The sequence below is a fragment of the Streptomyces sp. A0958 genome, assembly GCF_004795035.1.
Taxonomy (GTDB): domain Bacteria; phylum Actinomycetota; class Actinomycetes; order Streptomycetales; family Streptomycetaceae; genus Streptomyces.
On record NZ_SSBK01000010.1, the window covers coordinates 57,195 to 113,301 of the forward strand.

Annotated in this window: 52 protein-coding genes and 2 pseudogenes (1 of these 54 running past the window's edge); 27 read left to right on the forward strand and 27 right to left on the reverse strand. The window is 71.7% G+C overall.

The features are described 5' to 3' along the window. Together E6P78_RS13275 and E6P78_RS13280 are read right to left on the reverse strand one after the other, a co-directional pair. Positions 1-694, reverse strand: the start of a protein-coding gene (locus tag E6P78_RS13275) for an ABC transporter ATP-binding protein (RefSeq protein ID WP_136203776.1). 1,100 nt of this gene lie to the left of the window's left edge; the window shows 694 of its 1,794 coding nt (coding positions 1-694); it begins with the start codon at positions 692-694; the stop codon falls past the left edge of the window. An 80-nt stretch (positions 695-774) separates the two neighbouring features. Further along, a complete protein-coding gene (locus E6P78_RS13280; RefSeq protein WP_136203777.1) occupies positions 775-2,004 on the reverse strand; it encodes a benzoate/H(+) symporter BenE family transporter in 1,230 nt (409 codons plus the stop codon). 107 nt (positions 2,005-2,111) lie between these two features. Here E6P78_RS13280 and E6P78_RS13285 point away from each other — a divergent pair, with 107 nt between their 5' ends. Then, a complete protein-coding gene (locus E6P78_RS13285; protein ID WP_136203778.1) occupies positions 2,112-2,684 on the forward strand; it encodes a helix-turn-helix domain-containing protein in 573 nt (190 codons plus the stop codon). Positions 2,685-2,712: 28 nt separating this feature from the next. Here the strand turns inward: E6P78_RS13285 and E6P78_RS13290 are convergent, their stop codons facing one another. The 3 genes from E6P78_RS13290 to E6P78_RS13300 form a co-directional block, all read right to left on the reverse strand. Continuing rightward, the gene (locus tag E6P78_RS13290; protein ID WP_136203779.1) at positions 2,713-3,303 is read right to left on the reverse strand and encodes a peptidoglycan recognition family protein; all 591 of its coding nucleotides are present in this window, start codon (positions 3,301-3,303) and stop codon (positions 2,713-2,715) included. 220 nt (positions 3,304-3,523) lie between these two features. Then, a complete protein-coding gene (locus E6P78_RS13295; RefSeq protein ID WP_136203780.1) occupies positions 3,524-4,867 on the reverse strand; it encodes an SWF or SNF family helicase in 1,344 nt (447 codons plus the stop codon). Continuing rightward, the gene (locus tag E6P78_RS13300; RefSeq protein WP_136203781.1) at positions 4,864-7,743 is read right to left on the reverse strand and encodes a DEAD/DEAH box helicase; all 2,880 of its coding nucleotides are present in this window, start codon (positions 7,741-7,743) and stop codon (positions 4,864-4,866) included. The genes E6P78_RS13295 and E6P78_RS13300 overlap by 4 nt, the downstream gene beginning before the upstream one ends. A gap of 254 nt (positions 7,744-7,997) precedes the next feature. Between E6P78_RS13300 and E6P78_RS13305 the strand changes: the two genes are divergently transcribed. The 3 genes from E6P78_RS13305 to E6P78_RS13315 all read left to right on the forward strand — a co-directional run bounded on the left by E6P78_RS13305 (position 7,998) and on the right by E6P78_RS13315 (position 9,882). Next, positions 7,998-9,032: an acyl-CoA desaturase gene (locus tag E6P78_RS13305; RefSeq protein ID WP_136203782.1), complete on the forward strand. Its 1,035-nt coding sequence runs from the start codon at positions 7,998-8,000 to the stop codon at positions 9,030-9,032. Positions 9,033-9,127: 95 nt separating this feature from the next. After that, positions 9,128-9,310 (forward strand): hypothetical protein, encoded by a 183-nt coding sequence (locus tag E6P78_RS13310; protein ID WP_073862040.1) that lies wholly within the window; start codon positions 9,128-9,130, stop codon positions 9,308-9,310. Positions 9,311-9,339: 29 nt separating this feature from the next. Further along, on the forward strand, positions 9,340-9,882 hold the full coding sequence (locus E6P78_RS13315) for an MOSC domain-containing protein (protein WP_136203783.1): 543 nt from the start codon (positions 9,340-9,342) through the stop codon (positions 9,880-9,882). 10 nt (positions 9,883-9,892) lie between these two features. On the opposite strand, the gene E6P78_RS13320 is transcribed toward E6P78_RS13315, so the two are convergent. After that, positions 9,893-10,864 carry a hypothetical protein gene (locus E6P78_RS13320; protein ID WP_206307798.1) on the reverse strand — a complete coding sequence of 324 codons (972 nt, stop codon included), beginning with the start codon at positions 10,862-10,864 and terminating at the stop codon, positions 9,893-9,895. Positions 10,865-10,962: 98 nt separating this feature from the next. Beyond that, positions 10,963-11,271 (reverse strand): hypothetical protein, encoded by a 309-nt coding sequence (locus E6P78_RS13325; protein WP_136203784.1) that lies wholly within the window; start codon positions 11,269-11,271, stop codon positions 10,963-10,965. 100 nt (positions 11,272-11,371) lie between these two features. Here E6P78_RS13325 and E6P78_RS13330 point away from each other — a divergent pair, with 100 nt between their 5' ends. Beyond that, complete coding sequence (locus E6P78_RS13330; RefSeq protein ID WP_136203785.1) at positions 11,372-12,274, forward strand: oxygenase MpaB family protein; 903 nt, start codon at positions 11,372-11,374, stop codon at positions 12,272-12,274. A 42-nt stretch (positions 12,275-12,316) separates the two neighbouring features. Here the strand turns inward: E6P78_RS13330 and E6P78_RS13335 are convergent, their stop codons facing one another. Beyond that, positions 12,317-12,826: a MarR family winged helix-turn-helix transcriptional regulator gene (locus E6P78_RS13335; protein ID WP_136203786.1), complete on the reverse strand. Its 510-nt coding sequence runs from the start codon at positions 12,824-12,826 to the stop codon at positions 12,317-12,319. A gap of 90 nt (positions 12,827-12,916) precedes the next feature. Between E6P78_RS13335 and E6P78_RS13340 the strand changes: the two genes are divergently transcribed. Further along, positions 12,917-15,028, forward strand: coding sequence for an MMPL family transporter (locus tag E6P78_RS13340; RefSeq protein WP_206307799.1), 2,112 nt, complete (start codon positions 12,917-12,919; stop codon positions 15,026-15,028). Positions 15,029-15,095: 67 nt separating this feature from the next. On the opposite strand, the gene E6P78_RS13345 is transcribed toward E6P78_RS13340, so the two are convergent. Next, positions 15,096-15,671 carry a TerD family protein gene (locus E6P78_RS13345; protein ID WP_136203787.1) on the reverse strand — a complete coding sequence of 192 codons (576 nt, stop codon included), beginning with the start codon at positions 15,669-15,671 and terminating at the stop codon, positions 15,096-15,098. Between the two features lie 421 nt (positions 15,672-16,092). Here E6P78_RS13345 and E6P78_RS13350 point away from each other — a divergent pair, with 421 nt between their 5' ends. The 5 genes from E6P78_RS13350 (at position 16,093) to E6P78_RS13370 (ending at position 20,936) form a co-directional block, all read left to right on the forward strand. Beyond that, positions 16,093-17,511, forward strand: coding sequence for an LCP family protein (locus E6P78_RS13350; protein WP_136203866.1), 1,419 nt, complete (start codon positions 16,093-16,095; stop codon positions 17,509-17,511). A 118-nt stretch (positions 17,512-17,629) separates the two neighbouring features. Further along, the gene (locus tag E6P78_RS13355) at positions 17,630-18,043 is read left to right on the forward strand and encodes a roadblock/LC7 domain-containing protein (protein WP_136203788.1); all 414 of its coding nucleotides are present in this window, start codon (positions 17,630-17,632) and stop codon (positions 18,041-18,043) included. 209 nt (positions 18,044-18,252) lie between these two features. Beyond that, a complete protein-coding gene (locus E6P78_RS33405; protein ID WP_346765568.1) occupies positions 18,253-19,515 on the forward strand; it encodes a DUF6397 family protein in 1,263 nt (420 codons plus the stop codon). Between the two features lie 30 nt (positions 19,516-19,545). Then, on the forward strand, positions 19,546-20,034 hold the full coding sequence (locus E6P78_RS13365) for a GNAT family N-acetyltransferase (protein WP_136203790.1): 489 nt from the start codon (positions 19,546-19,548) through the stop codon (positions 20,032-20,034). Positions 20,035-20,291: 257 nt separating this feature from the next. Beyond that, positions 20,292-20,936 (forward strand): LAETG motif-containing sortase-dependent surface protein, encoded by a 645-nt coding sequence (locus tag E6P78_RS13370; protein ID WP_136203791.1) that lies wholly within the window; start codon positions 20,292-20,294, stop codon positions 20,934-20,936. Positions 20,937-21,133: 197 nt separating this feature from the next. Here E6P78_RS13370 and E6P78_RS13375 read toward each other — a convergent pair whose 3' ends face one another. Beyond that, a complete protein-coding gene (locus tag E6P78_RS13375) occupies positions 21,134-23,317 on the reverse strand; it encodes a SpoIIE family protein phosphatase (protein WP_136203792.1) in 2,184 nt (727 codons plus the stop codon). 217 nt (positions 23,318-23,534) lie between these two features. On the opposite strand from E6P78_RS13375, the gene E6P78_RS13380 reads away from it, so the two are divergent. Further along, positions 23,535-24,605 carry an enoyl-CoA hydratase/isomerase family protein gene (locus E6P78_RS13380; RefSeq protein WP_136203793.1) on the forward strand — a complete coding sequence of 357 codons (1,071 nt, stop codon included), beginning with the start codon at positions 23,535-23,537 and terminating at the stop codon, positions 24,603-24,605. A 45-nt stretch (positions 24,606-24,650) separates the two neighbouring features. On the opposite strand, the gene E6P78_RS13385 is transcribed toward E6P78_RS13380, so the two are convergent. After that, complete coding sequence (locus E6P78_RS13385) at positions 24,651-24,878, reverse strand: hypothetical protein (protein WP_136203794.1); 228 nt, start codon at positions 24,876-24,878, stop codon at positions 24,651-24,653. A gap of 89 nt (positions 24,879-24,967) precedes the next feature. After that, positions 24,968-25,459 carry a hypothetical protein gene (locus tag E6P78_RS13390; protein ID WP_136203795.1) on the reverse strand — a complete coding sequence of 164 codons (492 nt, stop codon included), beginning with the start codon at positions 25,457-25,459 and terminating at the stop codon, positions 24,968-24,970. A 159-nt stretch (positions 25,460-25,618) separates the two neighbouring features. Between E6P78_RS13390 and E6P78_RS13395 the strand changes: the two genes are divergently transcribed. Beyond that, entirely contained in the window at positions 25,619-26,455 is an 837-nt protein-coding gene (locus E6P78_RS13395; protein ID WP_136203796.1) for a pentapeptide repeat-containing protein, read from the forward strand. A 14-nt stretch (positions 26,456-26,469) separates the two neighbouring features. On the opposite strand, the gene E6P78_RS13400 is transcribed toward E6P78_RS13395, so the two are convergent. Then, positions 26,470-26,976, reverse strand: a complete 507-nt coding sequence (locus E6P78_RS13400; protein ID WP_136203797.1) for an SRPBCC family protein — start codon at positions 26,974-26,976, stop codon at positions 26,470-26,472. Between the two features lie 369 nt (positions 26,977-27,345). On the opposite strand from E6P78_RS13400, the gene E6P78_RS13405 reads away from it, so the two are divergent. Then, complete coding sequence (locus E6P78_RS13405; protein WP_136203798.1) at positions 27,346-27,897, forward strand: glycoside hydrolase family 25 protein; 552 nt, start codon at positions 27,346-27,348, stop codon at positions 27,895-27,897. Between the two features lie 16 nt (positions 27,898-27,913). Here the strand turns inward: E6P78_RS13405 and E6P78_RS13410 are convergent, their stop codons facing one another. Beyond that, entirely contained in the window at positions 27,914-28,321 is a 408-nt protein-coding gene (locus tag E6P78_RS13410; RefSeq protein ID WP_136203799.1) for a VOC family protein, read from the reverse strand. 56 nt (positions 28,322-28,377) lie between these two features. Here E6P78_RS13410 and E6P78_RS13415 point away from each other — a divergent pair, with 56 nt between their 5' ends. From E6P78_RS13415 to E6P78_RS13425, 3 genes are all read left to right on the forward strand, one after another. Then, positions 28,378-28,842 carry a MarR family winged helix-turn-helix transcriptional regulator gene (locus E6P78_RS13415; protein ID WP_136203800.1) on the forward strand — a complete coding sequence of 155 codons (465 nt, stop codon included), beginning with the start codon at positions 28,378-28,380 and terminating at the stop codon, positions 28,840-28,842. Positions 28,843-28,877: 35 nt separating this feature from the next. After that, the gene (locus E6P78_RS13420) at positions 28,878-29,147 is read left to right on the forward strand and encodes a hypothetical protein (protein WP_136203801.1); all 270 of its coding nucleotides are present in this window, start codon (positions 28,878-28,880) and stop codon (positions 29,145-29,147) included. Positions 29,148-29,319: 172 nt separating this feature from the next. Beyond that, the gene (locus E6P78_RS13425; RefSeq protein ID WP_136203867.1) at positions 29,320-30,816 is read left to right on the forward strand and encodes a carboxylesterase family protein; all 1,497 of its coding nucleotides are present in this window, start codon (positions 29,320-29,322) and stop codon (positions 30,814-30,816) included. Between the two features lie 31 nt (positions 30,817-30,847). Here the strand turns inward: E6P78_RS13425 and E6P78_RS13430 are convergent, their stop codons facing one another. Next, positions 30,848-31,843 (reverse strand): hypothetical protein, encoded by a 996-nt coding sequence (locus tag E6P78_RS13430; RefSeq protein WP_136203868.1) that lies wholly within the window; start codon positions 31,841-31,843, stop codon positions 30,848-30,850. 312 nt (positions 31,844-32,155) lie between these two features. Between E6P78_RS13430 and E6P78_RS13435 the strand changes: the two genes are divergently transcribed. After that, positions 32,156-33,322 (forward strand): S1 family peptidase, encoded by a 1,167-nt coding sequence (locus E6P78_RS13435; protein ID WP_206307800.1) that lies wholly within the window; start codon positions 32,156-32,158, stop codon positions 33,320-33,322. A gap of 65 nt (positions 33,323-33,387) precedes the next feature. Here E6P78_RS13435 and E6P78_RS13440 read toward each other — a convergent pair whose 3' ends face one another. Then, complete coding sequence (locus E6P78_RS13440; RefSeq protein WP_136203803.1) at positions 33,388-33,837, reverse strand: GNAT family N-acetyltransferase; 450 nt, start codon at positions 33,835-33,837, stop codon at positions 33,388-33,390. Between the two features lie 128 nt (positions 33,838-33,965). Between E6P78_RS13440 and E6P78_RS32755 the strand changes: the two genes are divergently transcribed. After that, positions 33,966-34,136: a hypothetical protein gene (locus tag E6P78_RS32755; protein ID WP_168712616.1), complete on the forward strand. Its 171-nt coding sequence runs from the start codon at positions 33,966-33,968 to the stop codon at positions 34,134-34,136. A gap of 50 nt (positions 34,137-34,186) precedes the next feature. Here the strand turns inward: E6P78_RS32755 and E6P78_RS13445 are convergent, their stop codons facing one another. From E6P78_RS13445 to E6P78_RS13455, 3 genes are all read right to left on the reverse strand, one after another. Continuing rightward, a complete protein-coding gene (locus E6P78_RS13445; RefSeq protein ID WP_136203804.1) occupies positions 34,187-35,236 on the reverse strand; it encodes a PhlD in 1,050 nt (349 codons plus the stop codon). Positions 35,237-35,347: 111 nt separating this feature from the next. Continuing rightward, on the reverse strand, positions 35,348-36,178 hold the full coding sequence (locus E6P78_RS13450) for a helix-turn-helix transcriptional regulator (protein WP_136203805.1): 831 nt from the start codon (positions 36,176-36,178) through the stop codon (positions 35,348-35,350). Between the two features lie 746 nt (positions 36,179-36,924). Continuing rightward, positions 36,925-38,679: a ricin-type beta-trefoil lectin domain protein gene (locus tag E6P78_RS13455; RefSeq protein WP_136203806.1), complete on the reverse strand. Its 1,755-nt coding sequence runs from the start codon at positions 38,677-38,679 to the stop codon at positions 36,925-36,927. Positions 38,680-39,082: 403 nt separating this feature from the next. Between E6P78_RS13455 and E6P78_RS13460 the strand changes: the two genes are divergently transcribed. Continuing rightward, positions 39,083-39,286: a cold-shock protein gene (locus E6P78_RS13460; protein ID WP_018552900.1), complete on the forward strand. Its 204-nt coding sequence runs from the start codon at positions 39,083-39,085 to the stop codon at positions 39,284-39,286. A gap of 75 nt (positions 39,287-39,361) precedes the next feature. Here the strand turns inward: E6P78_RS13460 and E6P78_RS13465 are convergent, their stop codons facing one another. Both E6P78_RS13465 and E6P78_RS13470 read right to left on the reverse strand, forming a co-directional pair. After that, a complete protein-coding gene (locus E6P78_RS13465) occupies positions 39,362-39,985 on the reverse strand; it encodes a hypothetical protein (RefSeq protein WP_136203807.1) in 624 nt (207 codons plus the stop codon). Between the two features lie 160 nt (positions 39,986-40,145). Then, positions 40,146-40,958: a methyltransferase domain-containing protein gene (locus E6P78_RS13470; RefSeq protein ID WP_136203808.1), complete on the reverse strand. Its 813-nt coding sequence runs from the start codon at positions 40,956-40,958 to the stop codon at positions 40,146-40,148. Between the two features lie 364 nt (positions 40,959-41,322). Between E6P78_RS13470 and E6P78_RS13475 the strand changes: the two genes are divergently transcribed. Then, positions 41,323-44,724 (forward strand): CARDB domain-containing protein, encoded by a 3,402-nt coding sequence (locus E6P78_RS13475; protein ID WP_136203809.1) that lies wholly within the window; start codon positions 41,323-41,325, stop codon positions 44,722-44,724. A 62-nt stretch (positions 44,725-44,786) separates the two neighbouring features. Further along, positions 44,787-45,114: pseudogene (locus E6P78_RS13480) on the forward strand (hypothetical protein); the annotation flags it as partial. Positions 45,115-45,169: 55 nt separating this feature from the next. Here E6P78_RS13480 and E6P78_RS13485 read toward each other — a convergent pair. Beyond that, positions 45,170-46,855 (reverse strand): discoidin domain-containing protein, encoded by a 1,686-nt coding sequence (locus tag E6P78_RS13485; protein ID WP_136203810.1) that lies wholly within the window; start codon positions 46,853-46,855, stop codon positions 45,170-45,172. A 692-nt stretch (positions 46,856-47,547) separates the two neighbouring features. Here E6P78_RS13485 and E6P78_RS13495 point away from each other — a divergent pair. Beyond that, positions 47,548-48,291, forward strand: coding sequence for an NAD(P)H-binding protein (locus E6P78_RS13495; protein WP_136203811.1), 744 nt, complete (start codon positions 47,548-47,550; stop codon positions 48,289-48,291). An 87-nt stretch (positions 48,292-48,378) separates the two neighbouring features. Here the strand turns inward: E6P78_RS13495 and E6P78_RS13500 are convergent. After that, a pseudogene (locus tag E6P78_RS13500) lies at positions 48,379-48,864 on the reverse strand (GH25 family lysozyme); the annotation flags it as partial. Between the two features lie 70 nt (positions 48,865-48,934). Between E6P78_RS13500 and E6P78_RS13505 the strand changes: the two are divergent. Beyond that, on the forward strand, positions 48,935-49,468 hold the full coding sequence (locus E6P78_RS13505) for an Lrp/AsnC family transcriptional regulator (protein WP_240799190.1): 534 nt from the start codon (positions 48,935-48,937) through the stop codon (positions 49,466-49,468). A 28-nt stretch (positions 49,469-49,496) separates the two neighbouring features. On the opposite strand, the gene E6P78_RS13510 is transcribed toward E6P78_RS13505, so the two are convergent. Genes E6P78_RS13510 through E6P78_RS13520 form a run of 3 tightly spaced genes read right to left on the reverse strand, consistent with a single transcriptional unit; the run spans position 49,497 to position 52,961 of the window. After that, positions 49,497-50,267 carry a phosphatase PAP2 family protein gene (locus E6P78_RS13510; protein WP_136203812.1) on the reverse strand — a complete coding sequence of 257 codons (771 nt, stop codon included), beginning with the start codon at positions 50,265-50,267 and terminating at the stop codon, positions 49,497-49,499. Continuing rightward, a complete protein-coding gene (locus E6P78_RS13515) occupies positions 50,268-51,221 on the reverse strand; it encodes a YihY/virulence factor BrkB family protein (RefSeq protein WP_136203813.1) in 954 nt (317 codons plus the stop codon). After that, positions 51,222-52,961, reverse strand: a complete 1,740-nt coding sequence (locus E6P78_RS13520) for a diacylglycerol kinase family protein (RefSeq protein ID WP_136203814.1) — start codon at positions 52,959-52,961, stop codon at positions 51,222-51,224. 230 nt (positions 52,962-53,191) lie between these two features. Between E6P78_RS13520 and E6P78_RS13525 the strand changes: the two genes are divergently transcribed. The 3 genes from E6P78_RS13525 to E6P78_RS13535 all read left to right on the forward strand — a co-directional run bounded on the left by E6P78_RS13525 (position 53,192) and on the right by E6P78_RS13535 (position 55,568). Next, positions 53,192-53,572, forward strand: a complete 381-nt coding sequence (locus tag E6P78_RS13525; protein ID WP_136203815.1) for a VOC family protein — start codon at positions 53,192-53,194, stop codon at positions 53,570-53,572. Positions 53,573-53,642: 70 nt separating this feature from the next. Then, entirely contained in the window at positions 53,643-54,074 is a 432-nt protein-coding gene (locus E6P78_RS13530; RefSeq protein WP_136203816.1) for an SRPBCC family protein, read from the forward strand. 240 nt (positions 54,075-54,314) lie between these two features. Further along, positions 54,315-55,568, forward strand: a complete 1,254-nt coding sequence (locus E6P78_RS13535; RefSeq protein WP_136203817.1) for an amidohydrolase — start codon at positions 54,315-54,317, stop codon at positions 55,566-55,568. Positions 55,569-55,582: 14 nt separating this feature from the next. Here the strand turns inward: E6P78_RS13535 and E6P78_RS13540 are convergent, their stop codons facing one another. Then, a complete protein-coding gene (locus E6P78_RS13540; protein WP_240799192.1) occupies positions 55,583-56,071 on the reverse strand; it encodes a flavin reductase family protein in 489 nt (162 codons plus the stop codon). Between the last annotated feature and the right edge of the window lie 36 nt (positions 56,072-56,107).

Genomic DNA, 56,107 nt, shown 5'->3' on the forward strand with positions numbered 1-56,107 from the left:
TGGGAATGAGGGTGGTCATCTCGCCGACGCGGGAGGAGAGCTGCTCGACCTCGCGGCGGAAGGACTCGTTGTGGCTGCGCAGCCGGGCGCGCAGCTTCATCACGAGGAACCCGGCGGCGGGGACGACGACCAGGAAGACGGGCAGGAACGAGGGGACCCGGAAGCCGATGACGACGAGCCCGCCGACCAGGGTCACGACGGCGCCGAGACCCATGTCGGCGCTCTGCTGCATCATCTGCTCCACCGCTTCGACGTCACGGACCACCTTGGCCTGCAACACGCTGGAGCTGACCCGGGCGTGGTAGCCGATGGACAGTTGCTGCATGCGGCGGCACAGCGCCGAGCGCAGGGTGATGCCCATGCGGCGGATGCTGCCGCCGAGGCACCGCACGTACCACTGGTGGAGCGGATAGTTGAGGACCAGGATGAACAGGAGTAGGCCGGTGGCCTTCCACAGGCCGGACTCCGGGCCGTGCTGGACCACCACGTCCAGGACGGTCGCGGTGATCAGCGGCAGCAGCCATATGGGGCTGTGCTTCACGGTGAAGAGGACGACGGCGAGCGCCAGCTTCCCGCGGTCGGGGCGGAAGAGGAGTGCGAGGGTGCGCACGGGGTGCTCGCCGCGGTAGCGGTGGTCGAGGTGGTCGAAGGGCGCCAGGGATTCGGCGGAGGGTGGGGATACCGCTTTCTGCATGGTGACCATCCCACCCCGTGGCCGATGTCCGGGGCAACTGTGTTCCACGGAGGGAACGTGGGGCGGCTGCCCCGGATCGGTCAGCGTACGGGGAGTTCGCTGGGCCGCTGCTGTGGAGCCGGGTCCTTGCGCCCGGGGCGGCCCAGCGAGGTGATCGCGCTGGTGACGAGGCCGGCCAGCAGCCCCCAGAACGCGGAGCCGATCCCCAGAAGGGTCACGCCCGACGCGGTGGCGAGGAAGGTGACCACGGCCGCCTCGCGTGACGCCTTGTCGGCGAGGGCGGAGGCCAGCGAGGACTCGATCGTGGCGAGCAGCCCGATCCCCGCGATCGCCAGCACGAGTTCCTGCGGCATCGCGGTGAGGAGCGAGGCGACGGTCGCGCCGAGCAGTCCCACGCAGAGATAGAAGAACCCCGCCCACACGGCTGCCAGATAGCGCTTGTCTCGGTCGGGGTGCGCCTCCTCGCCGGTGCAGATGGCGGCGGTGATGGCGGCGAGGTTCAGCCCGAACGCCCCGAAGGGCGCCAGCACGGCGTTGGCCGCGCCCGTCCACGTCATGAGCGGGGACACCGGCACGTCGTAACCGGAGCCGCGCAGCACGGCGACACCGGGCAGGTTCTGCGAGGCCATCGTGACGACGAACAGCGGCGCGCCTACGCTGACGAGCACCTTCCAGTCGAACTCGGGCGCGGTGAAGACCGGTGTGGCCAGGGACAGCTGGACCTCGTCCGGCTGCCAGCCCCCGGTGAACACGGTCGCCACGACCCCCGCGGCGAGCGCCAGCAGCACCGCGTAACGCGGCAGCAGACGCCGGCCCAGGAGATAGACGACGAACATCGGGAACGCGACCGCGAAGCTGTGGTGCATGGTGCTGAAGAGACCCGTGCCGAACCGCAGCAGCACTCCGGCGAGCAGCGCGGAGGCCAGGGGCACGGGGATGCGGCTCATGATCCGGGCGAACCACCCCGTCACCCCGCTCACCAGGATGAGCAGTGCCGAGAAGATGAACGCGCCGACCGCCTGCGGCATGGACACCCCGCTCAGGCTGGTCGCCAGGAGCGCTGCTCCCGGCGTCGACCACGCGGTCACGACCGGCGCCCGGTAGCGCAGCGAGAGGCCCGCGCAGGTACAGGCGAGACCGATGCCGAGCGCGAGCATCCAGGAGGAGATCTCGCGCGAGTCGGCCCCGGCGGCCTTGGCGGCGGTGAACACCAGCGCCGCCGAGCTGGTGACCCCGACCATGACGGCGATGAGCCCCGCGGCCACGGCGGAGGGCGGTGCGGCCGAACGTATACGGGTGATCGCGAACATGAGTGAGCCACTTCCCGGTGCGTTCGTTCCATATACGGAACGTTCTGTTTGTGGAACACTAGAGAGGCGGGCCGGGCCCGTCAACCACGAAAGCGGAGCGGGCGGCGATGGGGCTGAACGAAGACGTCGGGCGCAGGCTGCGGGCCCTGCGGCACGACATGGACGTGTCGCTGTCGGAGCTGGCCAGGCGTTCCGGGGTCGGCAAGGGGACGCTCTCCGAGCTGGAGAGCGGCCGGCGCAACCCCACTCTGGAGACCCTGTACGCCCTCACCACCGCCCTCGGCCGCCCGCTCAGCGCGGTCCTGAGCGACCCCGCGCCCCCGGCCGTCCCCGCCGGGAACCTGTCGGGTGTCTCGGGCAGCGCCGTCACCGCGGTGCTGCTGGAGCGTTACGAGGACGGGGAGGCGGTCACCGATGTGTTCCGCGTGACCATTCACGCCGGCGCGGTCCAGGAGTCTCAGGCCCATGTGCCGGGTACGTCCGAGAGCCTGATGGTGCTGGCCGGCACCGCCGTCGTCGGGCGGCCGGACGACCTCAGCACGGTCGGGCCCGGCGGCTCCGCCCGGTGGCGGGCCGACGAACCCCATGTCTACAGCGCACCCGACGGCGATGCGCAGGGCATCCTCTTCGTGCGCTGTCCGGTCACGGGGGAGGGGCGCGGCGGGTGGGGCGACGGCTGACCACGCGCCCCCGCCCGCCGGGCGGCGCTCAGCCGGCGCCGAGGAGATTGACCATCCGGATGTAGCGGACCCAGTCCCAGTGGGGGCCCGGGTCGGTGTGGTCGGCGCCCGGGACCTCGACATGGCCGAGTACGTGCGCGCGGTCCTTGGGGATGCCGTAGCGGTCGCAGACGGAGGCCGTCAGCAGCGCCGACTTCTCGTACATCGCGTCGGTGAAGTAGGAGGGCTGGTCCACCCACCCCTCGTGCTCGATGCCGATGCTGCGGGTGTTGTAGTCCCAGTTGCCCGCGTGCCAGGCGATGTCCTTCTCCCGCACGCACTGGTCTATGTAGCCGTCCCCCGAGCGCACCACGTAGTGCGCGGAGACCTGCTTCGCCGGGTTCTGGAAGATCGCCACGGCCTCGGAGAACGTCTCCTGCGTGACGTGGATGACGACGTACTGGACGGGGTACGCCGAAGGGCGCGTGGATACCGTGTAGTTGGACGTCGAAGCGGGCACCCAGTGCGCCGACGGGTAGTCCGTGGCTCCCGTCGTCGCCGCGGTGGCCCGGACGGAGGCGGGAAGCAGCGCTCCCGCCGCCGCCACCGCGGCGCCCTGGAGGATTCTTCTGCGTTCCATGCGGACTCCTGTGTGGGGGGTATGGGCGGTCCGGGTCCGGCCGCCGGGCGCGGGACCGGCGGCCGGACCGATGGCCGGAACCGTCTGTCCGATGTACGGCCGAGCCATGTGCGGGCCCTACCGTACGGGCGTCGCGCGGGTCGCGGAAGACGCCAGGAGCCCCAAATCCTTTGCAGCAAGCGGTCGTTGAAGGATGCCCGTTCCCCGGGCGCCTACCCCCTCAGAGGCCGCCGGCCTCCGCCCACGCCGCCGCCGGATCGTCGTCGGCCGGACCCGCCGGGAACCACTGCCCGTTCTCCTTGCGGTACGGGTACCAGCGCCCGTCGGGGCCGTAGCGGAGCTGAAGCCCGCCGTCCACCGAGGTCCAGCGGTTGCGCTCGGCCCGCAGCCGGGGAGCCTCGTCCTCCTCCCACGCCTCGGCGAGCCGCGTCCTGGCCCGGGCCAGGAGAGCGGCGTCCGGCACCCGGTCCTCGTCGAGCACGGCCAGAGCCGCCGCGCCGCCGAACTGCCAGGCGGCGACCGCGGCCGGCAGCCCGGCGCGAGGGCGCCCCGAGCCGGTCGCCAGCCGCTGCACGATCCACGGCTCGGGGTGCGCCTCGGCGGCCAGCCGCACCGCGTCCTGCCGCGCAGTCAGGTCCGCTGCCGGCGGGCGGTGTTCGTGGCCCGGCGCCAGCGCGTCGGCCAGCATCCGGTGGGCCCGCGCCGCGCCGTCCCTCGCCAGCAGCTCCAGCGCCGTCGGGTCCACCCCCGGCTCCGGGCCGGTCTCCGTGTCCAGCGAGGGTGCCGGGCCCGGCGCGTCGGGAAGCTCCGGGGGCGGGGGCAGCGCGGGCAGGATGCCGGCCGCGGCGTACGCCTGCGCCGCCGGCACGCCGGGCACCTCCCGGCTCGCGGCCCGCGCCTCGGGCTCGGACGCCGCGCCCGGCTCCCCGGCCAGGGCCGCGATCCGCTCCTGGAGTTCGTCCAGCAGCCGCCGCTCGCCGCGCCCCCGCATCAGCATCAGCACGAAGGGGTCCTGGTCCAGCAGCCGCGCCACCTGATAGCAGAGGGCGGCGGTGTGCGGGCAGTGGTCCCACGCCTCGCACGTGCACTCCGGGTCGAGATCGCCGATGCCCGGAAGCAGGTCCATCCCGGCCGCCGCCGCGTCCTCGACGAGATGCGGCGGCATCTCCCGGTCGAGCAGCGCCGCGATGTGCCCGGCCCGCTCGACCGCCATGTCCAGGAACCGGTCCCAGTCCTGCTCGTCCAGCTCCTGGAGCAGCACATCACTGCGGTACGTGCTCCCGTCCCGCTCACGGACCACCGCCGTGATCCGGCCCGGCCGCACCGACACGGCGCCGACCAGACCCTCCCGGGCGAACCGGCGCCCCTCCTTCAGCTGCCGGCCGTCCAGAGCGGTGTCCTCCAGCGCCTTCAGCCACGCCATCCCCCACCAGGAAGCGGCGAAACCGCGGCCGTGCGCCGGAGGCAGGGCGGCGAAGGTGCGCTCCTGCGCGGACAGCGCCTCCTCCCGCTCGTCGCCGTCGCTCCCGTCGGCGAAGACGTCGCCCTCGTGTCCGTCCCTCATCGAGTCCCCCCTCGAAGCTCCACCAGAGCGGCCAGTTCCGCGTCGCTGAGCTCGGTCAGGGCGCTCTCGCCGGAGCCCAGCACCGCGTCCGCCAGCCCCCGCTTGCGGGCGAGCATGTCCGCGATCCGGTCCTCGATGGTGCCCTCGGCGATCAGCCGGTGGACCTGCACCGGCTGCGTCTGCCCGATGCGGTACGCGCGGTCGGTGGCCTGCGCCTCGACCGCCGGATTCCACCAGCGGTCGAAGTGCACCACATGGCCCGCCCGGGTCAGGTTGAGTCCGGTGCCCGCGGCCTTCAGGGACAGCAGGAAGACCGGTTCCTCACCCGCCTGGAACCGGTTCACCATGGCCTCCCGCGCGGCGACCGGTGTGCCGCCGTGCAGGAACTGGGTGCCGATCCCCCGCGCCGCCAGATGCCGTTCGAGCAGCCGGGCCATCCCGACGTACTGGGTGAACACCAGGACGCCCGCCCGCTCCGCCAGGATGGTGTCCAGCAGCTCGTCGAGCAGTTCCAGCTTTCCGGAGCGGCCCGCGATGCGCGGCTCCTCCTCCTTGAGGTACTGCGCCGGGTGGTTGCAGATCTGCTTGAGCGAGGTAAGCAGCTTCACCACGAGACCCCGCCTGGCCATGCCGTCGGCCCCGGCGATCGCCGCCAGCGTCTCCCGCACCACCGCCTCGTACAGACCCGCCTGTTCGGCGGTCAGCGACACCGCCCGGTCCGTCTCCGTCTTCGGGGGCAGCTCCGGGGCGATGCCGGGGTCGGACTTGCGCCGGCGCAGCAGGAACGGGCGCACCAGCGCGCCGAGCCGTTCGGCGGCTGCGGGGTCACCGACCTCCACGGCGTGCGCGTACCGGGTACGGAAGGTGCCGAGCCGCCCCAGCAGGCCGGGGGTCGTCCAGTCGAGGATCGCCCACAGCTCGGACAGGTTGTTCTCCACCGGGGTGCCGGTCAGCGCGACGCGTGCCTTGGCGCCGATGGTGCGCAGGGCGCGGGCCGTCGCCGAGTGCGGGTTCTTCACGTGCTGCGCCTCGTCCGCGACGACCATGCCCCACTCCGCGGCGGCGAGCTTCGGGGCGTCGAGCCGCATCGTCCCGTACGTGGTGAGGACGAACCCGGAACCGGCCAGGTCGTCCAGACCGCGGGAGGCGCCGTGGAAGCGGCGCACCGGGGTGCCCGGGGCGAACTTCTCGATCTCCCGCTGCCAGTTGCCCATCAGCGAGGTCGGGCAGACCACGAGGGTGGGCCCGGCGGCGCCTTCGAGGGTCTGGCGGTGCAGATGCAGGGCGATCAGGGTGATGGTCTTGCCGAGCCCCATGTCGTCGGCGAGACACCCGCCGAGTCCGAGCGAGGTCATCGTGTGCAGCCAGTTCAGACCGCGGAGCTGGTAGTCCCGCAGGGTCGCGGTGAGCGCGGCCGGCTGACCGACCGCGGGTTCTCCGTCGCGGTTCCGCCGGGAGGCTGGATCGGCGACCCGCTCGCGCAGCCGCTCCAGCCAGCCGGTCGCCCGGACCTCGACCCGCCGGCCGTCGACCTCCGCGGAACCGGTCAGGACCGCGCCGAGCGCGTCGATCGGGGTGACCTTGCGGTCGTGGGTCTCCCGGGCGCGGCGCGCCTCGTCGGGGTCGATCAGCACCCACTGGTCGCGCAGCCGCACCAGCGGCCGGCCCGCCTCGGCCAGCCGGTCGAGTTCTTCGCGGCTGAGCGTCCGGTCCCCGAGCGCGAACCGCCAGTCGAAGGCCAGCAGGGCGTCGGGGGACAGCACGGGCGCGGCGTCGGACGCGGTACGCGACAGCCCCCGGGGCGCGTCCTCGCCGTCCGGTCCGATCACCGCGTGGGCCGTGAGCTTACGAGCGGTCAGCTCCCTGGGCCAGTGCACCTGGACGCCCGTCGCGGCCAGCGCCCGCGAGGCGGACCCCAGCAGCTCGGTGATCTCCTCGTCGGCCGGCTCCACCGCGTCGGGCACGGCCGCCGACAGCAGCGGGGTGAGGGGCGGCCAGGCGCGGGCGGCTCGACGCAGCGTCAGCAGGACGTCCATCCGGGCCCGTGGGCCGAAGGCCGCCGCGGCCGGGCCACCGCCCGCCCAGATCTCGGCGGCGTCGGCGACCACGGCGGGATCGCTGGCGCTGTGGATCTGCGGAACCACACGGAACGACGGCCCCGTCGCCGGCTCGTCGTCCCGGTCGAGGCCCGACACCTCCACGCGCAGCGACAGCCGGACGCCCGCGTCATGACCGGCCGCGACATCGGCGGCCCACGCACGATGGCCGGGCACGTGCTGCGGCGCCTGCGCGGTGAACGCCGGACCACCCGCGGCGAGGGACGCAGCGGGTGTTCGGGGCAGGAAGTCGGCGACCGCGTCGAGGAACGCCCGTACCAGCCATTGCGGTTCGGGCAGGAGCAGTGGCCGGGCGGTCGCGTCGAGGGGCACCGCGTGGGCCGTGGGCGGCATGGACGCGGCCAGGGTACGGACGCGGCTCTGGTCGTCGGCGGTCAGCGGACCGGCCCGCCAGGTGTCGTGGTCCGTCGCGCTCAGACCCGGCAGGAGCAGGCCCCGGGCGGCGAGCTGGAGGGCCAGCAGCCCTGCCGCGCCCCAGAACGCCACCGATACGGAGGCCTCGGCCGCCGCTCGCGCACGCGTGAGCACCGGGAGCGCGTCACGCACCGGCAGCAGGCGGGCCGGTACCTCGTACGGCAGGGCGTCGGCACCGGCCACGGTCAGCCCCCCGGCCTCGCCGGGGCCGTCGGGCGGGCTGCTGCCGTCGGGGTGCCAGAAGGCGAAGCGGCCGGTGCGGGAGGGTTCCGAGGGCAGGAAGACCACGCAACAGCCGGCGAGTGCGGAGAGCTCGGAGAGCGAAGCGGCGGGAAGGGTGTGCACAGCGATGTCAGAGTCCTCAAATTTGACTAGTCGGCTGAGTTCGCCGAGGGTACCCCACCGGCGCCGATGAACGGCTCCCCGGGCCTGTGGTACGCGCCACTTCCGAGCCTTGGCGGGGCTGTCCGGTGCAGTCGGCCCCCGCCCGGCGAGGGGGCTGGCCCCCGCATGCCCCGGGTGGTGGCTCCATGGCTTCCGCGACCCCCTGAACCGTACGTTTTGTGAGGTCAGAGAGCGGATTCGAGACCGGAGACAACATGCCCCAGGCCGCCATGGCCGTCGCGGAACGCACCCGCGACGGCGCCGGAAGTGACTTCGCGCCCCTGCTGCGAACCGTCAAGGGGCAAGGACTCCTCGAACGGCGCACCGGCTGGTACACGGCAGGCATCACCGTCAATCTGCTCGCCCTGGCCGCCGTGCTCACCGGCGTGGTCCTCCTGGGCGACACCTGGTGGGTCCTGCTGCTCACCCTGCCCCTGGCCGTCTTCTGGTCCCGCACCGCGTTCGTCGGACACGACGCGGGACACGCCCAGATAACCGGGAACCGCCGGGCGAGCCGCGCCATCGGCCTGGTCCATGCCAACCTGCTGCTCGGCATGAACGAGGCGTGGTGGAACGACAAGCACGTACGCCACCACGCCAACCCCAACCACATCGACAAGGACCCGGACGTCGGCGTGGGAGCCCTCGTCTGGACCCAGAAGCAGGCCGCCCAGCGCGAGGGCCTCGCCCGCTGGCTCACCCGCAACCAGGCCCGCCTGTTCTTCCCGATGCTGCTCCTCGAAGGCATCGCGCTGAAGATCTCCGGCTTCCAGTACCTGCGCCGGCAGCCCGTGCGGGAGCGTGCCCTGTCCGCCCTCCTGCTGACCGCGCACCTCGGCCTCTACGCGACCCTGCTGCTCACCGTCATGTCCCCCGGGAAGGCAGTCGTCTTCGCCCTCGTGCACCACGCGCTCTTCGGCCTCCACCTCGGCATGGCCTTCGCCCCGAACCACAAGGGCATGGAGATGCCCGACCCCGACGGCGACCGCTGGGACCACCTGCGGCGCCAGGTCCTCACCTCACGCAACGTGCGCGGCGCGGTCCTCACCGACTGGTTTCTCGGCGGCCTCAACTACCAGATCGAACACCACCTCTTCCCGAGCATGCCCCGCCCGCACCTGCGCCTGGCGCAGCCCCTGGTCAGGGCCCACTGCGAGGCCCTCGGACTGCCGTACGCGGAAACCGGACTCATCGAGTCCTACCGGCAGGCGCTCACCCACATGCACGAGGTCGGCGCGCCGCTGCGATGACCGGCCGCGACGAGTACGCGGCAGCTGGAACCGATGAGCACGCACAGGCGTTCTCACATCAGAGGCGGCCACGGGCCGCGAAGGAGGCACGGGCGATGTCGAACAGCGCAAAGGTAGCCATCGGGGGAGTCGTCGTCGCAGTCGTCCTGATGCCGTTCATCGGGTTCTGGCTGTCCCTGCTGGTGCTTGTCGGAGTCCCCACGCTCGCCTATCTGGCACTGGACCCGTCCCAGCGCCGCAGGCTCCGTAGGATCACGCGCAAGGAGATCGGCCGCTGAGAGCCGGCCGCTGAAAGGGGATTCCAGCCGTGAGTGGCACAGTCACCGTCGTCAGCAGGAACGAGACGTACACCTTCACCAAGCCGAACCGGGACAGCGTGACACTGCTGGCCGGCCTCGGAGTGGACGGGGACGTGCACGCGGGGGTGACGGTCAAACACCGCTCCAGGGTCGCCCAGGACCCCACGCAGCCCAATCTGCGCCAGGTCCACCTCATACACGAGGAACTGTTCGACGAACTGCGCACGGTCGGCTTCGCGGTGGCCCCGGGGGGCCTCGGCGAGAACATAACGACCCGCGGCATCGACCTGCTCGCCCTGCCCGTCGGCACCCTGCTGCACCTCGGCGACGAGGCGGTCGTCGAGGTCACCGGGCTGCGCAACCCCTGCCTGCAGATCGACAACTTCCGGAGCGGCCTCCTCAAGCAGGTCGTCGGAAGGGACGAGGCGGGCAACGTGGTCCGCAAGGCCGGGATCATGAGCGTGGTCGCGGTGGGCGGGGTGGTCAGGCCCGGCGACCCGGTCGAGGTCGAGCTTCCTGCCGAGCCCCACCGCCCGCTGGATCGTGTCTGACCGCTGGCGGTCAGGCCGGGCGTACGGCCAGGGCGTCCAGGGCCTTGAGGAGCCCCGGCAGTTCGGTGCCGCGCCCCACCGGCAGGATTTCGCCCGGCACCTCGTCCAGCAGTACGAACGCGATGTCGTCGGTCCTGGCCACCATCGACCATCCGGGCCCGTCGGCCCGTATCATCCGGGCGTCTCCGGGCGCGAAGGAGGAACGCACGCGGCCGGGCGGCGGGGGCTCGTCGACATAGGCCCGCGCCTCGGCCAGAGCCTTGCGTATCCCGGGATGCGGGCCCGAGGCGCGGCCGCCGCCGGGGTCCGCCGGGTCGGCAGCCGCCTCGGGACCGTCCGCAGCCCCGGTTGCGGTTGCGGTTTCGTTCTCAGCCTTGGTGTCGGTCTCCGTTCGCGTCGCGGCGCTCGCGTCGCTGGCCGTGCCCGTCGCGCTTTCGCCGCTCGCCGGTGCGAACGCCGTCGCGTCGTCGATCTGGGCGCGCCATTTTGCCCACTGCGAGGCGATCGCGTCCGCGCCCAGGCGGCGCTGCGCGGGCCCCCACACATCGGTGTCCGGCGGCGACAGCGGTGCCAGATCCTCGCCGTCCGCCTCCGGTTCGGGCGCCGGGTCGTGCGGGGCGGCCACCCCGGGGGCGGCGACGGAGACGGCGAGGGGCCAGCCGGGGAGCGCGCAGACCACCGAGCGGTCGTCCGGCGACAGGTCGTACTCCATGCCGCAGTCCCAGGACGCGATCGCCACCGCCACCAGGGACACGTCGTCGATGACGACGGTCCACCGGGCGCCGTCGCCGTCCTGGCCCAGGACGAGCCCGTACCCCTCGGCGTACGGCTCCAGCCGCAGCGACGCGCACGCCGCCGGATAGTCGTCGCCGAGCACGCCGGGGAACTGCGCGGGGGTCAGCAGGACAGCGGTCAGCACGTACAGCGCGTCGTCGGCGACTGGGTCGTCCGTCCCGGCCACTGCACCCTCCTCGTCCGTCATGGATTTCCGTCGGCGCACCTTAACCAGTGGGTAACCCCCTAGTCGAGGCCCTGACGAGGCAGACGACCCGCTCGGGGGCGACCCGCGTAGCGCCCGCCTCAGCCGTCGGTCAGGCCGAGCAGCTCACGCGCCACCGTCTGCGGTGACTCGTCCCGCTCGCGGGCGAGCGCGATGAGCGCCCGGCAGGCCAGTTCGCTGACGCCGAAGGAGAGCTGCTCCGGCGACACCCAGCCGCTCGCCTCGTCCATGCGCTCCTCGTCGTCCTCGGCCGACGCGGCGACGAACGCGGCCGCCGCCTCGAAGAGGTTGTGCTGCCGGCGTACGGGCGCCGGCGGGGCCGCGGCCGTGCGGCCACCCTTGCGGCCCGGGGTCACGGCTCTGCGCAGGACACCGAATATCTCGGTCATGGGGAACCGCCTTCCGTTCAATGCGCGTGCGTCGCGCCTACTCACCGTCCTGCCCTCGGACGTACGCTGGGACACTCGACCTGGACAAGGGGGCAGCGCGGTGAAGCGTTACGACCGGCTGAAGGAGATCCAACGCCTCGACCCGGACCGGGACTTCCTCGAAATCTATCGGATCACCGCGACGTACGAGTTCCCCTGGGACATCACCCGCGCCCTCGAACTCGCCCTGTACCGCACCTATGCCGTCCCCAGCATCGGGCGACTGCTCGCCGAGACAGCGGAGCTGACGGCCCGTTCGCAGAAGCGGTACGACGACACCTCGCTGCTCCTGGACACCGTCGTCGAGCACGGCTTCGACAGCGATCCGGGCCGCACCGCCCTTCGCCGGATCAACCGGATGCACGCCGCCTACGACATCAGCAACGACGACATGCGCTACGTCCTGTGCACCTTCGTCGTCACGCCCAAGCGATGGCTCGACGCCTACGGCTGGCGCCGGCTCTGCGACCACGAGCTGCGGGCGTGCGCCGCGTACTACCGGACCCTCGGCGCGCGCATGGGCATCAAGGACCTGCCGCAGACGTACGAGGACTTCGAGCGCACCCTCGACACCTACGAGGACGCCCACTTCGGCTGGGACGAAGGGGCGCGTGCGGTGTCGGACGCCACGCTGGACCTGACGGCCTCCTGGTATCCGCGCCCTCTCGCACCGCTCGTACGGGGGGCGAGCCTCGCGCTCCTGGACGACTCGCTGCTGCGGGCCTTCCGCTACGAGCGGCCGGCTTACGCGGCACGGAGCCTCACCCGGGGCGCGCTGCGCCTCAGGGCACGTGCCGTCCGCCTTCTGCCGCCCCGCGGCACACCGCACTACGCGCGGCAGAACCCTGAGATCAAGGGCTACCCGCAGGGATACGAGGTGGCCGCGCTCGGCACGTTCCCCACTCCGGGCGTCGGCGGCTGCCCGGTCCGGGATCTCGCCGGCCCGGAGGCCCGGGCGGAGTGACGAGGGCGTACGGCGCTCCGTCCGCGGCGCCGCCGCCGGTCCCTACGGCCGGGGCCCGGGCCGGCGCAGCTGCCCCAGCTCGTCGTTCATGGCGTGCAGGAACCGGACCACGACGAGCAGTTCGTCCTCGTCGAACTGCTTGCGGGCCGCGTCCGTGCCCGCGGCCAGGGGCTGGAAGAAATCGCGGGCGACACGTTTCGCCGCGGCCGCGTAGTGAAGATGCACCACGCGCCGGTCGCCGCTGTCCCGTACCCGCCGGATGTGACCCGCACGCTCCAGCCGGTCCAGACACGCCGTCACCGCGCCCGAGGTGAGATCCAGCTGCTCGCGCAGCCGCCCCGGCGTCATGGCCGGCCCCCCCTCGCCGCGGTCCGCGTCCAGGATGGCGACCAGGGCCTGCACATCCGTCGGGTGCAGGCCCTGGGCCTGCGCGAACTCATGCGTGATGCGGTTGAACTCGCTGTTCATACGGCGCAGCAGCACCGCGAACGACTGGAGGCCCGTGGGCCCGCCGTCCGTGCCTCTGTCCGGGCTTTCGTCTGCGGTGCGCATGCCCCTACAGTAATATCTCTCGATCATTGAGATAATGAATGACCGAGATACATCCGGGATGTCTGTCCCGCGTCGACCCCTGGGGAAGCAATGAAGCCCGCACCGAGGCACCGTGTCGTCCGATGGCTGGTGCCCGTAGCGCTGCTCGTCGTCTGGCTCGGCATCGGAGGCGCCCTCGGCCCCTTCGCCGGGAAACTCGGCGAGGTGGCGACGAACGACCAGGCGGCGTTTCTGCCGCGCAGCGCCGAGTCGACCAGGGTCGCGGACGAGCAGAAGGCGTTCCAGCGGGCCGGGATCGTACCCGCGATCGTCGTGTGGACGGCCGGGGACGACAGGCTCCCGAGCGACGCCAGGGCGTCGGCCACCCGGGCGCTCGCCTCACTGTCCGGGAAGCCCGGCGTGGTCGGCGCGCCCTCGCCCGCGCAGCCGTCCGACGACGGAAAGGCCCTGTCGGGCGTCGTGCAACTGCGCTCCGACCTCGGCGACGAACTGCCGGACACCCTCGACCGGGTGCGTGACGCGGCCGGTTCGGTGACCGGCACGACGGTCGAGATCGCCGGGCCCGCCGCCACCCAGGCCGATCTGAAGCACGCCTTCGCGGGGATCGACGGGCTCCTGCTGGGCGTGGCGCTGGCCGCCGTGCTGGTGATCCTGCTCCTCGTCTACCGCAGTGTGCTGCTGCCCTTCCTCATCATCATCAGTGCCGTCTTCGCCCTCGCGCTCGCCTGCGCCGTCGTCTACGTCCTCGCGGATCACGACGTCGTCCTCGTGGACGGTCAGGTCCAGGGCATCCTGTCGATCCTGGTGATCGGGGCGGCAACCGACTACGCCCTCCTCCTGACGGCGCGTTTCCGGGAGGAACTGGCGGGGCACGGCGACCGGACCACCGCCGCACTCGCCGCGCTGCGCCGCTCCTTCGGGGCGATCACCGCGAGCGCCGCCACCGTCGCGCTCGGGCTCCTCGCGCTGCTGCTCAGCGACCTGACGAACAACCGGGCCCTGGGGCCCGTGGGCGCCATCGGGATCGTGTGCGCGGTGCTGAGCACGATGACGTTCCTGCCCGCAGTGCTGGTGCTGTGCGGGCGGGCCGCGTACTGGCCGGCGAAGCCGCGCCCCGCCGACGAGGCGACCGGCGGGCACGGTGTCTGGCGCCGGATCGCCGCACGCGTCGACGGGTCACCGCGCAAGGTGTGGCTCTCCTGCGCACTGGTCCTGGTCGCCTGCGCGGCGTTCGCGCCCACCCTGAAGTCCCAGGGCGTCCCGCTGGACGAGATCTTCGTGAACGACGCCCCGTCCGTCTCCGCCCAGGCCACGCTCAGCAAGCACTTCCCGGGCGGCTCGGGCAACCCGGCCGTGGTCCTCGCGGCGGCCGGCCGGGCCGATGAGGTGACCGCGGCGGCCGAGGCGACACCCGGGGTGTCCTCCGCCGCGCCCGTCACGGCGTCGGGCCGGCCTGGCGGGGGCAAGCCGCTCGTGGTGGACGGCCGGGTGCGCGTCGACGTGACGCTGGACGACGCGGCGGACAGCGACGCGGCCACGGAGACCGTCAAGCGCCTGCGTACCGCTGTGCACTCCGTGCCCGGGGCGGACGCGCTCGTCGGCGGCTACACGGCCCAGCAGTACGACACCCAGCGCACGGCCGAGCGCGACCGCGGCATCATCGTGCCGGTGGTGCTCGTGATCATTCTGCTGATCCTGATGGGCCTGCTGAGGTCAGTCCTATTCCCGGTCCTGCTGGTGGCCACCGTGGGCCTCAACTTCCTCGCGACCCTGGGCGTCTCGGCCCTGGTCTTCAAGCACGCCTTCGGCTTCAGCGGTACGGACGCATCGGTGCCCCTGTACGGGTTCGTGTTCCTGGTGGCCCTCGGCGTCGACTACAACATCTTCCTGATGTCCCGGGTCCGCGAGGAGGCGCTGGCACACGGGGCGCGGCAGGGCATGCTGCGGGGCCTGGTCAGCACCGGCGGGGTCATCACATCGGCGGGCGTGGTGCTGGCCGCCACCTTCGCCGCGCTGATCGTGATCCCGCTCGCGTTCCTCGCCCAGATCGCGTTCATCGTGGCCTTCGGCGTCCTGCTGGACACGCTCGTGGTGCGGTCGCTGCTGGCCCCGGCGCTCGTCGTGGACATCGGGCCCAGGGCGTGGTGGCCCAGCGTCATCAGCCGCACCGCGCGGGACGCGGAGGCGTCGGCCTCCGGGTGACGGCCGAGGGGACGGCACCGGCACGGCCGCCGCTGACGCGGAGCCGGGCCGGTGGGGCCGGCCGCGGTCAGACGTTGACGCCGTAATCGGACGCGATGCCCGCCAGGCCGGAGGCGTAACCCTGACCGACCGCGCGGAACTTCCACTCGCTGCCGTTCCGGTAGAGCTCGCCGAACACCATGGCGGTCTCCGTCGACGCGTCCTCGCTGAGGTCGTAGCGTGCGAGCTCCACGCCGTTGGCCTGGTTCACCACGCGGATGAACGCGTTGCGCACCTGGCCGAAACTCTGCCCCCGGCTCTGCGCGTCGTGGATGGAGACCGGGAAGACTATCTTCGCGACGTCGGCCGGTACCGCCGAGAGGTTCACATTGATGGACTCGTCGTCGCCCTCGCCCTCACCCGTCAGGTTGTCACCGGTGTGCTGAACGGAACCGTCCGGGCTGTTGAGGTTGTTGTAGAAGACGAAGTGCAGGTCGGAAAGGACCTTGCCGTGGTCCGCGCACAGCAGTGCACTGGCGTCGAGGTCGTGGTCGGCACCGGTCGTCGTCCTTACGTCCCAGCCCAGGCCGACCGTCACCGCGGTCAGGCCGGGCGCCTCCTTCGACAAGGAGACGTTGCCGCCCTTGGCCAGGGTCACACCCATGAACTTCCTCCAATGATCCAGTGGTTCACCGGCCGCCGTCGAAGAGGCGGCGGCCCCGCCCTCACTCTTCACGATTCGAGAGGATTTGCCCAGGGCGCGGGCGGGGTCCGGCCCGCTTCTCCGACCGGCCCGGTGAACGGGAGCGCTCTCCTTCCCCTCTCTCCCGGTGTCTTCCGGTCAATGTTTCCGGTGTCCGTGTGGGGACAGGGGATCGGATCGACGATGGAGACGCCTCACGGCGCTGTACGACAAACGCTTCACGACAGAGCTCCACGACCTTGACAACGCACAACTGCACGACCGTGCCGGTGCTGCCGACAGGCCGCTCCGCACGTCAGCCGGACGAACGGGGTGGCCCATGACAAGCAGGCACAAGGGGACAGGAGCGGGGGGCAGGGGCACCCGGCTGCGGCGGACGGCGGTGTCCGCGCTGTCGTTCCTCGTCCTGCTGGTGGCCGGCGTCGGCTGGGGCTACCTGAAACTGACCGGCAACATCGACACGTTCAGCGCCGACGGCATCTCCGGCGACCGGCCGCCGGGTACGGCCGGAGGGCAGAACGTCCTCGTCATCGGGTCGGACACGCGCTCCGGCGACAACAGCGGACTCGGCGGCGGCACGGGCGCGGTCGGCCGCTCCGACACCGTGTTCCTCCTTCACGTCTACGGCGACCGTAAACACGCCGTGGCCGTATCCGTCCCGCGCGACGCCATGGTCGACATCCCGGCCTGCCGGAAGCCCGACGGCAGCTGGACGGCCCCGCAGCACCACAGCCAGTTCAACGGGGCGTTCTCGGTGGGGGAGACCGCGGAGGGCAACCCGGCCTGCACCCAGAACACCGTCGAACACCTCACGGGGTTGCGTGTCGACCACACGGTCGTGGTCGACTTCGCCGGTTTCTCCGCACTCACCTCGGCCGTCGGCGGGGTGCGGGTCTGTCTGCCGCAGGATGTGTACCAGCGCGACCTGAATCCCAAGCGGGCCACCCAGGGATCACGGGTCTTCGCCAAGGGCGCGCAGACGGTGTCCGGACAGCGCGCCCTCGACTACGTCCGGCTGCGGCACGGGATCGGTGACGGCTCCGACATAGGGCGGATCAAGAGGCAGCAGGCCTTCGTCGCCTCCCTGGTGAAGAAGATCAAGTCCCGGGGCATGAACCCCACCACCCTGCTGCCGCTGGCCAACGCCGCGACCGACGCGATGACCGTCGACCCGGGGCTCGGATCGGCCGACAAGCTGCTCTCCTTCGTTCTGTCGATGAAGAACGTCGACCTGCACAACACCAAGTTCGTCACCGTGCCCTGGCGCTACGAGGGTGCCCGCGTCGCCGTCGTGGAACCGGACGCCGACGAATTGTGGGCCGCACTGAAGGCCGACCGCACTCTCGACGGCAAGGAAACCGGGGGAGGCAGGGCGAGGGCCGGCGCCTCACCCAAGGCGTCGAAATCCCCGGTCTCCGGTACGGGCGTCGATGTCGCCGTCTACAACGGCACCACGGTGACCGGGCTCGCGGGCCGGGCGGCCGACCTCCTGCGCACGCACGGTTTCACCGTCACCGGTACGGCCACCGCGCAGGACCAGGGCCGGTCCCGCACCCTCGTCGCGTACGGCCCCGGCCTGGGCGACGAGGCCCGTACGACGGCCAGGCTCTTCCCGGGTGCGCGGGTCACGCAGTCCACCGGCGCCGGAATCCAGCTGATCGTCGGACAGGACTACGCGGACAACCCGTCGCCCGCACCGGACACCGCGTCCGCCACCCCGACGTCCGGCGTACCGGCCGACGTCGCCGAGGGAGCCCGCTCGGCCGACGACGACCTGTGCGAGGACCTGTCCTACGGATGAACACCGGCGGCTGCTTCCGGACCGGTGGGACGGGTGGGGTGCTTGCCCGTACGTGACCTGTGCGCAAGGCTTGCGCACAAGCGAGACACGGGGAACGCGTGAACGGGGAGGAAACAGAATGGCGCTGGACAAGGAACTCGACTGGCTCCTTGACGATCTCACCAAGCGGGTCGAGCACATACGGCACGCCCTGGTGCTGTCGAACGACGGCCTGGTGACCGGTGCGAGCGCCGGACTGGCACGGGAGGACGCCGAACACCTGGCGGCCGTCTCGTCAGGGCTGCACAGTCTCGCCCGTGGCTCGGGACGGCACTTCCGCGCCGGCAAGGCCCGGCAGACCATGGTGGAGTTCGACGAGGCACTGCTCTTTGTGACGGCGGCCGGGGACGGCAGCTGTCTGTGCGTACTGAGCGAGGCGGAGGCGGACGTGGGTCAGGTGGCGTACGAGATGACACTCCTGGTCAACCGGGTGGGGGAACACCTCTCCGTGTCGTCGCGGCAGGACGGGACCGGGGGAATCAACCGGCTCTGACAGGGCATGCCCCAGGCTGCCGCCCGGCCCGTGGAGTTGTCCACAGGCTCGGCGGCAGTTGACTTTCCCGGACTACTCTGGTCACAGAGAGTATTCGAGTCTCACGGGGGAGTGTCGTCATGTCGGTAGTAGAAGTGCATGAAAACCGGTCACTTGCTGTGGAATCGCGCGGGACGGGGACGGAGGCGGGGACGTCGGAAGCGGACGCGGTGCGCTACGACAGTGCGCAGACGATGGCCGCTGGACGGGCCGCCACGGAACTCGGGCTCAAACGGGGCGAGTTCGACATGGCGGTGTACCTGGGAGCGGTGAGGCTGACGAGTGGCCCGGCCGGCGTGCGGCCCAGGGTGCACCGCGAGGAGATGGAACGCCTCCGGGCTCAGGGCGGTTTCCCCGGCGCGCTGCGCGAGCGGGTGCGCACGGTGGGGACGGCGGAGGGGGCGAGTCTGCTCGGGATCAGCCCGGCCCGCTTCACCCGGCTGGCCAGGGCCGGGTGCGTCACGCCCGTCGCCTTCTACCTCAACCGCTACCGGGCCGTGGTATGGGTCTATCTCGCCCAGGAGTTGCAAGCGCTGGCGGCCAGGTCGCCCGAACTCCTGGTGGGCAACAGCCCGACCTGGATGCGCGACCTGCTGGACGCCGGGGGTGACTGCCGGCCCCGCAACTGGCGCTCGCGCAGGATCGAACGCCTGCTGGCCCTCACCCAGGACCCCTGGGCGCGTGCGGCGATCGTGGCGCAGGGTCTGGACCCGGTCCAGCTGGCGGAGGTGGTCGACGATCCTTACGAGCGGGCCTACTTCGGCAGGATCAGGCGGGGAACGGCATCCGGCCGAAGGGTAACGGTCGCCGGGCGGGAAGCGATGGCGAGGCTGATGCCGGCGGACGAACCGGACGAGATCCTCTGGCGCCGGGTCAGCCTCATCACGGAACTGGACACCGCCCGCGACCTCCGCCCCGCCCCGCGTCCGGGCGACGAGCCGTGGCCGGGGCCGGAGGGGGCGTCGGACGAGCGGGACTCGTCCGAGCGGCCGGCCGTGCCCTGCCGGCCGGCGCCCCTGCCGGACGAACCGCAGGCGCGCACCGCACCGGCTGCGCGCACCGCACCGGCCGCGTCCGACGCACCAGCCGCCCCCGGCGTACCGGCTGCGCCCGGCGTACCGGCTGCGCCCGGCGTACCGGCTGCGCCCGGCGTACCGGCTGCGCCCGGCGTACCGGCTGCGCCCGGCGTACCGGCCGCGCCCGGCCGACCCGTCCACGCCGGCGGCCCGGGAGGGTTGCTCGCGCGGCTCCGGCTGCGCCGGGCCGGGGGACTGGGACTTCGGCGCCCCCGGCGAGGTGCGTCGCCCGGGTCGGACCGGCCCGCCGGTCGCCGTCACCGTGCGACCGGCAGCAGCCGTGCGTTCGCCGGGCGCGGAGGCGTATCCGGAGGCGAGGGCGCCGGAAGCCCTGGAAGGACGGATAAACCGTGGTGAACGCGGGGGCGGACAGGCATTCTTTGCGCCATGTTGATCAGGGAAGCCACCACCGAGGACTGGCCGGCCATCTGGCCCTTCTTCCACGACATCGTCTCCGCGGGCGAGACCTTTACCTACCCGCTCGACCTCAAGGAGGCTGACGCCGCCGACTGGTGGCTCCTGAGACCGCCGCACCGGACCGTGGTGGCGGTCGCCGACGACGGGACCGTCCTGGGCGCGGCGAAGATGAACAAGAACCACATGGGCAACGGATCGCACATCTCCAGCGCCAGCTACATGGTCGACCCTCGGCATTCCGGGCAGGGCGTGGGGCGGGCACTGTGCGAGTACACCCTCGACTGGGCCCGTGCGGCCGGCTACCGGGCCATGCAGTTCAACGCGGTGGTGGAGCCCAACACCGCCGCGGTCGGGCTCTACCGCTCGCTCGGCTTCGAGATCCTGGGCACGCTGCCGGAAGGTTTCAACCACCCGGTCAAGGGCTTCGTGGGACTGCACATCATGCACCGCAGGCTCTGAAGGCGCGGGGAAGCCGACGGTGTCGGGCGGCCCACCGCGGCGCGGTCGGCACGGTCCGGCGCCGGGCGCTCACTTCACGCCACCACACGGCGGGCACCCCGCGCCGGCCGGTGTCCGGCATGTCCCAACCGGCGAGGGTGTGGGGGTTGTTGTGACGCGGAATCGGCTGTGGGGTGGGTGCACACATCGGGGACGGGGGCAGTACTGTGCGCTCCACCGCCATTCGGGCGATGAAACATCTGCGGAGGAAAAAATCCATGACCATACCCAGGAGATCGTGGCGTGCTGCGGGAACACTCGCCGCCGCCGCGGTTGTCGGTCTGTCCGGCGCGGTCCTCACCGCCGGCCCGGCCGCAGCTCACACCCCCACCTGGGACGTGACCTGTGACGAAGTCAGCCTGCACCTGACCCAGTACAACGGCAGCGTCACCAACGAGGTGACCGTCACCGTCGACGGCAAGGACCTGCTGCCGACGGAGAAGTTCGGCGAGGGGTTCGACAAGAAGATCGCCCTCCCGGAGCACGACCAGCCCCTGACGGTGCACCTGGTCGTCAAGGCCGGTGACGGCGACCGGTACTCGAAGGGCGACACCAAGCAGGCGCCGGTGTGCGAGGAGAGCACCCCGCCGTCGACGGCCACGCCGACCCCGACCGAGACGAAGCCGTCCGAGACGCCGACCACCTCGTCTCCGACGCCGACCCCGACCCCGACCGACACGCCGAGCGAGTCCGCTTCGCCGTCTGCGCCCGCCGCAGCCATGCCGAGCCCCAGCTCGCCGGACCTGGCCGAGACCGGTTCCTCGTCCGCCACGCCGATCATCGGTGGCGCGGCCGTTGCCGTGCTGCTGGCCGGCGGCGGCATCATGTGGTCCGTGCGCAAGCGCCGTACCGCGCAGCACTGACGTAGTCCGGCACGCCGGACGCGCACAGCGCCCGGCCGGTCGGCCGAGGGGCGTACCGCATCACGCCAGGCGTGGGCGGTACGCCCTTCACCGCTGTCCGCCCTTCACCGCTGTCCGCCCGTCACCGCTGTCCGCCCGTCACCGCCGTCACGCCGTCACCGCCGTCACGCCGTCAGCCCTTCACCGCTGGCCGCCCGTCACTCCTTTGCGTCCCTGGTCCCCGGTCCGTTGCCCGGGTCGTCCGTCAGCGGCTCCGCGACGCGCCGGTGCACGGGAGGCGAGGCGGGTGGCGCAGCCGGTCCGATCTCGCACCAGACCGCCTTGCCCTCGCCCCGGGGTTCGATGCCCCACCGCGTGGCGACGGCGTCCAGCAGCAGCAGACCGCGGCCCGAGGTCGCGGTCTCGCCCGGCGACCGGCGCCGCGGCCACACGCTGGAGCGGTCCTGCACGGAAAGCCGCACCCGGCGCACCGGCTCGGGCAGCACCTCCAGGGTGAGGACGGCGCCGCCCTCGGTGTGCAGCAGCACGTTCACCAGCAGTTCGCCGGTCACCAGCTCGGCGTCGTCGGCGAGTTCGGCCATCTCCCAGTCGGTCAGGGCCTGGCGCACGATCGTCCGCGCCTCGGAGAGCCCCTCCGGATCTGCCTGGTGGATGTACTGATGCAGCCTCGGCGCCCGGGGCGAGCCCGGGTCGGGGCTGCGGCGCAGCACCAGCAACGCGACGTCGTCACCGGAGCCCCAGCGTTCCCACAGCCGGTCCGACAGATGGTCGGCCAGCGCCTCGGCACCCGCCGGCCCCGCGCTGACCTCGGTGATCAGGGTGCGCACCCCGGCGTCGATGTCGGCGCCCGGCTCCTCCACCAGCCCGTCGGTGTACAGGACCAGGGTCTCGCCCGGCACCAGGTCGAGCCGGGTCTCCGGATACTCCTCGTCACCGAAGTCCGTCGAGATGCCCAGCGGCATGCCTCCACGCACCCGCGGGCTGCCGACCCGGCCGTCCATGTGCCGGATCAGAGGCCCGAAATGACCGGCCCGCACCACCCTCAGGGTTCCGGTCTCCAGATCGACCTGGGCGTAGGTGCACGTGGCGAAGCGGTCCGTGTCCAGTTCGGCGAGGAACCGGGAGGCCCTGGCCAGCACCGTCGACGGCGGATGCCCCTCGGCGGCGTACGCACGCAGCGCGATCCGGAGCTGGCCCATGATCGCGGCCGCGTGCGTGTCATGGCCCTGGACGTCACCCACCACGATCCCGAAGCGGTCCTTGGGCAGCGCGATGACGTCGTACCAGTCGCCGCCGACCTGGCGGCCACTCCACGCCGCGTGGTAGCGGACGGCGATCTCGCCGCCCTCGATGTCATGGATGCGGCGCGGCAGCATCGCGGACTGGAGCCCGGTGGCGAACTCGCGCTCCTCGTCGAACAGCTTGGCCCGCTGGAGGGACTGGGCGACGATCGCCGCGAGCCCCAGGCAGAGAATGCGTTCGTCCGGGTTGAAGGCGGTGCGCTCGCGGTAGAAGAGGGCCAGCCCGCCGAGCGACCGTGCCTGCGCGACCAGCGGCAGGTAGGCCGCCGCCTGGAACTTCAGACGCCCCACGTACGGCTCCAGCACCGGGTAGCGCCGGGTCAGCGCCTCCAGGGAGCTCACGAACCGCGGCCGCCCGCTCAGCACGGTGTCGGACAACGGGAACTTCGGGTCGAGGCGGCCCGAACCCAGCTCGTCGACGGCCTCCATGGACTCGCCGCTCACCGCGATGACGTTCAGCGCCGCGTTGTCCAGCAGCCCGAGCGCCAGCCCGTCCGCGCCCAGCCGGGCGAGCCCGCTTGGCCCGGTCAGGGCCGCGGTCACGTCGTCCACCGTCACCGCCCGCGACAGAGCACTCGTTGTTCGTTCAACGATGTCGGTCTGCCGCTGGTGGCGTTTTTCCAGCTCCAGCACGAAGGCCGAATGGGTGACCTCGGCCGTCGCGTCCCGCACCAGACCGATCACCCGGCGCGCCTTCCCGTCCTCGCCGCGCAGGATGCGCCCCTGGACGTGGGTCCACTGATCACGACCGTCATCGAGCGGAATCCGGAAGTGGACGCTGTACGAACTCCCACCGCTCCTCAGCGCGTCGTCCGTCGCCACGCCGAGGCGGATGCGCTCCTCGGGTTCGAGCCGCTCCGCCAGGGCCTCCGGGCGCCCGTCGTACGAGGCCGGGTCCACGCCGAAGACCAGCAGGCCCGCCTCGTCGATGTCGATCGTCCCGGCATCGAGATCCCACTCGAAACTGCCGGTCCGGTTCAGGGCGAGCCGCTCCGCCGTGCCGGTCTCGCAGGCCGGCGTCTTGCCGGCCGGCCTGCCGGGCGGGCCGGGAACGATCGGCGGCCGGTTCTGATCGGTCATTCCAGCTCCGAGGGTCGTCCGGCGGGTCTGCCGTACGGCGTGCCTCAATTGTCCGGCCGGTTCGGTACGCCTGCCACAGCGGGAACCGCCCCGCGCCGCGCGCCGGCGCCCCGGACCACCCCCTCATACCTCGTCTCGCGGGCTCCCCGCACAATGGCAGCGGAAGAGCGTCCGTGACCCGCGGACGGTAGGCACCAGGGCTGAGCGGAGCGCACGCATGAACCACGAGGAACCCGTCTCGCTGCACACCGAGGGACGCGTCCGCCACCTCACGCTCAACCGGCCCCGCGCCCTGAACGCGCTGAACCACGCCATGGTGCTGCACATGGCCGAAGCGCTCGACGCGGCGGAGCACGATCCCGCCGTCACCGCGGTCCTGCTCACCGGCGCGGGGGAGCGGGGCCTGTGCGCGGGCGGCGACATCCGCGCCGTCCGCGACGACGCCCTGGCCGGCGGCCGTGCCTCACTGGACTTCTGGCGCGACGAATACCGGCTCAACGCGCGGATCGCCCGCTTCCCCAAGCCGTACATCGCGCTCATGGACGGCATCGTGATGGGCGGCGGCGTCGGGGTCTCCGCCCACGGCTCCGTCCGGATCGTCACCGAGCGCTCCCGCATCGCGATGCCGGAGACGGGCATCGGATTCGTCCCGGACGTCGGCGGAACGTATCTGCTGGGGGCCGCGCCCGGCGAACTCGGTACGCACCTGGCAGTCACCGGCGAGACGATCGGCGCCGCCGACGCACTGCTCTGCGGCCTCGCCGACCACTTCGTGCCCGCGCAGGGGCTCGCCGCCCTCGTCGCCGACCTCGGCGACTGCACCACGCCCGAGGCCGTCACCGCGACCGCCGAGCGCCACGCCCGCCCCGCCCCCGGCGGCGTGCTGGCCGCCCACCGCGCCTGGATCGACTCCTGCTACGCGGCGGACACGGTGGAGGAGATCGTTGACCGCCTCGCCGGCCACGGAGCCCCCGCGGCCAAGGAGGCGGCGGCCACCATCCTGGCCAAGGCGCCCACCTCGCTCAAGGTGACCCTCGAAGCCGTGCGCCGGGCGCGCCGCCTCGGCGGCCTCGAAGCGGTACTCGACCAGGAGTACCGCGTCTCGACCGCCGCCTTCGCCGGGCCCGACCTGGTGGAGGGCGTGCGGGCGCAGATCGTGGACAAGGACCGCGACCCCCGGTGGAACCCGGCCGAGCTCTCCCTGGTCACCGACGAGGACGTGGCCCGCCACTTCGCGCCCCTCGGCGACCGTGAACTCGGCCTCGGACCGGCACCGGAAGCCGGCTGAACCCGAAGCGGAGGCCCCACCACCGGGCCCGTCGGGAGGAACAGCTCAGTGTCCGCCGCCCGACAGGCTCGGCCGGAGCGCCCGGACGAGGTCGAAGAACCGTGTCTCGTTGCCCGAGAGCCCCGCGCGCCTGAGCGCCCCGTCGGCCTCCTCGATCGGTGAGGCGAGCAACGGCAGGTACAGCGGGGCGTCCTCCGGATCGGACAGGACCGCCCGGGTCGCCTCCAGCAAACGGACATACGCCTGCGCCGCGGCGAGTTCGTCCTTGCGCATCTCAGCATCTCCCGGTCAGAGGTGTCGGACCCACAAGCATCCCCCATGGGTCTGACAGTGACCCCGGGTCAGGGGCTGCGGCACGGCATCTATCGGCCGTCCGGCCGACGCCCGCCCGCCGGCGGCTCGACCTCCAGGAACCGGCGGCCGCGCGGCCCCCGGTACAGCAGCGCGGTCCAGCCCGACTCCCGCAGGGCCGCCGCGCACCGGTTCAGCTCGCCCTCCTCCTCGTACGCGGCCCCGCTGCCGGGCGGCCCCGGCCACTCCACCCGCACGGTGCCCGGCGAGGACCCGGCCGCCACCCGGTACCCCTTCGCCGTCCGCCGCCCTGACGGGTCGACGGCGGACGCGGGCAGCCCCGCCGCCTCCAGTGCCAGGGCAACGGCCCGTACCGGCCGGTGCAGTTCCCACGGCGCCGGTACGGACTCCGGGTCGGCACGGCCCGCGTTCGCCAGGCGCCTGATCTGGAGCAGCCCGGCGAACGCGGTCCGCACCGAAGCGGCGCGCGCCCGCGCCGCCCCCGGGTCCGACGGGCCGTCCCCCGTGGCCGGTTCGAAACCGCTGTCCGCCTCGGCGCCCATCCGCATCCCCTTTGCCGTACCGTCCTGCTGCCAGTGTGCGCCGCCCCACCGACAACGGGCGGAGCGGAGAGCGCCCGCCCCGTGGATCGGACGCCGTGCGCGGAGTCGATAGGCTCCAGTGCTGCTCACGAACCCCGTGCCCCGGAGGACTCACCTACCGTGCCCGACAACGACCGCCCGGACGGAAGCGGCCGTGCCGCCCTGCGCGCCGACTGCGGGAACTGCTTCGCCCTGTGCTGCGTCGCACTGACCCTGACCCGGTCCGCCGACTTCGCCGTCAACAAGGCCGCAGGCACGCCCTGCCACAACCTCCGGGACGACTTCCGCTGCGGCATCCACACCCGGCTGCGCACCGAGGGCTTCCCCGGCTGCACCGTGTACGACTGCTTCGGGGCCGGCCAGAAGGTGTCGCAGGAGACCTTCGGCGGACGGGACTGGCGCGGCGCCCCGGACACCGCGCAGCAGATGTTCCAGGTCTTCCCGGTCGTCCGGCAGCTCCACGAACTGCTCTGGTATCTCACCGAGGCGGCCACCCTGGCGCCGGCCCGCCCCCTGCGCGGAGAGATACGGCGCGCCCAGGAGGCGACCGAACGCCTCGCCCGCCTCGAAGCCGGCGCCCTCGCGGACCTCGACGTCGCGGCACACCGCGGCGAGGTCGCCGCCCTGCTGGCCCGTACCAGCGAACTCGTACGCGCCACCGCGCCCGGCCGGAAGAAGCGCAACCACCGCGGCGGCGACCTCATCGGCGCCCGGCTCAAGGGGGCCGATCTGCGGGGAGCCGATCTGCGCGGCGCCTACCTCATCGCGGCGGACCTCAGCGGCGCCGACCTCCGCCTGGCCGACCTCATCGGCGCGGACTTCCGGGACGCGGACCTGTCGGGCGCAGACCTGACCGGGGCGCTCTTCCTGACGCAGGCCCAGCTGAACGCCGCCCGGGGGAGTGGCGCCACGCGCCTCCCGCCGTCGCTCGGCCGCCCCGCGCACTGGGCGCGGTGACGGACGACAGCGCGTCAGGGCTGCGCGGCCTCCAGCGCCGCCTTGAGACGTTCGAGCGTGGTGCGGATGTTCCGGCGCTGGAACGCGGCGAAGGTGTGCCCCCTGGTGGCCACCCGGTCGAAGGCGTTGGCCACCACGTCCGGCCAGGCCCGGCGGTCGTCGGTCCAGGTCTCCGTGATCCGGGTACCGCCCTCCACGGCTTCGAAGCGGTACTCCCACGTGGCGATGGGCCCCCGCAGCAACGGCCGCCGGGCACCGATCGCGTGGACACGGAACGCGAACCGGTGCCCCGGATCGGCCGCCGTCACCGTGCAACGCGTCGTCCAGCTCACCGGGCCACGCTTGTTGCGGCCGTCGAAGACCATGCCGACGTAGGCCTCCCGGCGTTCCCCCAGGACCCGCGCACCCCGGTTCTCCGGGCTCCAGCGGCCCATCGCCGTGGGGTCGCTCAGCCGGGTGTACACGTCGGACGGATCGGCGGGCACGACGATGCTGTCCGACACGGACATGGTGCGGGGCATGGAGCACTTCCGTTCCGCGGCCGGCTGCGGTCACCATCGGGCGTCGGGCCGGCCGCACGGCCGACGGGCTCCCGCCCCCACACCTTACTGACCGGTCACATAAAATCCGGCGGCGGGGAGTGACGCGTCCGGCTGCCGGAGCGAAAACGCCCCGCGGCCGTGGTCCGTTGCACAGACGTCGCACCCGGAACACCGACCGACGGGGCCCCGGAAGGATCATGGGCGCGCGCTGTCCGGCGCGTGTGTGCCGGAGCGTGCGCCCCGGCACACACGCGCATTCGCACTTTTCGTGGAGGTCTGTGGGGGTGGGTGGCGGATGCGGGGGGCATGCAACCGGAACAGTGCTAGTCATTTGTAAAGGCGGTGCCCATGCTGCACGGTGTCGATGTCAGCGCCCATCAGTCCTCCTTCGACGCGGACGGACTGGATTTCGTCTTCATCAAAGCCACCGAGGGCCGTTCCTACGTCAATCCACGCCTGAACGACCAGACGAAACGGGCCCGCGACGCCGACTGCGTCGTCGGCTTCTACCACTTCCTGTGGCCCGGGAACATCGCGGCGCAGGCCGAGTACTTCGTGAGCAAAGCGCCCGAGAAGGCGGGCGATCTGCTCGCCGTGGACTGGGAGCAGAACGGCGAGGGCACCCGCGCCAGCAATGCCGAGAAGGACAGCTTCATCCGCGAGGTCAAACGCCTGCGGCCGAACCACCGCGTCCTGCTCTACTGCAATCGCTACTTCTGGCTGAATCACGACACCACGTCGTACGCCGGGGACGGGCTCTGGATCGCCGACTACGTGACCGCGGGAAAGCCCCGCATCAAGGCGTCCTGGCGCATCCACCAGCACACCGACCAGCCGCTCGACAAGGACGTCGCGAACTTCGCCTCGCGCTCGGCCATGCGTACCTGGGCACGTAAATAACCCCGGGGCGCACCGCTCAGTACGACTGCAGCTCGATGAGGTGCCCCTCCGGGTCACGCACATGGGCGGTGCGCAGCCCCGGCCCCCACTCCGGCCGGTCGCACGCGGGGGCGACCGGCTCGGCGCCATGGGCGATACAGACCGCCAGCCCCGCGTCGACATCGTCCACGCGGCAGACGAACATCGACCGGTCCTGAGCCGGCGGCGCGTCGGAGGGGAGGTGTGTGGTCCCGGTGGCCACCGCCATGGCGCTCCGGTCGAACAGCACCAGCACGCCCTGGCCCTCCACGTCCCAGTGGGCGTACGGCCCCGACGCGCCGCCACTGGCCCGCGCGGCCCCGATCAGCGCGGGCAGCACGGCGTCATAGAAGCGGAAGCAATCGGCGAACCGGCTGACCAGCAGGCGAGGATGGAGTGCGTCCATGGCGACTCCTTTGGTAGGTGAAGACCCATTATTGGTGTGGCCCTACGATATACCCGATGAACGAGACCCCGCCCAGCCTTCTGGGACTCACGACCTATCTCATGTCCAAGACCGGCAAGGCGGCGCGCGGCCGGCTCGCGGACCGGCTGGCCCAACGCGGGCTGCGGCTCTGGCACATGGCGGTGCTCGCGGCGCTGGCCGACTTCGGCCCCCATGTGCAACGGGAGCTGGCCGCGCGGCTCTCGATCGACCGCAGCGACGTCGTGAAGATCGTCGACGGGCTCGGTGCGGCCGGCCTGGTGGAGCGGGCCCGGGACACCGCCGACCGGCGGCGGGTCACGGTCACCGTCACCCCCGAGGGCCGCGCCCTGCTCGAAAGCCTCAAGGCCGATGCGGTGTCCGTGCAGGAGGAGGTCCTGGCGCCGCTGAACCCCCGTGAACGCGAGCAGCTGACCGCCCTGTTGCGCCGCGTACACGACGGGGCGCCGCCGGACACCGCGCGGGCGCGGCCAGGTCGTTGACCGATCCGGCGTGCGGTGTGCGGCAGACTTCTGTGGTGACCACACCCGCGGCCCAGCCGCCTCGTGACCGCGCGCTCGGGCGCGGCATCTCCACCCTCATCCCGCAGGCCGCGACCACCTCGCCGGCCGAACAGGCGGCAGCCGTGCTGACGGCCATGCGGAGCGTTCCCGTACGCGTCGGTGTGCTCCAGGCGGCGGCGGTGCTGCTGGAGGAGCGGGTGCGGGCCACGGGCGACGAGGCGGAGCGGGCCGCGGCGGCGACCACCGTGGCCATGCTCCGCAGCGCCATCGGCCAGGCCGGCTGACCCCGGCCCGTACACCGGCCGCCGTAGGCCACGGCGGCCGCGGCAAACGCGGGGCCGGCTCGTGAGCCCTCGCGTAATCCGTTCGCGTCGGGCCGGTTGCTGCGCCATCCTGAGCACCGCCTCCGCCCGGGGGCGGACAGCGAAGGGCAGCAGCAGAGCGTTGACGAGCAGTGTGTACGACACGGCATGCGGGCAGGTACGTGGACGGGCCCCGGTCCGGGACGTCGTCGCCGTCCTCGGAATCCCGTACGCCGAGCCCCCGTTCGGCGAGCACCGCTTCCGGGAGCCCCGCACCCGCACCCCCTGGTCCGGGGTCCGCGACTGTACGGACTTCGGCCCCGTCCCGCCGCAGTCGGCCGAACTGCCGGGCGCTCCCTCCTGGAGGCCCGGGGACGAGGACGTGCTGAGCGTCAACGTCTGGACCCCCGCGCACGCAGCCGGCCCGCTGCCGGTGCTGGTCTGGATACACGGCGGCGCCTACACCTTCGGCTCCGGCGCACAGCCCGACTTCGACGGTACGGCGCAGGCCCGCACCTGCATGGTCGTGGTCACCCTGAACTACCGCCTCGGCTTCGAGGGCTTCGGCCACGTACCGGACGACGGCACGCACACCTGTCCGCCCAACCGGGGACTGCTCGACCAGATCGCCGCACTGGAATGGGTCCGCGACAACATCGCCGCGTTCGGCGGGGCACCGGACAACGTCACCGTGGCGGGGCAGTCGGCCGGCGCCACATCCGTGGTCTGCCTGATGGCGATGGACGGCGCCCGGGGCCTCTTCCGGCGCGCGATCGCGCACAGCGCGGTCGGACCCTGCTTCGCGCCGGAGCTCGCCGAGCGCGTCACGGCTCGGGTGGCCGCCGAGACGGGCATACCCGCGACCGGAGCCGCACTGGCCGACGCGTCCCCGCAGGCGCTGGTCCGGGCCTCCGACGCGGTTGCCGACGCGTACCGCGGGGAACCGGACTCCGGCCGGCTGCACTGGAACCCGGTGATCTACGGGCCGGTCGCCGACGGGCACCTCCTGCGCGACGACCCCCTGGCCCTGATCGCCGCCGGCGCCGCCCCGGACATCGACCTGCTCGTCTGCCACACGACCGAGGAACGATGGTTGATGGACGCCGTCGGCAGCAGCGCCGACGTCCCCACGGCCGAGCGGCTCCAGCACTTCGCATCCGACTTCGGCCTGCCCGACTCGCTGCTTGACGGGTACCGGGCGCTCATGCCCGGCGCCTCCGCATACGACCTCCACCTCGCGGTGTGCGGGGACCTGCTGTTCGGCGAGTACAGCAGCCGGCTCGCCGACGCACACGCCCGGGCCGGCGGCCGCGCCTTCCTGTCCCGGTTCGACCGGCGGCGCGGGGGAGACCGGGCGTTGGTGCGCGCCTGGCACTGCGCGGACGTGCCCTTCGCCTTCGGGAATTTGGACGAGGAGAGCGTTCAGTTCCTCATCGGCGGCGGCCCGCCGACGCCCGAGGACCGCAGCCTCGCGGACCGGATGACCGCGGCCTGGGCCGGTTTCGCAGCCACGGGCGAACCCGGGTGGGAGCCGGGCAACGACCACGTGCGGGTGTGGGGTGCGCCGGACGCCTCGGCGGCGCCGGGTCACTGGCGGGACAGCGCGGCGGTCCGCGCGCTGTGGAGCACGTACACCTACCGTCCCGCCTGAACTGAGGCAGCGGGCGCCGGGCGTACAGGGCTCACATCGGGGGCAGTCGCAGCGGTCCCCGGCCCTCGCGCACCTTCCCGACGTGCCGCAGCCCGCCCAGCGGCTTGCCGTGCAGGTCCGTGGTCACCAGCACGGCCTGATCGCCCAGGCACGACTTGTCCCCGTCCGGCTCCTCGCAGTACAGCACGTAACCGGTGACCCGGTCGACGGTCCCGGGCTCCAGGCGCCACACCCAGTCGTAGTCGCTGATCTGCACGCGGGGGTAGGTCGCCCGGAGCCGGGACCTGACGGCGCTGTGCACGGCCCCGGCGAATTCCTCCCGCGCCTCGAACGGCCGGACGATCCGGGCTCTGCCCGAACCGGCGTCGATGCGCCCGTCCGTCGCCGCGTAGCCCACCTCGTAGTAGTCGTGCGAGCTCAGGGCCGCAAGCAAGGGTGCCGCGCTCAGCCGCATCGCCGTCGGCTGCGACTTCCTTCCCGCGGGCCGGCCCTCGGCGACGGACGGCGAGGCCAGGCTCACCGAAGCGCCCTTCACCTCGGTCCCCTCCTTTCCGCTGCCCGCCTCCTCCTTCCACTGCCGCACGCAGGAGCCGATGTCCTTCAGCAGGGCGGTCACTGTGGCATTGGTGGGGGAGGCGACGATCCAGGGAGCTCCGGTCGACGGTTCGACCCCGATCACCTCGTGGCCGCAGCGCCGGAACGTATCCACGAGGACCCGCAGCGCGGCCGCTTCCCGCCGGCCGCGCCGCACCGCGTCGTCCATGACACCCCGGCACTCGTGGGTGTTGCACGTGCCCGCGTCGGCGTCCACCCGCATCCGGACCACGGCGTCGGGGTCGTCGGTCATCGCGAAGGTGATCTCCGAACCGCCCGCGTTCGGGATCAGTTTGTGCGCCTCGATCACCTTGAGAACGTCCGGGTGATAGGTGTCGGCCAGCTTCTCGGCGAACCGGCGGTCCTCCTTCGTGCTCACCACCCCGCACCCCGTGAGCGCCAGCGCGAGCGCGCACGCCAGCGCGCCGGCCATCCCTGCCCAGGCCCTGCGCGTTCTCGACGATCCGACCATGTCCGCCCCGCCCCCGCTCCGTACCCCGGCACGCCGCTGCGCCCGGACCTGCTCGTTCATTTGATGTGACGGTAGGAGGGGGGTGGGTGCGGGGGATGAGTACGCCTACTCATCGGGCGGACCGTACAGCCACTCATGAAATTGGCATGGACCTGCTAACAACTCTTCGGCTACAGTCCGGTACGGCACACTCTGAGAGCGCTCTCAGGTGAGACGCCTCGGACGCCTGCTGTTCCTCCCCCACCCAGCCGGAACAACAGAAGGGCCAAGACCTTGAGACGCTCCACAACCTTGAGAACCGCACTGTCCGCCGTGCTCCTCGCCGGAGCCTGGGCCGGTGCCGGCGTCCCCTCGGCCTCCGCCGCGGACGCCCCCGCCGCGCAGTCACGCGCCGCCGCCGACACCGCACCGGCCTCCGACGGCCTGCTCACCGCCATGCAGAAGGACCTCGGCCTGACGGAGAGCCAGGCCAGGGCGCGGCTCTCCGCCGAGAAGACCGCCACCGCGCTCCAGCCGAAGGCGCGACAGGCCGCCGGGGCCTCGTACGGCGGCTCCTGGTTCGACCCGGCGACGGGCGACCTCACCGTCGCCGTCACCAACGACCAGCAGGCGGCCGCGGTACGGGCCACGGGTGCCGCCGTGCGGCTGGTGACCCACACCGAGCAACGCCTCGACTCGGTCAAGGCGAAACTCGACAAGCTCGACGCGCCGGCGGGTGTCAGCAGCTGGCACGTCGACCCGCGCGCCAACAAGGTCGTCATCGACGTCGTCGCGTCCAAGCGGACTGACAACGATGTCCAGAAGTTCATCGAGCGGGCCGAGAAGACGGGGCCCGTCACCGTCGAGCAGACCGCCGAGGCCCCCCGGACCTTCTCGGCGGGCACCGTGGGCGGCGACCCGTACTACACCGGCAACGTGCGGTGCTCCATCGGCTTCTCCGTCTACGGCGGCTTCGTCACGGCCGGCCACTGCGGCCAGGCCGGCGCCGGCGTCAGCGGCTGGGACGGCTCCGCGATAGGCAACTTCCAGGGCTCCTCCTTCCCCGGCGACGACTACGCGTGGGTCAGCGTCGGCAACGGCTGGTGGACCGTCCCCGTGGTCCTCGGCTGGGGCACGGTCTCCGACCAGCTCGTCCGGGGCTCCAACGTGGCCCCCATCGGTGCGTCGATCTGCCGCTCCGGCTCCACCTCGCACTGGCACTGCGGGAACGTGCTCGCCACCAACGAGACGGTCAACTACAGCCAGGGCGCGGTCTACGAGATGACGAAGACCAGCGTCTGCGCCGAACCCGGTGACTCGGGCGGCTCGTTCATCAGCGGGGACCAGGCCCAGGGCGTCACCTCCGGCGGATGGGGGGACTGCGCCTCGGGCGGTGAGACCTGGCACCAGCCGATCAACGAGATCCTGAACCGGTACGGGTTGACGCTCCACACGGCCTGACCACAGCGGCACCGGGCCCGGGGCCTGCCGAGCGGGACGGCAGGCCCCGGGCCCGTGCGTGCCGTTCATCGGCCTCGGGCGAGCCTGAGATCGATGAACGGCACGGTGCCACCCGGCAGTACGTACCGCTCGGTTTCGACGAACCCCTGACTCAGTGCGAACCGCAGGCCCTCGGGGTTCGACTCCAGGACGCACGTCTCGACCACCTCGGCGCCGAGCCCCCGGGCCAGTGCCAGGCCGTGCGTGTACAGCCGCGTGCCGAACCCCCGGCCGCGATGGGCGGGCAGGACGCGCGCGATCACGGTCGCCACCGAGGCGTCCGCGGCGGGCGGCCGCACGGTGAAGCAGCCCACCAGGACATCGTCCAGGTACGCGACGGACAGCCGGTTGCGCCGGGCGCGCTCACTCACCTCCGCGAGCGTCAGAACGGCCGTGGGGATGATGGCGTCGTGGACGGACTGCCAGTCCACGAGCGCGGCGTCGCCGTCCACCCGTTCGATACGAAGATCGGTCATCGCGCCAGCAAACCGGTCCCGCGACCACCCGTCAACCCGAGCCCGCCGCCGCCGACTGCCGCGCCCGGTGGCCTGATTCCTCGGGACCGGGGCACATGTAGGTCCCACCACACAGAGGGAGTCACGTCATGCTGGGCATAGCTGCGGCGGTACTTTTCGTCATCGCCTTCCTGATCAACGCGGCCGACATCGCCACCAACGAGGTCTTCACATCCGTCAACGTCATGCTCATCGGCCTGGCCCTGCTGGCCCTGCACGTAGCCGGCATCGGCAACGGCCGGGGGTCCTTGCGCCGCTGAGCCCCCACACCCGTCGCGCACCGCTGCGGTCCTTTCGGGTCGCCGGGCGCTCAGACGGTCCAGGTGCCACGCAGGGCGGCGGTCGCGAACCCCGGCCCGTAAGCGATGACGACCCCGGTGGCGCCGGCCTGCGGGGGTTCGGCATGGGTGCGTTCGAGGATGCGGAGCACGGAGACGGCTCCGAGGTTGCCCTCGTCGCAGAGGGTGGCGGTGGAGTGACGGGTGTCGTTGGTGTCGAGGCCGAGTGCCCTCGCGGTGTCGCTGATGATGCGGGCGCTGCCGGGATGGACGACGCCGAAGCCGACGGCGGTCCGGCCGAGCCAGGCCAGTAGATCGGGCAGCACGTCGTCGGCGGCGCTCAGCGCTTCCTTGGTGCTGTCGAAGTGGAATCCGGTGTGATCGACGCGGCCGGCGTAGCGGGTGAGACTGTGCGGCAGGACGTGCTCGTAGGTGTCGGCCGGGGAATCGACGCGGAAGCCGGGGCCCAGGGGTGCGCTGGTGACGAGGGTGGCGGCCGCGCTGTCCCCGAACAGCGCTTTGTAGATCATGTGCTCGACGGCGTCGTCCTCGTGGCTGTAGACGGCGGAGATGACCTCCGCGGCGACGACGAGGACGGTCGAGCCGGGTCTCGCGGTCACCATGTCGACCGCCCGGATCAGCGCCTGGGCGCCACCCGCGCACGCCAACGATGTCAGAGCGATCCGCCGGACACCGGGCCGCAGTCCGAGACGGTCCAGGAGGTGGATGTCCATGTTCGGGACGGCCCACCCCGTCGAGTGCGTCGTGATGATCGCGTCCACGTCGCCGGGGCCGAGGCCGTACGCGCCGAGGAGGCCGTGCGCCGCCTGCTCCGCCATGTCCACCGCGTCGCCGAAGGCCGCGGTGGACCGGGCCGCGACGCCCGCGTTCCCCGACACCGTCGGCGCGTCCAACGGCCGGGTGAAGTACCTGCTGCGGACCCCGGTATTGCTCACGATGCGGAGGATCGCGGCGAGCCGGGGGTGGTCGGGGTGATGCACGCCGATGTCGTCGGCTATTTCCCCGGTGGTGACCTTGTGAGCGGGGAACACAGTGGTGGGGCGGGCTATGTAGGCGGGCACGACATCCTCCGGCAGGCACGTTGCGGCGGCGTTGTGGAATGGGGCACAACCCAAGCCACCAGAGGCCGCATCGCCCTGATCAGAGCACTGCGGGAGCCCGGAGGGAAGACCTCAGGGGGCACGCAGGACCGGAGTGCGGGAGTGGGCGCGCCGTGCCCCGGCATGGAAGATGAGAACGATCAGACGCGCGCCGGGGGCGGCCAGGGGCTGTGCCGCGCACATCGTCACCCAGCCCGGACCGTCGACGGCATGGCGAATGGGCCGTTCGTCGCCGTCCGGATGGATGTGCGCGCCGCCCGAGTCCCAGATCGGCGCGCACTGCGGATCGGCCAGGACGTCCTTCTCGATCCGGCGGAGCACCTCGTCGTCGGGTCGGCTGGAGAGCGCCGCCCGGAGCTGGGGCACGACGAGGGGGGCCCATGCCCTTTCCCAGTCGATGAGCATGGTGCGGCCCTGGGGTTCGAGCAGCATCCACCGCATCGTGTTCGTCGGAACCCGCCCGCCGGAGAACAGCCGGGCGAACGCGCTGTTGTACGCGATGAGCTCCCACGAGGCGTCGGTGATGTACGCCGGATGGGTCATGCCGTCGACGGCCTCCTGCCACACACCGGGCACCTCCTTGCCCGAGCGGGAGGTGAGCGGCCCGGGTGGGTCGCCTATCCCGGCGTACCGGCACAGCGACACCCACTCCTGCTCGTTGAGAGCGAAGAGCATCGCCACGTCACGGAGGAAGCCGGTGTCCGGCTTCGGCCAAGCTCCGGACTCGAGGCGGCGGTACGTACCGGGTGTCCGGTGCAGGAGCTGGTCGACCTGATGCTGCGACAGCCCGGGCGCACGGCGCCCCTGGCCGGACGAACGGTGAAAACCGTGCCCCGTCGGGTCGATCAGTGCACGACGGACTTTCAGGAGCGTCCGCAGTGCTGCCTTGTCGGTGTTGGTCATGCGATCAAATCCCCCGCGTCAGAGCCATGTTGCGCGGGCGTGAGCCTAATTGGCGCGACGTGGCTTAGCGCTAAAAACTGGACGTAGAAAACAGTCTGTTTACCTTCCATGCTGGACGGCGTGAGGCACGGGCCTGCGGCTCTTCGAAGCAGTCGGCCCGCGCCTGACGTGCGGACTTCCTGCTGTCCTCTCCTGGCAGTTCCTGCAGCGGGAATTCCGTGCCCGTCCAGAACGGTGGCGGGAAGGGCTTGACCAGCAGACCGTATTTCGCCCCTCCGGAGGGCGAACTTCGCGAGACGGTCCGCTGATCTGGCTCTTTCCGTCACTCACCTCGATCTCCCGGACCGAGGCGGGGCGGATCTCGGTGCGGCCGGCAGCCCCCCTGCCGGCCGCACCTTCTTCATGCCCGGACGGCGTCTCCCCGTCGACGGTGGCCCCGGCGCCACCGTGACGCTCAACGCCATCGGCTGCCAGAGCCCCCGCATCGGCGGCGGGCGACCGGTCCGGCGCCTCGGGCGCCGGCATCCTCCGCGGGGGCCCGCGCCCGACGCCCTCCGCCGCTCCCTCCCCGAACGCGACACGATCCCGTCGGTCGACGTCGACGCCCCGGTCGGCAAGGTGGGGCTCGGCGCGGACGACTGGTCGAGGCGCCACCACTCGCCGACGACATCCTCGCCGCCTGGTACGACGGATCGGTCACCCCGGGCGAGGCGGGCACCTCCGTGCTCGTCCGAGCCCCGTCCGCGCTACTCGGCCAGGGCCCAGATCTGGTTCTGCTGGTTGGGGCGGGAGTTGGCGCAGGTGTCGACGACCAGGGGGTTGCTGTCGGTGGTCAAGGACGCGTACGCGTCGAGACAACGCCCGGGCAGACCGGTGTTCTTCAGGAACCCGTTGCGCTCGTACGACCACTTCTGGGTGGAGCTGCCGTCGCAGGGGTTGAGTACGGCCCGGTAGCCGGTGTACGTGCTGTCGCTCCGGTGGACGGCGTCCAGGCACCGGCCCAGCGTGCGGATGGTGCCGTCACTGGGCTGTGTCCAGCGCTGGTTGGCTCCGGCGTTGCAGTGATAGAGGATGACCGGGTTGCCCGCCGCCGTGCCTGCGCCGCTGTCGTCGGCGCACTTGCCCCCTATGCCGGTGATCTGTCCGGTCGGCTGCTGACCGGTGCAGCCCGCGCCCGGGGTGACCCGGAAGACGGCCGTGCCGTGCGGGGGCAGGGTGGCTCCGATCGCGGACGTGGTCTCGGTGGCCCCGGTCCACAGGTTCTTGACCGATGCGGAGCAGGACGCGCCGCCGAGGAAGCCGACCGAGGACAGGGTGGCGCTCGCCGGGACGGCCGTGGTGCCGCGGTTGAGGAGCGCCACCGCACGGTCGCCGTTTGCCAGGGGCCGGGCGAGTACGTCGACGGTGCCGTCCCGGGAGACGACACCGGCCTGCCTGCCGAGCGGGTCCTGGTCGACGGCGATGATGTCGGTGTTGCCGAGGGTGGCGAGCGAGTCGGAGCTGAGCGAGGCGACGTCCGTGCTGAGGATGAGGGGCGAGGCCATCATCGCCCAGAGCGCGAACTGGGACCGGGACTCCTCGGCGGTCAGTCCGTCACCGGTGATGAGGAAGTCGGGGTCGTTCCAGCTGCCGGGGGCCGCGTAGCGCGACAGGAGCGAGTTGTAGCCGTACTGCGTCATGACTCCGGCGCCGTTGCTGTTCTTGTCCCATGCGGAGCCGCCGCCGTTGCGCATCTTGACGTCGTAGCCCTCGCGCCACAGTTGCCCGGTCTTCGAGGCCCCGTCGATGACGTCGTACCAGTCGGAGAGGTCGGAGGCGCCGATGGAGAAGTAGGCGGGTGACGACTCGGAGAACACCATGTCGCGTCCCGAGGCGTTGGCCTTCATCGCGGCGGCGAAGTCGCCGTAGGCGCCGATGTATCCGTGGGCGTCGGAGGCGGACGACGGCATGTTGCAGCCGTCGAGCTTGATGTAGTCCACACCCCAGGAGGCGAAGAGGTCCACGTCCTGTTGGAAGTGGCCCCAACTGCCCGGATAGCCGCCGCAGGTCGCCGTACCGATGTCGCTGTAGATGCCGAACCGGAGGCCCATCTCGTGGAGCCGGGTTCCGATGGACGCCATGCCGGCCGGGAACTTGGCGGGATCGGCGACGAGATTCCCGTCGGCGCCGCGTGCGGTGGTGGTCCAGCAGTCGTCGATGGTGACGGTGTCGTAGCCCTTGGCCGCCAGCCCGGTGTCCACCAGTGCCTGGGCCTGCTGAAGGATGAGCTGCTGGGTCGGCCCCTGGTCCCCGGTGTTCGGGTTGTTGGTGCTGCAGCCGTACCGGGCCCAGTTGTTGAAGCCCATCGGCGGTGTGAGGGCCAGGGCGTGGCCCTTCGGGCTGGTGGCCGTGGGGGACGCCTGTGCGGTGGGCGCGAGCAGGGCTCCCGAGACCGCGACGGCGGCGGCCACGGCTGTGAGGGCCGTACGCCATCCGCGGGACCGGTGTGTTCTCTCCGACATGAACGGCAACTCCTGTCGCTGAAAGTGAGCATGACAAGCGTGCTTTCTCAGTGCAGTGCATGAGCCCGATGATGTCAATAGATGTTTAAATGGCTTGCTGTGCAAGCAACTTCACGCATGAAGGGTGTTCGGTGCGGTAGTGCGTGTCCGAGGCCGCCCGGCGGCTCACCGGTCGGCGGCCCTGGAGGGGCGCGCCCCCATCAGCGCCTTCTCCGCGCCCCGGCGCGACGCGAACTTGTTGCTCTCTGGTGGAGAGCGGTTTCGCCATGTAGCGTCACTGCCGGAAGTCGTGGTTCGCCGAACCCGCCCGTGCTCCGGCGCGGGCGCCTTGCTGTGCAGGGTGGATCACGACGCCACTGGGACCGCGTGGTGCGGCTCCCGATATCGACTGAGAGGCACCGGCATGGCCAGCGGAACCGTCAAGTGGTTCAACGCCGAAAAGGGTTTCGGCTTCATCCAGCAGGACGGCGGCGGGCCGGACGTCTTCGCGCACTACTCGAACATCAACGCCACCGGCTTCCGTGAGCTCCAGGAGGGCCAGGCGGTGACCTTCGACATCACCCAGGGTCAGAAGGGTCCGCAGGCCGAGAACATCACGGCCGCCTGACGCCACAGCACAACCGTCCGGCCCCCTCGGAGCATGCTCCGAGGGGGCCGGACACGTAAAACGGCCTGAGCCGCTTCAGCCGGCCGCCGGGGCCTTCTCACGTACCGGCTGACCGGCGGTCTCCGCCGTCGTGGCCGGCTCGGACGCCGTGTACATGGCCGCCCCCTTCTGGATGCCCTTGGTGACGACACCCCGCTTGACCATGGTCTCCAGCGTGTTGCGCACCACCTGCACCGAGGTCCTGCGATCCGGGTGCGCCTCCTCCAGCTCCACGTGCACCTCGCGCGCCAACCGGGGCTCGCCCACAGGCATCAGCGCGCGGATCAGCTGGTGCAGGGGGGCTCCCGCCGTGGCGGCCGCCTTCTTGCCGGTTCCTCCGGCCGGTACGGCCGGCACCTTCGCGCGCTTGGCACGGCGAGGTTTCGGGACCGCTTTGACGGCGGGGACCACCTCGCTCACCGGTGCCGCGCCGGCTTGCGGGGCGGGGCGCGGCCGAGAGGGCACGGTCGTACCGGACAGCGTGGTCTGAACGCCCGTCAGCCAGCTCTCGTCCTTCCTCCGCCGCTCCAGGCGTGCCCGCAGTTCCGCGATCTGCGCGGTGAGATCCTCCTGCTCCGACCGGTTGGCGGCGAGATCAGCGGCCAACCGCTCGGCATACACCTTCTGTACGCTCCGCGACGCGCTGTCTGCGTTCTTCACGATGGTTCACGCTCCTTGGGCTGGGGGGTTTGCCGCCGGTGTGCGGGCATCGGCCCGTACCCGCGGCATGTGTCCATTCACCACGAGGCGCGACGCGTCGGGCGGAGTTTGCGGTCAAGGTCCAGCCGAAGGGATGAACGCCCCGCCCTCCCCGCGGGCGTTACGGGCTCTGCGGGCGGCGCCCCCACGCGGAGATCATCGGAGCGGTGGCGAGGTCGAGGTGCCCCGTCGCGACGTTCGCCAGATGGCGTTCGATCTCCTCGTCGGTGGCCAGCCCCGCCTCCACCAGGCGGCCGCGGATCTGCCGGACCGTCGCCGCCTCCAGGACCGCACACGCCGGTGAGGTGATCGGGAAGTACGCGTCGGCCCGGATGTCCTCCAGGCCGGCCTCCCGCAACAGCCTCGGCAGGGTCCGTCCGTACGAGAGGTCCGCCCCGCGCCCCGCCATCAAGGACCGGAAACCGGACCGCAGACGGTTGGCGAGCCGCTGCTCCGGGCCGGACTCGTCCGGACACAGCAGCGGCTGCAGCCCCGGGTCGGCGTCCTCCAGCAGCAGTCGGCCACCGGGCCGCAGCGCCCCCACCATCCGGCGCAGCGCCTCGGCGCGGTCCGTGACGTGCACCAGGACCAGCCGGGCGTGGACGAGGTCGAAGCCACCGCCCGGCGGAGGGTCGGCCGCCACGTCGTGCGCCAGCACCTCGATGACGCCGCCGACGACGTCCTGGGTCCAGGACACGTCGATGTCGGTGGCGACCACCGCTCCGGTCGGGCCGACCCGCTCGGCCAGTCCCAGAGGAACGGACGGCCCACCGGCACCGACCTCCCAGCACCGCATGCCGACGCCGATCCCGAGCTCGTCGACATGCCGGAACGTCACTGGGTCGAAGAGCTTGCTCAGGGCGCCGAAGCGGATACCCGCCTCTGTCTGCCGGTTGTCGAGCAGGTAGCCGTGCTCCGGGTCGTTCTCAGTCATGGGGCGAGTCTGGCAGAAGCGGGCGCCCCGCCCCGCGTGTGCGCGGTGGGTTCCCGGTCCGGGCCGGCGGGTTCGAGCCGACAACAGCCCCCAGTGCGCGCACCGTTGACAAAAACATCACCTGCTAGAAACCTGTCACCGCAGCACCGCAAAATATTGACCGGATCACTCAAAATTCTAGGCAATGAGCGTGAGTTTCCGGCAGGCGCAGTGGTTCCGCTCCTGCCGGCGTCCCCGATCGTCCCCCTCGGTGTACCGGAGGCCCGCGCCCGGCCCACTTCCGCACGGCGCCCGACGCGTCGTACGGAAGGTGACGCCTGCCCGTGCCCGCCCGGTCCCGCGGCCCACGGAACAAGAGGACACCATGAGATGGAAGCAACACGGATGGCGGTTCGTCACAGGCGCGGTGACAGCCGCGCTGATGACCGTCGGGCTCGTGCCGGTGGCCGCCTCGGCGGCGACCGTACAGAATCCCGACCTGGCACTCGGTAAACAGGTCACGACCAGCGGGGCACACGACGCCTACCCGGCGTCCAACGTCACCGACGGCAGTCAGCAGACGTACTGGGAAAGCTCCGGCGCACTTCCGCAGTGGGTCCGGATCGACCTCGGCGGCCGGTTCGACGTCGACCAGGTGGTGCTGAAGCTGCCGGCCACGTGGGAGGCCAGGAGCCAGACCCTCGCCGTCCAGGGCAGTACGGACGGGAGCAGCTTCAGCACCCTGTCCGCTTCGGCCGCACGGACGTTCAGTCCGGCGGCGGGCAACACCGTCACCATCGACTTCGCCGCGAAGCAGGCACGGTACGTCCGCGTGCAGGTGACCGCCAACAGCGGCTGGAACGCCGCTCAGCTCTCCCAGGTCGAGGTCCACGGCGAGGACACCGGCGACGATTCCGGCCCGTCTCCGGCTGTCGGCTCCAACCTGGCGCTGAACAAGCCCATCGAGGCGTCGTCGTCCGTACAGAGTTTCGCGGCGGCCAACGCCAACGATGACAAGGTCGGCACGTACTGGGAGTCGAACGGATACCCCTCGACCCTGACGGTGAAGCTCGGCGCGGACGCCGACGTCGAGGCCGTCGTCGTCAAGCTCTCCCCGGACCAGGCCTGGGCTGCCCGCACACAGAGCATCCAGGTGCTCGGACGGTCCCAGTCCGCCACCGGATTCACCTCACTGAAGGACAGGGCCGACTACGCGTTCAGCCCCTCGGGCAACGCGAACACGGTGACGATCCCGGTCAGCGGGCGGTACGCGGACGTACGGCTCACGTTCTTCTCCAACACCGGCGCTCCCGGCGCCCAGGTCGCCGAGATACAGGTGGTCGGTACCGCCGCGCCCAACCCGGACCTGACCGTCACCGAACTGACGTGGTCTCCCGCCTCGCCGTCCGAGACGGACGACGTCACGGTGAACGCAACCGTGCGCAACGTGGGTACGGCGGCCTCCGCCGCGACGACGCTGGATGTCAGCCTGGAGGGCGTGGTCGCCGGCAGCGCACCGGTGAGCGGCCTCGCCGCCGGAGCCTCGGCCACCGTGCAGGTCGACGTGGGCAAGCGGCCGATGGGTGCGTACAGCCTCTCCGCGGTCGTCGACCCGGCCGACACGGTCATCGAGCAGGACAACAGCAACAACAGCCGCACCGCGGCGTCGAAGCTCGTGGTCGCTCAGAGCCCGGGCCCGGACCTGGAGGTGCTCGGCATCACCTCCAGCCCGTCGAACCCCGCGGTGGGGGCCGCCGTCACCTTCACGGTCTCCGTGCACAACCGCGGGACCACGGCCGTGAGCTCCCCGACGGTCACCCGCCTCGTCGTGGAAGGCACCACGCTGAACGGCACGACCGGGGCGATTCCCGCCGGTGGCACGGTCTCCGTTCCCCTCAACGGCAGCTGGACCGCGAAGAGCGGCGGCGCCGCCCTGACCGCCACGGCGGACGCGACCGATGTCGTCGCCGAGACCAACGAGAACAACAACGTCTTCTCCCGTACCATCGTGGTCGGCCGCGGGGCCGCGGTCCCGTACAGCGAGTACGAGGTGGAAGCGGGCGACTACCGGGGCACGTTGCTGAAGTCCGACCAGAAGCGCACCTTCGGGCACACCAATTTCGCCACCGAGTCCTCGGGCCGCCAGTCCGTGCGGCTGGACTCCACCGGCCAGTACGTCGAGGTCACCTCGACGGTCCCGTCGAACTCGATCGTCGTACGCAACTCCATCCCCGACGCCCCCGGTGGCGGCGGCATGGAGGCCACGATCAGCCTGTACGTCAACGACACGTTCGTCCGGAAGCTGACCCTCTCCTCCAAGCACAGCTGGCTCTACGGTGACACGGACAGCCCGGAGGGCCTGACCAACCAGCCGCAGGCGGACGCCCGCAGGCTGTTCGACGAGTCCAACGCACTGCTCGGCCAGACCTATCCGGCCGGCACGAAGTTCCGCCTCCAGCGCGACGCGGGCGACTCGGCCTCCTTCTACGTCATCGACCTCATCGACCTGGAGCAGGTGGCACCCCCCACCGCGCAGCCGGCCGGATGCACCTCGATCACCGCCTACGGAGCGGTTCCGAACGACGGGATCGACGACACGGACGCCATCCAGCGTGCGGTGACGGCCAACCAGAACGGCGACATCGGCTGCGTGTGGATTCCGCCGGGGCAGTGGCGCCAGGAGCAGAAGATCCTCACCGACGACCCGCTCAACCGCGGACAGTACAACCAGGTCGGCATCACGGACGTCACGATCCGTGGCGCCGGCATGTGGCACTCCCAGCTCTACACGCTCACCCAGCCCCAGGACGCGGGCGGTATCAACCACCCGCACGAGGGGAACTTCGGCTTCGACATCGACGACAACACCAAGATCTCGGACATCGCGATCTTCGGCTCCGGCACCATCCGCGGCGGCGACGGCAACGCCGAGGGCGGAGTGGGTCTGAACGGCCGCTTCGGCAAGAACACCAAGATCACCAACGTGTGGCTGGAGCACGCGAACGTGGGCGTGTGGGTCGGACGCGACTACGACAACATCCCGGACCTCTGGGGGCCCGCCGACGGCGTCGAGTTCACGGGTATGCGGATTCGCAACACGTATGCGGACGGCATCAACTTCGCCAACGGCACCCGCAATTCGACGGTGTTCAATTCCTCGCTCAGGTACACCGGTGACGACTCCCTCGCCGTGTGGTCGAGCAAGTACGTGAAGAACCCCTCGGTGGACGTCGGCCACGACAACCACTTCCGTAACAACACCATCCAGCTGCCCTGGAGGGCCAACGGGATCGCGGTCTACGGCGGTTACGGCAACACGATCGAGAACAACATCATCTCCGACACGATGAACTACCCGGGGATCATGCTGGCGACCGACCACGACCCGCTGCCCTTCTCCGGGCAGACGCTGATCGCCAACAACGCGCTCTACCGCACGGGCGGGGCGTTCTGGGGCGAGGCCCAGGAGTTCGGGGCGATCACCCTGTTCGCGGCCGGACAGGACATCCCGGGCGTCACGATCCGCGACACCGACATCCATGACTCGACCTATGACGGGATTCAGTTCAAGTCGGGCGGCGGCGCGGTGCCCGGGGCCCAGATCTCGAACGTCCGCATCGACAACTCCGTCAACGGCTCCGGAATCCTCGCTCATGGAGGGGCCAGGGGCAGTGCGACCCTGACCGATGTGACCATCACCGGCTCGGCCGACGGTGACGTGGTGGTCGAACCCGGTTCACAGTTCGTCATCAACGGCCAGGCCGGGAAGGCGGCCGCCAGCAGGTAGTGCCCGCAGGTAGTGCGCGCAGGTAGTGCAGGGCCCGGCCGGCGTTCCCTCGAGGCGCGCCGGCCGGGAAGGAGGCCGAGTGACTGCCCCGGCTCGCGCCGCACCTGCCCCTGCCCATTCCGGTGCCGGTCGGGGCGGGCGAGCCGGACTTCGGGTATCCGTGGCCGTGGGCGGTGTCCCGGCCTGCGACCTGACCATCGCGTTCACCCTATGTCTTCCCGCAGCCGGGCGGCCTTCCGAGCCGCGCTCGGCCCGGACGACGTCCCCTGGACCCGGGGCCGCGGATGGGCCCTGGCCACCGGCCTGAACGCCTGTACCTCCTGCGCGGCCGTCAACCCGCAAGTGGCTGCGCAGACCACCCGCCAGATCACCGAGGCCCTCATCGGCTGAGCAGCCGATGAGGGCCTCGGTGAAGCGTCTACGCGCCCGGCTTTCCGGCCGCCTCTCAGCCGGCGTGGACCGCGAATCCGGAGAGCTGGGCAGCGGGCCACCCGCTGTTCGCGGTGAAGGTCAGCCGTACGAACCGGGGGGTGGCCGTCGCCGGGAGGGTGAGGGTGACGGAGTTGCCGGTGGCCGGGTCGAACCTACGGTCCGCTGCGGCGAGCAGCTGGGCGAAGCCGCCACCGTCGGCGCTGCCCTGCACCGAGACGGTCTGGGTCCGGGCACTCCAGGCGCTGGAGGGCGGCAGGGTGAGAACGATCCGCCGCACGGCCGTCGCGGCTCCCAGATCCACCTGAATCCACTGCGGGAAGGCGTTGTTCGCCGACTCCCAGTAGCTGTCCGCATTGCCGTCCACCGCGTTGCTGGAGCCGTACACCTGGGTGTGGCTGCTCTCCGCGGTCGGACGCCGCAGGGCCAGGTCGGTGTCACCGCCGGAGCCCGTGGTCGTCGGCGGGGTGGGGCGGACCGGGGTGAGGGCGATCAGGCCCTTGAGCATGCGTCCGCCGTCACCGGTCAGGCGGAGGTAGTAGTCGGACGAGCAGGCGGTGCCGTCCTCGTCCAGGGCCAGGAAACCCGACCCTGTGGGTGTCCAGGCCTGGGACTCCGCGGTCTTGGCGATCTGGTTGCCCTCGTTGTACTCGTCGAACATCGATATGTAGATGCCCTGCACCCCGGCCCGGCACATGTTGTAGAACTGGCGCCACATGAAATCGCCGTGCGCGCGCTGACGGGCGGACACGTCACCGGGCAGCACGCACGGCTGGTAGTCGATGCCGTGCGCGGCGCAGTCCGCCTGATCGCCGACCGTGTAGGTGGTGTAGGCGTTGTCGGCGTCCGCGGAGTTGCCGATGGCGCCGATCATCCAGGGCGAGATCATGTCGAAGGCGTGGTACACGTCCGCATAGCCGGCGCGGCTGCCCGCACCGCCGGTGCGCCACTCGCGGGGCACTCCTCCGATGACGTAACAGCCCTGCTCCGTGAACCAGTTGATGACGTCCAGGCACGCTTCGGGGGAGAACGGGTGGTTGGCGTCGTTGAAGCCGAAGCCCCAGACGCACACCACCGGCCGGCCGTTCTGGGTGGCGTACTGAGGTGAGGACGTGTGCGCCTTCATCTTGTCCGTCCAGTCGGCCTTGATCTCCGACCGCATACCGGTCCAGCCGGTGACGTCGTACATCACGTAGAACTTCACGCCCTGCGACTCCGCCGCGGACCGCACCTTCGCGGCCATCGCGTCGCGGGTCGGACCCTCGCCGCCGGTCGGGTTGAAGCGCTGGAGCGCAGCGGTGTCGATGCCGTACTGCCGCATCCACCGGAAGTGGGTGTCGACGGTCTGCTGGTCGTAGGAGGAGAAGAGCGTCGCCGGCTGACCGTTGCCGAGGTTGTCGTAAGCGGTGCGGTAGTCGTGCGTGTACTCCCGCATGTCGGGCCAGCACTTGATGCCGGTGTTCGAGGGGGACGGCGACCGGCTCCAGTCCTGGGTCCAGTGCCACCAGCCGTTGATCGGCGCTCCGTCACCGCCACAGGCGAACCAGCCCTGGTAGCCGACGGTGACCTTGCCCACCACATCTCCCGGCGGACTGCCGGCCGCCGCCGCGGGCCCGGCGAGGGCGGTCTGTACGCCCCCGACCGTCGCGATGGCGCCGGTCGAGAGGGCGGCTTGCAGAAGCTTGCGGCGCGTCAAACCCATCTGGGTGCTCCTCCGGCTAGGTCAACTCCCGCCGTAGCCAGCCTGCTTGGGCAGTCGGCAGGTCGGGACTCGATGCCGGGGATCGTAACGACGCGGGAGAGTGCGCGCAATAGACTGCTCCAACTCTGAAATTAGCTACCTGTGTATTGCAAAAGAGTGTGACGGTGGCTGAGTGGCGTACTCGGGGCGGGCGAAGGCCGCGACGCGGAGCCCACCGACTCGCCGGGTCGACCCCGACGGACCACCGGCAGACAGGCCGTTCCCACGACCGGGGCGCCCCCGCAACCGCGGCTGCTCAGCCGCTCGTGTCACTGGCCGAGTTGAGCCACGCGCCGATCCTCGGCAGCGCCTCGGGCCCGCTGATCTCCTCCAGGGAGCCGACGAGACCCGCTATGGAACCGGCCCCGCAGTGATGCCCGCCAGGCGGCGTCGGCGGCGGCCACGGGGCGGGCGATGGGGCACGGCTTCGCGCACTTCTCGGGTGGCGTCCCGAAGGGGCCCCGCCGACGGATCTCGGCGCAGACGAAGGCCGAGCCGGCGCCGTCCGCGGCCTGCGCCACGTCCAGGACCGTGATCCGTCGACGGCCTGCGCCACGTCCGGGCCGTGATCGGTCCGGGTAAAATCGGGGGCAACGGATATCCGAGTTTTCGGTGACGGGGTGGCCGTACTCGGCTCACGGAAGGGCTCGACCATGAAGATCACGGTCATCGGCGGTACCGGTCTGATCGGTTCCCAGCTCGTGTCCAGGCTTCGCGAGGCCGGCCACGCAGTGGTGCCCGCATCCCTGTCGACCGGAGTCGACCTGCTCACCGGGGCAGGGCTCGACAAGGTGCTCGAAGGCGCGGAGACGGTCGTCAACGTGACGAACTCGCCCACGTTCGATGCCGCGTCCCCAGACTTCTTCCGCACGAGCATGGGGCACCTGCTGACGGCGGGCGAGCAGGCCGGCGTGCAGCACCAGGTCATTCTCTCGATCGTCGGCGTCGACCGGGTCCCCCAGCTGGACTACTACCGGGCGAAGACGCTCCAGGAGGAACTCCTGCGCAACGGACCCACCGCGTACTCGATCGTGCGTGCCACGCAGTTCTTCGAGTTCATGGACGCGGTCCTGTCGTGGACCTCCGACGAGGAGACCGTGCGCCTCCCCGCCACGCGCCTCCAGCCCATCGCGACGGCCGACGTGGTCGCCGCCCTCGCCGACGTCGCCACCGCCCCGCCGCTCAACGGCACGGCCGATGTCGCCGGCCCCGACGTCTTCCCCCTCGACGAGCTCGGGCGTCTCACGCTCGCCGCCCGCCAGGACCGGCGCACCGTCGTCACCGACAACGAGGCGGGCATGTTCGCCGCCGTCGACGGTGACGTCCTCGTCGCGGGCCCCGGCGCACGCCTCGCCTCCACCTCGTACAGGCAGTGGCTCGCCGCCGGTCCCCGCTGAGAGGGGAAGGGCGGCCACGCGGTGCGGGCCCCGAGCCCCGGCACCGCGTGGCCGCCGTCCGTTCCCGGGAGACGGCTCAGTCGTGCGTCACGGCGTGTTGTTGGCCAGCGCCAGCAGCCGGCCGGCGTCACCGCTGAACCGGTCGCGGTCCACGGCCCCCGAAATGCCGCTCACCGAAACGGAGTCGGTGTACTGCCAGAAGGTCCAGTACGGGAAGCCCTTCGGGGTGGTGGGGCTCGCCGCACTCGTCCAGTGCGCGGCGAACAGCGGGCTGCGCGCGGACATGCCGCTCCAGCCGCCCGTGCAGGAGTTCCACCAGCTCGCGCTGGTGTAGATGACGACGTCGCGCCCCGTCTTGGCCTTGTACGTGTTGTAGAAGTCCAGAATCCACGACTGCATCGCCGAGGCCGACTTGCCGTAGCAGCCGCCTTCGAGGTCGAGCATGCCGGGAAGCGTCAGGCTGTCCCGCGACCAGGCCCGGCCGTGCCCGGCGAAGTACGTGGCCTGCGCCGCGCCGCTGGACAGGTTGGGGCGGGCGAAGTGGTAAGCGCCCCGGATCACCGAAGGCCCGGCGCCCCTGGCCTCACTGGGCCGCCTGCCGCACATCACCCACATCGACGCACACCGGCTCCTGCGCCCCGTCATGGACCGCCGGTGGATCGGCCGCACCCTGGCGCTCACCGACGAACAGATCGCCGCGCTGACGCCGGCCGCCACCGAGGAAGCCCAGCCGGTGGAGCTCACCGACCTCGACCGTCGGCTGCTGCCCGCCCTCGCCGCGGACGGCCGCGCCGCCTACCCGGATCTTGCCCGGCAGGTCGGCTGGTCGGAATCCGCCGTCCGCCGCAGGCTGCACGAACTGCGCCGCTCCGGCGTCCTCCAGCTCGACGTCGAAATCGTCTCGGGGCTGTTCGGCTTCTTCGTGCAGTGCATGCTCTGGCTGACCGTCGCACCCGGCCGCCTCGGCGGCGTCGCCCGGGCACTGGCCGACGACGCCGAAGCGGCCTTCGTCGGCACCACGACGGGCCCCCACAACCTGGTCGCCATCGCCGTCTGCCGGGACACCGCCGCTCTCGACACCTACCTCACCGAACGCATCGGCCTGCTCGACGGCGTCGACCGCCTGGAGTCCGCGCTCATCACGTCCTACGTCAAACGCGCCGCCCCGGAGCCCTGAGAGGCGGCCCGGCGCGCCCGCCGGCCGGTCAGCGTTCCGGCGCGGCCTGCGTCAGCTCGGGCTCCAGTCCCTCGGCCACGTCGCTGCGGCCGCGCCCCGAGTCGGCGCGCCAGGCCTCGAACGCCCAGCCGGTCGACGCCACCACGGCGAGCCCGAGCAGCCAGCCCCCGACCACATCACTGAACCAGTGCACACCGAGCGCGACCCGGGTGAAGCCCACACCCAGCACCGAGAGCACCGCCACCCCCCAGCACAGCGCCCGGCCGCGACGGGGCACCAGCGGGAGCAGGACGAGCAGCAGCACGGCGAACGACGTCGTGGCGGTCATCGCGTGCCCCGACGGGAACGAGAAGCCGGGCGCCCGCGCCACCGGGTCCGCCAAGGACGGCCTGGCCCGCTCGACCACCGTCTTGACCAGCAACCCGGTCAGGCCGCCGGCCACCGCCGTCACCGCACTCCAGGCCGCCAGCCGCCAGGCCCGCCGGTACAGCAGCCACCCCGTCAGCAGCGCGACCGCGCAGCGCAGCGTCAGCGGGTCCCAGACCCGGTCCGACAGGAAGCGCAGCGCGCTCGTCCAGGCCGGATGGTCCAGCGCGGTGCGGTGCAGATGCCCCGCCGCACCCGAGTCCACCGCGCGCAGCGGCCGCCAGTGCCCCTCGACGAGGACCAGCACCAGAGCGAACGGCACCGCGGACAGTGCGGCGACGGCGGCGGCGCCCAGCAGGCGAACGCCGAACGCGCGGTCCGCCGCCCGGCGCCGCCGCTCACGCAGCAGCCGTGTGGTGGCTCGTACAACCATTCATGCTCCCGGGTCGTCGTGGACGGGACCGGGCCGGCGGGCGCGGGCAGCCTCCAGCTGCGCCGCGAAGGACAGCCCGAGGAAGAGGGCTATGGAGGTCAGATAGGCCCACAGCAGGAGCGACATGAAGGCGCTCAACGGGCCGTAGACCGTGTCGAAGGAGCCGCTGAGGGAGAGGTAGAGGCTGAGCAGCCAGGTCAGCGCGGTCCACAGCACCAGATAGAGGGCCGCCCCGAACGCCAGCCACGTGTAACCGGGCTGCTTGCGGCGCGGGGAGCGGCGGAAGATCGCGCTCGCCGAGAGAAGCGCGAGCAGCAGCCCGCACGGCCAGCGCAGGAGGTCCCAGGTGGTCCTGGCCGTGTCACCGAGACCGTAGACCGTCGCGGCGGCCGTGACGAGGTCGCCGCCCACCACCATCAGGATGAACCCGAGCCCCAGCGGGATGCCGGCGGTCAGGGACATCACCAGGCCCCGGAAGTACTTCAGGTGGAACGGCCGGTCGCGCTCGATCCCGTAGATGCGGTTCGCCCCGCGCTCGATCTGGCACATCGCCGTCGTGACGTTGACCAGCGAGAAGAGCAGGCCGAACCAGAGGGTGAGCTGCGCCCCCTCCCCGGCGCGCCGGCGGCTTCGGTCGAGCGCGTCTTCCACCACTTCGGCGCTCGGACCGGCGGTGATGCGATGGATCGTCAGCTCCGCGAGCCTGCCCACGTTCTCGGTGTGCAGCGAAGCCGAGAGGCCGACGAACGCGATGACCAGCGGGATGACGGCCAGCACCGTCTGGAGCGCGAGGGCTCGTGAATGGCTGAAGCCGTCGGCGTACCGGAAGCGTACGAACGAGTCGCGCACCAGCGGCCAGCGTCCGTAGCGGCGCAGTGAGGCCAGCGCCTCGTCCGCGGTGAGTTCGTCGCCCGCCATGTCGCGGGTCTGCGGAACCCGGGTCGCGGTGCCCATTCACTCACCGCCCGACGGCAGGAGCACGGTCAGGGCCCCGGGCCGCACCTCGGCGACGAGCCGGCGCCCCGTGTCCACCGGGTCGCCGTCGATCTCCCGCGACTGCCGCGACCCGAAGCGGAGTTCGGCGCGGCGGAAGGTGAAGTACTCCACGGGCGTTCCCGTGCCGTCACTCCGGGAAGAAGAGGGGCGGAGCGGTTTCGTGCGTCCGCGCAGCACCGCCCCGACGGCACGCAGCCAGCCCCCCGGCCCGTGCGGGTCGAACACGGCCAGGTCGAGCAGCCCGTCGTCGGGCCGGGCGGACGGGACGAGCGTGGCCCCGCCCTGCACATCGCCGATGTTCGCGAGGAGCACCATGCGTGCCGTACGGCGCAGGACCGGCCCGCCGTCCAGCCGGATCGACACCGACATGCGCGGCGCCCGCAGGCTGCTGACCCCGGCCACCACGTACGCGGGCCAGCCGATCGCGGCCTTCGCCGCACTGCCGGTGTTCTCCAGCATCGCGGCGTCCAGACCCGCACCGGACATCGCGGTGAAGTGGGTGGCCGGGAGCGAGTCGCCCCCGATCCGCCCGAGGTCGATCCGGTGCTCGGAGCCCGACAGCGCGGCGGCCAGCGCCTCGGCCGGTCCGGCCAGCAGCCCGAGATTGCGGGCCAGCAGATTACCGGTGCCACAGGGCACCACGGCCAGCGCAGTCCCCGTACCGGCCAGCCGGTCGGCCACGGCCCGGACCGTGCCGTCACCGCCGCACACCACCACCAGCGACGCGCCTTCGCGCACCGCCGCTGCCGCCTGACCGCCGCCCGGATCATCGGCGGTCGTGGAGACGAACCGTGGCGCGTGACGGCCGTGTTGCTCCAGGACGAGCCGCAACGTCTCGCGCTGCTCGTCCTCGGTCACGGTCGGGTTGACGATGACGACCGTGTGGCCCGAGACCCGCTCCGCCCGCTCGGCCGCCGCCTCCAGCGCCACCTCCATGGCGTTCTCCGGCACCGGTGCGGGACTCGTGCCCTCGGCCAGCAGCGCCCGGCCCGCCACCAGCAGGGACAGCGCCCCGTTCAGCAGGCCGCCGAGTACGTCGGTGGGATGGTGCATCCCCCGGTAGAGCCTGGCCACCGCCACGAGCAGCGGCAGGAGCAGCAGCAGGGCGACGACGGCCTTCCGCAGGCGGCTTCGCCCGCCGGGCAGCAGGGCCAGTACGGCGAGGCCCGCGTAGAGAGCGGTCGCGGCGCCCGTGTGACCGGAGGTGTAACTCGCCGTCGGCGGCGAGGCGTCGAGGCGGTCCACATCCGGCCGGTCACGGTCCACGGACACGCTGATGATCAGGAACACCAGGGACTGGAGGGCGACGGCGACGGCGAGGAAGACGGCCTGCCGCCACCTCGGCAGCCGGGGGAGCACGACCAGGCCCAGACAGGCCAGTACGGTGATGACGACCACCGTCACGGTGTTGCCGGCCTCGGACGCGACGAACGACGCATCGGTCAGCGCGCCCGTCCGCACCTTCTCCAGCCCCTCGTTGATCCCGTCCTCGACGCTCAGCGGCCATATCCCGCGAGCGGGCCCGGCGACCAGGAGCCCGAAACCCACCATCAGCGCCGTCTGGCCGACGGCCAGCGCACCGAGGCGCGCGGCGGCCGCGCAGAAGCCGCTCGTCAGAGCGGGCGAACGGCCGGGCTCGGGGACGGTACAGGGCTCCGCCGTCGGGCGGAGGGGTCTTTCCGGCTGGGTGGCAGGCATGAGGCTCCCCGTGGTCGGCGCCGCGCCGCGGCACTGGCGGCGCGGGAGGGTTCGGCCCTCCCGGTGAACCGCCGTCTGCCCCGTAATCCGGCCGCCAGGCATGCCCGCGCACCCACCGGCTCACGGCCGGAGCGTCGCTCCGACCAGCGCCGCCCGGGTGTGTCCCCGGGCGGCGAGGGTACGCGGAACGAGGTCCGGAGGAACAAGTACCCGCGAACAGGAGGTTGGTCATGGCGGTGCCGAAAACGGGCCTGTTGGTGCTGGACTGCGCCGAGCCCAAGGAACTGGCGGACTTCTACGCCGCGTTGCTCGGCGCGGAGGTCCGCGTCGGACACGAGCCCGACATCGTCGAGGTGGTGGGGGGCGCCGGGGTACACCTCGCCATCCGCAGGGACCACGGGTACGCCCCGCCGAGCTGGCCGAGGCCCGACGACTCCCAACAGGCCCACCTGCGCATCCTGGTGGCGCGCGAGGACATCGACGAGGCGGAGCGCGAGGCGGTCGGTCTCGGCGCGCGTCCCCTGGACACGAAGAACAACGGCGGTGTCCGTGACGCCCGGCTCTACTCCGACCCCGCCGGCCACCCCTTCACGCTGGCCACACCGGCGTAACGACACACCGGGCACCCGCCTCCCCTCCGCGAACCCCCCACCCCCGCACCCCTACCAAGAAGGAGCTTTCATGTCCTCCTCGATCGTCGAGACCGTCGATATCAAGGCCCCGGTCGCCGTCAGCTGGGCCCTGTGGAGCGATGTCGCGCGCTGGCCCACCTTCCTGAGCCACGTCCAGCGGGTCGACCCCCTGGACGCGCGCCGGTTCGGGTGGCAGCTCTCCCTGCCCGGCGCCGACAAGAGCTTCGTCGCCGAACTCACCGAGGTGATTCCGGAGGACCGGATCGCCTGGAAGACCGTGGAGGGCGTCCACCACGCCGGGGTCGTCACCTTCCACCGGCTGGACGACGAGTCGAGCCGGGTGGCCCTCCAGATCGAATACGACCCCCAGGGCTTCGTGGAGTACCTGGGCGCACTCACCAACCTGGACTCGGTCCTGGCCAACTACGACCTCGGCGAGTTCCAGAAGCTGGCCGAGCGGACCGCCCGGGGCGACTTCTGACGGCCCGTCCTGACGGCCGGAAGGCGAGGCGCTGAACCGCGCCGACCTGCTGAGCACCCCCGGAGAGATCCCGAAGACCAGCTACGACGGCTACCCGGTGGCCGAGTCCGCCCGCTACCCGCGAGACGCGCAGGAGCGGACCGTTCTCGGACGCCCGGCGCCGGCCCCCCCGGTGTCGCCGTCCGTCCCGTACGGGCGGAGGATACGGTGCGGGAAACGGCACGTAGAAGGGCATGGGGCATGGTCGAGACGGTGACTGCGGGACTGGCGGACCTCCGGGAGGATCTCGCCGACTTCTACCGGGATCTGCACCGGCATCCGGAACTGTCGCGCCAGGAGACCCGCACCGCGGCCCTGCTGGCCCGGCGGCTGAGGGACGCGGGGTTGGACGAGGTCGCCGAGCAGGTCGGTGGCACCGGCGTGGTGGGCGTTCTGCGCAACGGGGACGGCCCGGTGGTCATGCTCCGCGCGGATTTCGACGCGCTCCCGGTCGAGGAGAAGACGGGCCTGCCCTACGCCAGCACGGTCCGCGCCACGGACGGCGAGGGGCACGAGGTGCCGGTGATGCACGCCTGCGGGCACGACATGCACGCCGTCTGCCTGACGGGCGCAGCCACCCTGCTCGCCCGCTCCCGCGACCAGTGGAAGGGCACCCTGCTGGTGGTGTTCCAGCCGGCCGAGGAACTGGTCGCCGGCGCCCGCGACATGGTCGAGGACGGGCTGTTCGAGCGCTTCCCGAAACCCGGCATCGTACTCGGCCAGCACGTGGGCCCCCTGCCCGCGGGATTCATCGGCTACGGCTCCGGCCCGCTGATGGCGGCCGCCGACTCCCTGCACGTCACCCTCCACGGCAGGGGCGGCCACGGCTCCCGGCCGGAGGCGACGGTCGACCCCGTACTGATGGCGGCCAACGTGGTCACCCGGCTCCAGGGCATCGTCGCCCGCGAGGTGCCACCGGCCGAGTCCGCTGTGGTGACGGTGGGGCGGCTGCAGGCCGGTACGAAGGACAACATCATCCCCGACACCGCCGAACTGGGCATCAACATCCGCGCGTTCACCCCGGCCGTGCGCGACCTGGTCCGCGGCGCGATCGAACGTGTCGTGACCGCCGAGGCCCAGGCCACAGGCGCGGTGCGGCCGCCGGAACTCACCTGGTTCGGCTCCGCACCGGCCCTCGTCAGCGACCCGGAAGCCACCGGCACGACAGTGGCGGCGTTCTCCGCGTACTTCGGCGCGCAGCGGATGCTGCCGATGCCCCAGGTGAGCGCGAGCGAGGACGTCGGCGTGTTCGGCGACACGCTCGGCGTGCCGACCGTGTTCTGGTTCTGGGGCGGACTGGAGGCGGAGCCGACGATGGCCGCACTCGCACAAGGACGCGTGGACGACCTGCCGGGCAACCACTCCCCGCACTTCGCCCCGGTCATCGAGCCCACGCTGAGCACGGGTGTGGAGGCCCTGGTCGTCGCCGCGCTGGCCTGGCTGGACGACGCCTGACGGCAGGCGCGCGGTCAGTCCACCGGATGACCCGGCCGAATGCCGAGCCCGTCGGACAGGGACAGGAACCGGAAGCCCTTGTCCGCCGGGCGCCGCACCTCTTCCGGGGCGAGCAGGAAACCGACGTGGTCTCCTCCGTCGACACGGTTCTCGACGCGGCCGACGAACCACGCGGGCGCCTCGTCCAGTACCGGCGCCCCGCCCGGCCCGGGGTGCCAGGGGATGTGCGCGAACTTGTCGGTACGGTCACCGGTCTCACCGCCGAAGAGCTGGGCCAGGTCGTCCTGGTCCCGGCGGAGCAGATGGACGGCGAGCCGGTCGGCACGGGCCGCGACCCGGTACGTCCGGTTCAGCTTCGACAGCCACACCAGGAACCGGGCCGGCCGCATCGAGCACTGCGAACCGAAGCCGACCAGGCAGCCCGCCCGCTCACCGGCCGCCTCGGCGGTCACGACGTACATCGGATAGTCGAGGGCGTCGGTGAACGGGTCCAGGTCGGTCACGGCTGGTGGCTCCTGTCCGAGGTCTGATGCACGGGA

Bases quoted from the DNA above. Each gene is read 5' to 3' on its own strand.
- E6P78_RS13375 (WP_136203792.1), bottom strand. From the start codon at position 23,317: ATGACCGATCAGAACCGGCCGCCGATCGTTCCCGGCCCGCCCGGCAGG.
- E6P78_RS13535 (WP_136203817.1), top strand. From the start codon at position 54,315: ATGGTCGAGACGGTGACTGCGGGACTGGCGGACCTCCGGGAGGATCTC.
- E6P78_RS13370 (WP_136203791.1), top strand. From the start codon at position 20,292: ATGACCATACCCAGGAGATCGTGGCGTGCTGCGGGAACACTCGCCGCC.
- E6P78_RS13440 (WP_136203803.1), bottom strand. From the start codon at position 33,837: ATGACCGATCTTCGTATCGAACGGGTGGACGGCGACGCCGCGCTCGTG.
- E6P78_RS13365 (WP_136203790.1), top strand. From the start codon at position 19,546: ATGTTGATCAGGGAAGCCACCACCGAGGACTGGCCGGCCATCTGGCCC.
- E6P78_RS13295 (WP_136203780.1), bottom strand. From the start codon at position 4,867: ATGAGGGACGGACACGAGGGCGACGTCTTCGCCGACGGGAGCGACGGC.
- E6P78_RS13290 (WP_136203779.1), bottom strand. From the start codon at position 3,303: ATGGAACGCAGAAGAATCCTCCAGGGCGCCGCGGTGGCGGCGGCGGGA.
- E6P78_RS13415 (WP_136203800.1), top strand. From the start codon at position 28,378: ATGAACGAGACCCCGCCCAGCCTTCTGGGACTCACGACCTATCTCATG.
- E6P78_RS13510 (WP_136203812.1), bottom strand. From the start codon at position 50,267: ATGGTTGTACGAGCCACCACACGGCTGCTGCGTGAGCGGCGGCGCCGG.
- E6P78_RS13505 (WP_240799190.1), top strand. From the start codon at position 48,935: ATGGACCGCCGGTGGATCGGCCGCACCCTGGCGCTCACCGACGAACAG.
- E6P78_RS13475 (WP_136203809.1), top strand. From the start codon at position 41,323: ATGAGATGGAAGCAACACGGATGGCGGTTCGTCACAGGCGCGGTGACA.
- E6P78_RS13520 (WP_136203814.1), bottom strand. From the start codon at position 52,961: ATGCCTGCCACCCAGCCGGAAAGACCCCTCCGCCCGACGGCGGAGCCC.
- E6P78_RS13525 (WP_136203815.1), top strand. From the start codon at position 53,192: ATGGCGGTGCCGAAAACGGGCCTGTTGGTGCTGGACTGCGCCGAGCCC.
- E6P78_RS13485 (WP_136203810.1), bottom strand. From the start codon at position 46,855: ATGGGTTTGACGCGCCGCAAGCTTCTGCAAGCCGCCCTCTCGACCGGC.
- E6P78_RS13380 (WP_136203793.1), top strand. From the start codon at position 23,535: ATGAACCACGAGGAACCCGTCTCGCTGCACACCGAGGGACGCGTCCGC.
- E6P78_RS13410 (WP_136203799.1), bottom strand. From the start codon at position 28,321: ATGGACGCACTCCATCCTCGCCTGCTGGTCAGCCGGTTCGCCGATTGC.
- E6P78_RS13455 (WP_136203806.1), bottom strand. From the start codon at position 38,679: ATGTCGGAGAGAACACACCGGTCCCGCGGATGGCGTACGGCCCTCACA.
- E6P78_RS13430 (WP_136203868.1), bottom strand. From the start codon at position 31,843: ATGGCCGGCGCGCTGGCGTGCGCGCTCGCGCTGGCGCTCACGGGGTGC.
- E6P78_RS13305 (WP_136203782.1), top strand. From the start codon at position 7,998: ATGCCCCAGGCCGCCATGGCCGTCGCGGAACGCACCCGCGACGGCGCC.
- E6P78_RS13320 (WP_206307798.1), bottom strand. From the start codon at position 10,864: ATGACGGACGAGGAGGGTGCAGTGGCCGGGACGGACGACCCAGTCGCC.
- E6P78_RS13495 (WP_136203811.1), top strand. From the start codon at position 47,548: ATGAAGATCACGGTCATCGGCGGTACCGGTCTGATCGGTTCCCAGCTC.
- E6P78_RS13450 (WP_136203805.1), bottom strand. From the start codon at position 36,178: ATGACCAACACCGACAAGGCAGCACTGCGGACGCTCCTGAAAGTCCGT.
- E6P78_RS13400 (WP_136203797.1), bottom strand. From the start codon at position 26,976: ATGCCCCGCACCATGTCCGTGTCGGACAGCATCGTCGTGCCCGCCGAT.
- E6P78_RS13310 (WP_073862040.1), top strand. From the start codon at position 9,128: ATGTCGAACAGCGCAAAGGTAGCCATCGGGGGAGTCGTCGTCGCAGTC.
- E6P78_RS13530 (WP_136203816.1), top strand. From the start codon at position 53,643: ATGTCCTCCTCGATCGTCGAGACCGTCGATATCAAGGCCCCGGTCGCC.
- E6P78_RS13340 (WP_206307799.1), top strand. From the start codon at position 12,917: ATGAAGCCCGCACCGAGGCACCGTGTCGTCCGATGGCTGGTGCCCGTA.
- E6P78_RS13460 (WP_018552900.1), top strand. From the start codon at position 39,083: ATGGCCAGCGGAACCGTCAAGTGGTTCAACGCCGAAAAGGGTTTCGGC.
- E6P78_RS13470 (WP_136203808.1), bottom strand. From the start codon at position 40,958: ATGACTGAGAACGACCCGGAGCACGGCTACCTGCTCGACAACCGGCAG.
- E6P78_RS13335 (WP_136203786.1), bottom strand. From the start codon at position 12,826: ATGCGCACCGCAGACGAAAGCCCGGACAGAGGCACGGACGGCGGGCCC.
- E6P78_RS13355 (WP_136203788.1), top strand. From the start codon at position 17,630: ATGGCGCTGGACAAGGAACTCGACTGGCTCCTTGACGATCTCACCAAG.
- E6P78_RS13385 (WP_136203794.1), bottom strand. From the start codon at position 24,878: ATGCGCAAGGACGAACTCGCCGCGGCGCAGGCGTATGTCCGTTTGCTG.
- E6P78_RS13345 (WP_136203787.1), bottom strand. From the start codon at position 15,671: ATGGGTGTGACCCTGGCCAAGGGCGGCAACGTCTCCTTGTCGAAGGAG.
- E6P78_RS13515 (WP_136203813.1), bottom strand. From the start codon at position 51,221: ATGGGCACCGCGACCCGGGTTCCGCAGACCCGCGACATGGCGGGCGAC.
- E6P78_RS32755 (WP_168712616.1), top strand. From the start codon at position 33,966: ATGCTGGGCATAGCTGCGGCGGTACTTTTCGTCATCGCCTTCCTGATC.
- E6P78_RS13285 (WP_136203778.1), top strand. From the start codon at position 2,112: ATGGGGCTGAACGAAGACGTCGGGCGCAGGCTGCGGGCCCTGCGGCAC.
- E6P78_RS13325 (WP_136203784.1), bottom strand. From the start codon at position 11,271: ATGACCGAGATATTCGGTGTCCTGCGCAGAGCCGTGACCCCGGGCCGC.
- E6P78_RS13390 (WP_136203795.1), bottom strand. From the start codon at position 25,459: ATGGGCGCCGAGGCGGACAGCGGTTTCGAACCGGCCACGGGGGACGGC.
- E6P78_RS13405 (WP_136203798.1), top strand. From the start codon at position 27,346: ATGCTGCACGGTGTCGATGTCAGCGCCCATCAGTCCTCCTTCGACGCG.
- E6P78_RS13280 (WP_136203777.1), bottom strand. From the start codon at position 2,004: ATGTTCGCGATCACCCGTATACGTTCGGCCGCACCGCCCTCCGCCGTG.